Origin of the sequence: Azospirillum cavernae (genome assembly GCF_003590795.1) — a bacterium.
GTDB lineage: Bacteria > Pseudomonadota > Alphaproteobacteria > Azospirillales > Azospirillaceae > Azospirillum > Azospirillum cavernae.
In genome coordinates this window covers 457,577-515,247 of sequence record NZ_QYUL01000004.1, presented here as the reverse complement: position 1 = coordinate 515,247, position 57,671 = coordinate 457,577, and the positions used below count along the sequence as shown (strand labels likewise).

The following is a 57,671-nucleotide window of genomic DNA, read 5'->3' as shown; positions in this document are numbered from 1 at the left end:
GGGGCCGCTCGGCGATCATTACCGGGCCAGCCAGTCGGTGCGCACGGTGATGAACGTCGCTGACCCGCGCAAGGCCGACGTCAAGCTGGCGCTGAACATCGTCAACACGGCCTCCCGCCGGATCCTCGAACCGCATTCGGTCTGCACCGGCCCGGCCATCTCCGACTGGCTGTGCGGGGTGGTGGCGGACGACGCTGATTTCCGCGAGCGCTACCCGCTGACCCTGCTGCCGGAATATGCCGGGATCATCGCCGACCGCGATGGCCCGCTGGCCGGGCAAATGGCGGCGCTGTGGCGGCGCAGCGTGCAATCGACGCTGGGCGAGGGCGAAGCCGCCATTCCCTTCAACATGCTGATGGTGACGGAGGCGGACGGCGCCGCCTTCGCCGCCCCCTGGATCGAGCGGTACGGGCTGTCGCCCTGGCTTGACCAACTGCTGGCGGTGGCGGTGCTGCCGGTCTGGCATCTGCTGGTCCGCCACGGCGTCGCGGTGGAGGCGCACGGGCAGAACATGGTGCTGGTCCACCGCGACGGCTGGCCGGTGCGGCTGATCCTGCGCGACTTCCACGACAGCGTCGAATACGCGCCGGACTTCCTGGCCGCCCCCGACCGGCTGCCCGACTTCCCGAACCTGCACCCGGCCTACCGCGAGGCCCCGCCCGACCGTTATTATTGGGCCAGCGGGGTCGATCCGCTGCGCGAGCTGGTGATGGACACGCTGTTCGTCTTCAACCTGACCGAACTGTCCGACCTGCTGGCGTTGCAACACGGCCTCCCCGAGAGCGCGTTCTGGCAACGGGTTCACGATCTGGTGGAGGGCCACGCCCGCCGCCATGGGCTGGAGGAGCGGCTCCGCCGCGTCGGCCACGCCGCGCCTGAGATCCTCACCGAATCCCTGCTGCGGGGCAAGCTGCTGCGCGCGCGGGAGGAGATTCACCACACCGTTCCCAACATCTTCGCGCGGTTCGCGCCGGAGACTTCCCCCGAGAGCATCCGATGATCCGCATCGACGACCGATCCTATTCACGGGCGGAGGTGGAGGCGTTGATCGCCGCCCACGCCAAACAGGCCCGCCTGTCCGACCGCCCCGGCGCACGCTTCGCGGTCTGTTTCGCGAACACCATCGACTGGCTCGCCCTGTTCTTCGCCATCCGGGCGGCGGGGGGCAGCCTGCTGCCGCTGCACCCCTCCACCCCGCTGGAGGCGGCGCGTCGGCTGGCGCGCGACAGCGGTTGCCACGCGCTCTACCACAACAGCCTGACGGCGGAGGAAATCGCCCCGCCGCCCGCGTCGCCGGAGCCGGGCCAACTCCTCCAGATGAGTTCCGGCACGACCGGCGCGCCCAAGCGGATCGCGCGGAGCTGGGCGGAGATCGACCGCGAGATCGAAAGCTATGTCGGCTTCTTCACCGATCCAGTCGGCATGACCCCGGTGATCGCCTGCCCGACCACCCATTCCTATGGCCTGATCTGCGGGTTGCTGGTTGGGCTGCGGCGCGGGGCGGAGCCGGTGATCCTCGACACCACCAATCCGAAATTCCTGCTGACGGCGCTGCGGCGGATCGATAAGCCGCTGCTCTATTCCTCCCCCGTCATCCTGCACACGCTGGCCCGGCTGCTGCCGGAGGGCGAGCGCATCCATGCGGCGATGACCTCCGGCACCCTGCTGCCGGAACCCTGGTTCGAGCGCATCCGCAGCCGGACGGTCCATATGTTCCAGCAATATGGCTGTTCGGAGGCCGGTTGCATCGCGATCAACCCCGACATGGTGGCCAGCGCCGAACTGGGCCGCGTGTTGCCCCACCATCGCCTGTCCGCCGGAACCGCCGACGCCCCGGCGGAAATCGTGCTGTCGGCTTCGGATGGCGCGATCCACACCCGCGACCTGGGGTATGTGCGTGAGGACGGCATGCTGATGTTCCTGTCGCGGCTGGACGACACCATCAACGTCGCCGGTCTCAACGTGTACCCGCAGGAGGTGGAGGACGTGGCGATGGCGCTGCCCGGCGTCACCGACGCCGTCGCCTTCCGTCGCACGGACCGCTTCGCCGGTGAACGGGTCGCCCTGCTGTTCTCCGCCGCCGCCGAGGTGACGGACCGGGCGCTGCGCGACTGGTGCCGGGACAATCTGGCCGCCCACCAGCAGCCGGGTGAGTTGATCCGCGCCGACGCCCTGCCGCGCATGGCCAACGGCAAGATCAGCCGCCGCGAGGTTGCCGCCCGTTACGCGGGGTCCGCATCGTGACGGCGACCATGACCGGGCCGGAAATCGTCGCGGCGATCCACACCGTCCTGCGCGACCATCTGGACAACCGCCATCTCGACCATTTCGGACCCGAAGCGCGGCTGAACGAGGATCTCTACCTCGACTCCGTGCTGATGATGGAACTGTTCCTGCAATTGGAACTGTCCTTCGGGCTGGAGGCGCCGGACGAGCTGATCACCTCGCGCGATCTGGCCACGGTGGCCGATGTGGCCGGGCTGTTCGTCGGCCCCCGCCCGACCGATGCCGCTGCGGACCTTCCGCCCGGCAGCGCCCCCTCTGGCAGCGTCCCCCCCGGCAGCGTCCATGCCGAGGAGTATCAGGACCTCAAGATCCACTGCGTCGTCAGTTGCTTGTGCGACGCGCTGAAGCGGGCGGGGATCGACCATCGCCCCTTCTATTTCGGGGTGTGGGACGCCGGGTTCGACGTCGGGGCCGACCATGTGTTGCGTTATCACAGCTCCGGCGTCAGCCATGATTTCTTCTGCGACTGGTACCGCCGCCTCTACGGGGCGGAGGTGCGGCAATGGTACGACCATGCCCGCAGCAAAGAGGACAATCTGGCCCATCTGACCGATCTGGTGGAACGGCGGCCGGACAGCCTGTCCATCATGGCGATGATCGACCTGTTCCACCTGCCCGAGCGTGAGAACAAGTTCAATCAGAACCCTTTTCCCCATTACCTGATGCTGGAAAGCGCCAGCGACCCGGCGGTCTACCGGGTCCGCGACCCCGATTTCCGCTGGGAAGGGGACATTGCGCGGGACCGCATCGCCAACGCCTTCCTCCAGCCCAGCGTCGCTGGCGGATACCTGTTCGACCGGCGTGACCTGCGCCCCGCCCGGCCAACCGACGTCGCCGCCTATTTCGACGCCTGCTTCCTGCCGGACGTCAACCCGCTGACCGCTGCGGTCCGGGGCATCCTGGCGGCGCATGTGGAGGGGGCCGACGGACTGTCAACAGCGGGCCTTTCGCATGCGCTGCGTGAACTGCCGGTGTTCGCCATCCGCAAATACGCCTACGAGCACGGATTCGCCTTCTTCTGGCGGGCGCTGCGGCTGCCCGACGACCGCTTCCTCGCGCACTGCGACGCGATCGAGGCGCTGTTCCAGGGCTTCAAGACGCTGCATTACGCGGCGCTGCGCCTTGCCCAGACCGGCGATCTCGGCCTCGCTCCCGACCTGTTCGACCGGCTGGACCAGCTCGACCGGATGGAGACGGCCCTGAAGGACGCGCTGGCCGCCGTTTTCCGGCAATGGCGCGCCGCCGCCGTCCCAGCCCCCGCATTTTCCGAGGTGGCGTGATGAAACTGTCGCTCTGCACCATCAGCTTCCGGCACCATCTGGTCTCGCTGGAGGAGCTGGCCGTCTGGGCCGCCGACAACGGTTTTCACGGAATCGAGCTGTGGGGGGCGCACGCCCGCAACATGGCGGCGGTGTCCGACCGGGGTGGCGACTGGCTGGCGGCGTTCGGCCTGTCGGCGCCGATGCTCAGCGATTACCTGCCGCTGGACGGCGACACTGACGCGCTGGTGCGCAAGACGCTGGACCTCTGTCGGTTGGCGCAGCGCTGGGGCGCCCGCAAGATCCGCACCTTCGCCGGAAGCGCTGGCAGCGCCGAGACCTCGCCGGAGCGGACGATCTTCATCGCTGAGCGGCTGCGCACCCTGTGCGGGCTGGCCGCCGACCATGGGCTGTCGCTGCTGGTGGAAACCCACCCCGGCACCCTGGCGGACAGCCTGACATCCACCCGCGCGCTGATCGCGGCGGTCGGCCATCCGGCGCTGAAGATCAATTTCGATGTGCTGCACGTCTGGGAGGGCGGCGACGATCCGGTGGCCGCCCGGCGGGCGCTGCGTCCGCACATCGGCCATTACCACCTGAAGAACATCCGTGATCGCAGCGACCTGCCGGTGTTCGAACCGGGCAACGTCTACGCCGCCGCCGGGCGGCGCGACGGCATGGTCCCGCTGTTCGACGGGGCGGTGGATTATCGCCGCTTCCTCGCCGAACTGGCCGACGATCCGACGGCGGAAGGGTCGCTGGAATGGTTCGGCGACGATTGCTACGCGGTGCTGCGCCACGACCGCGAGGCCGTCGAGGCAACGCTGGCGCCGGCCACCGTGACCCGCCGCTTCGGCGGAACAGCGCGGTGTTGAGGGAGACTGGTGGAGGCATGAACAGGATGGGTTGGTTTGGGCGGTTGGCGGCGGTCGCCGCGCTGTGCCTCTCCCCGCTGGCCGCAACGGCGGCGGAGATCGCGACCGCGCTGGGGCCGGTGTCCATCAAGGATGGTCCGAAAAGTGTCGCCGTGTACGACGTCGCCGCGATCGACACGCTGCTGTATTTGGGCGTCCGGCCAACCGGAACGCCGAAAAAGCTGTTCGTGCCGGACCTGGAGGCAAAGCTCAAGGGAACCGCTTCCGTCGGCATCCTCCAGGAACCCGATCTGGAGGCGTTGAGCGCGCTCGCCCCCGATCTGATCATCGTCGGCGGACGCTCCTCCCACCAACTCGCCACGGTGCGCCAGGTGGCGCCAGCCATCGACATGACCATCGACGGCAAGGATCTGCTGGCCGACGCCCGCCGCCGCCTGTCGGCCTATGGCGACCTGTTCGGACGGCGGGCGGAGGCCAAGGCGGCGCAAGAGCGGATCGACAACGCGGTGGAGGCTGCGCGCAAGGCGGTTGCCGGGCGTGGTCGGGCGCTGATCGTGATGACCAACGGGCCGAAACTGTCGGCCTATGGCGCCACGTCGCGCTTCGGCTGGCTGCATTCGGAGCTGGGCATTCCGCCCGCCGTGCCTGAGTTGGGGGCCGCCCTGCACGGCGAGGTGGTTTCGTTCGAGTTCATCCGCAAGGCCAATCCGGATTGGTTGATCGTGCTGGACCGCACCGCCGCCATCGGCGAGACTGGGGCCAGCGCCCGGGCGACGCTGTCCAACGATCTGGTGGCGCAAACCGTCGCCGGGCGCACCGGCCAGATCGTCCATCTGCCCCCCGCCGACTTCTACATCGCCGCAGGCGGCGTGTCGGCCACGCTTCGGGTGCTGGCCCGGATCGAGGAACAGTTCCGGGCCGCGCCATGATGATGGCCCCGGTCGTTTCCGGGCGCGTCGCAGGCGTCGGGACGGTTCTCGTCTGCGCCCTGCTCTGCGCCGCCAGCCTGTCGGTCGGGGTTTCCGACCTGTCCGTCGCGGACGGGGCCGAGGCGCTCGACACGCTGCTGATCAGTCGGCTGCCGCGCACGCTGGCGGCGATCCTGGTCGGGGCCGGGCTGGCCATCGCCGGGCTGGTGATGCAGACGCTGGCGCGCAACCGCTTCGTCGATCCCGGCATCGGCGGAACCGAACAAAGCGCGGCCTTCGGCATCCTGCTGGTCACGCTGCTGTGGCCGACGGCCTCGATCCTGGAGAAGATGGCCGTGGCGACGCTGACCGCCATCGTCGGCACCGCCGCCTTCCTGCTGCTGGTCCGCCGCCTGCCGCCGACCCAACCGTTCCTGATGCCGCTGTTCGGCCTCATCTATGGCGGGGTGATCGCCGCCGGTGTGACCTTCATCGCGTGGCAGACCGACCTGCTGCAATATCTCGACATCTGGATGAACGGCGATTTCTCCGGAATCCTGCGCGGGCGGTACGAATTGCTGTGGCTGGCGGCGGCGCTGGTGGCGCTGTCCTGGTGGTGCGCCGACGCGTTGACCGTCGCCTCGCTGGGCAAGGAGGTCAGCGTCGGCCTCGGCCTTGATTACGAACGGATGGTGCAGGCCGGGCTGGCGGTGGTGGCGCTCTTGTCGGCGATGACGGTGGTGGTGGTTGGCATGATCCCCTTCGTCGGGCTGATCGTGCCCAATCTGGTTTCCCGCCTGCGCGGCGACAACCTGCGCGGTTCCCTGCCCTGGGTGGCGCTGGGCGGGGCCGCGCTGACGCTGGGCTGCGACGTGCTGGGCCGATTGCTGCGTCACCCGTACGAGATTCCCATCGGCACGATCCTCGGCGCTGTCGGCGCGGCGCTGGCCCTCTGGCTGTTGGCGGGGCGTCATGAGCGCGGTTGAACGGCGGGTGTGGCTGGCCGCTGGTCTCGCCCTGCTCTGCGTTGTCCTGCACATGGCCGTCGGGCTGCGCGGCAACCTCGCCTTCGTGCTGGAACTGCGGGCGCTGAAGCTGCTGGCGCTGGTCCAGGTGGCGGTCGCGGTGGCGGTCGCCACCGTTCTGCTTCAGACGGTCACGGGAAACCGCATTCTGACCCCGTCGATCATGGGACTTGACGCGCTCTATCTTCTGGGCCAGACGGCGATGGTCTTTCTGCTGGGCGGGCTGGGGTTCGCCGGGATCGATCCCCGGTTGAAGTTCCTGGCGGCCCTGCTGGCGATGGTCGGAATCGCCGCCGCTGTCTTCCTGCCGATCCTGCGTCGGCACCTATCGCTTTACCGCATGCTGCTGACCGGGGCGCTGCTGGGCATCCTGTTCCGCAGCCTGACGTCCTTGCTGGCGCGGCTGATCGACCCCAACGATTTCGCGGTGCTCCAGGGGGCCAGCTACGCCAACTTTTCGGCGGTGCGCGGCGACCTGCTGGTGGTGGGGTGTGTTCTGACCGCCGCCGGAACGGTGACGGCCTGGCGGCTGCGCCACGCGCTGGACGTGGTGGCGCTCGGTCCGGCGGCGGCGACGGCGCTGGGCATCGACTGGAGCCGCCAGATCACCGCGATCCTGGCTCTGGTGGCGATGCTGGTGGCGGTGTCCACCGCCCTGGTCGGCCCGGTGGTTTTTCTGGGGCTGGTGGTGGTGGCGTTGGCGGAGCGGCTGACCGGCACCCAACGCCACGCCGTGCTGCTGCCGACCGCCGCCTTGATCGCGGTGGCGGTGTTGGTCGGTGGCCAGACCCTGTTGCAGCATGGGCTGGGCGGAGCCGGAGCGCTGGGGGTGGTCGTGGAGTTCGTGGGCGGATTGCTTTTCCTGTTCCTGCTGGCGACGGAGCGCAGACGATGATTGAGATTGAGGGCGTCGGCCTGAGCCACCATGGGACGACGATCCTGCACGATGTCGCCCTCACCCTGCCAAAGGGGGAGCTGATCGCGCTGATCGGCCCGAACGGCGCCGGAAAATCCAGTCTGTTGTCGCTGGTGGCCCGACTTCAGCCGTTGCAGCGCGGGCGCATCGCGGTGGACGGGCTGCCGGTCGACCGCACGCCGGGCCGCGATCTGGCCCGGGTGCTGACCGTCATGCGCCAGGACACCGGCTTCGCCGGTCGGCTCAGCGTGCGGGAGCTGGTCGGGTTCGGTCGCTTCCCCCATGGCCGAGGGCGGTTGACCGACGGGGACCGCGCGCTGATCGACGAGGCGCTGGCGCTGTTCGACCTGACCGCATTGGCCGACCGCGACCTGATGACCCTGTCGGGCGGACAACGGCAGCGCGCCTTCGTCGCCATGGCCTTCTGCCAGGGCACCGACTACCTGCTGCTGGACGAGCCGCTGAACAACCTGGACATGATGTATGCCCGTCAGATGATGCGGCTGCTGCGCGAGATGGTGGAGCAGCGCGGGCGCACCGTGGTGATTGTGCTGCACGACATCAACTATGCCGCCGCCTACGCCGACCGCATTGTGGCGCTGAAGGACGGCCGCATCGTCGCCCACGGTTCGCCGGACGACATCCTGACCGTCGATCTGTTGGAGCGGCTCTACGGCTATCGCATGCAGGTCCACCGGATCGACGGGCAACTGTTGGTGCGGCACCATGATTGACCGATTCCGGACACGAAAAAGCCAGCAATCCATTTGGATTGCTGGCTGATGTGGTTGCCGACAATCTGCTTGAAGCGGCCGATCTGGTTCTCAACCCGGGCTCGGACAGTGTAGCCGCTGTCCCGCTGCCAAGCCCGGCGCCCGGTCTCGGCGATCGCGTGGATGTGCTGCTTGGCGCCGTCAATGCCGTGGGACTGAGAACTGTGTCCTCTCGCGGCGGCACGGGTGACGTCGGCGGCGGGATGGCGCTCATGCACGGCGGCATAGACGGTGGTGGGACGGTTGTAAGCGCCGTCCCCGGTGAACGAAGCCATCGGAGCCTGGATCTGATCGAGCGGCGCCGCGACTTCGGCGGCATCGTCACGGTCGTGATCGGTCAGGGTGGCGCCAGACCGAGGGCTTGCCGGGTTCCCCTATGCGCCCGCTTGGTCTGGAGCTGCCGACTCCCCTGATGGAAGCTGGTCCGATCAGAAGGCGGGCCAATCAGAACGCAGGTCGATCAGAAGGCGGCGCGCACGCCCGCGTACACCGCGCGCCCTTCGCCGGGGTAGAAGATCGAGGTGGCGACCCGGCGGGCGTCCGTCACCGTGCCAATGTCGCTGATGTAACGCTTGTTGGTCAGGTTGCGGCCATCGATGAAGATCAGCAGGCCGTTGGAAAACTCCTTGCCGACCTGAAGCCCCAACAGCGTGTGGCCGGGAACCTTCAGCGTGTTGGCCTGATCGGCCCAGGCCCCTTGCGGAACCCAATCCACCGTCGGGGTCAGATAGAAGCCGTCGTTGCTGTAGGTCAGCGTCGAGCGCAAGACATGCCGTGGCATGCCCGCCAGCGTGTTGTTTCCGTATTGCCGGTCGCCGTCAAAGGTGAAGTCGTTGTAGGTCCACATCTGGCCGAAGGTCAGGCTGTCGCCCTTCTGGGCGAGGTCGGCGGCCAGAACCGCCTTGCCGCCGATTTCAAGCCCCTGGTGGATCGTGCGGTCGGCGTTGAAGGTCGCCGCCGGGACGTTGCTGTTGGTGACGAATTGCAGCATCTCGCCACGAATGACCGAGCGGTAGGCGGTGACGTCCCACGACACCCGGCCAATCTCGCCGCGCGTGCCGATTTCGGCGGTCCAGGCGCGTTGCGGCTGCAACGGCACAAAGCCCAGCGTTCCGTTCGCCTGAGTCTGGTTCAGATCGGAAAAGTCCGGCACGTCCTGGCTGCGGCTGAGGTTGACGAAGGCCTGGATGGTCGGCTTCGGCTCCCACAACAGGCCGATCTTAGGATTGAACCCGTAATAGGCCCGGTCGCCGTTCTTGCTGGGCGACAGCAGGTCGGAATAGGTCCGCAGATCGCGCAGCGCCTTGGCCCCGGTCATCACCGCCAGAGTCGGCAGAACATACAGGCGGTTTTCGGCGAACAGCTCGGCGTTGTAGGCGTTCTGGCGGGAATCGACGGTCTGCGCCCCCCGGCTGCCGTTGAGATTCACGAATTGCCGCGCCTTGGTGTTGCCCGCCGTCAGGCGGGCGCCGACCACCAGCTCGTCGCGCAGGCCGCCGACGGTGAAGCTGGTGGTGTAGCGGGGGGCCAGACCGTAGGTCCAACCCGTCTGGTCGATCACCTGGAAGATCGGGTGGAACAGCTTTTTGCGGATGGCCCAACTGGCGACGTCCAACTGCCCGGATTCAAGCTTCACGCTGGTGCGGTTGGCGATCCGCTGGGTCCAGACGTCGCGGGCCTGATCGCCCGACAGAACCGCCGCCGTCGCCATTGTCGGGCGGTTCAGCGCCTCGCTCAGGCTCAGCGATCCCGGCAGCTTTTGATGGGTGACGTATTCGCCGAAGTAAAAGCGCGTCTCCACATCGGGGGAGACGCGATAGCCGATGTTGCCGTTGACCTGCTCATACTGCTGGCGGGCGTGGTCGCGGTGGCCGTCGGAATGCGACAGCGTGCCGTTGATGAGGAAATCGAGGTCGCCCAGCACGCGCGACGCTTGGGCGGTCGTGCGCAGCGTGCCAAAGCTGCCGCCGTCCACCCGCAGCAGGTTGGGGGCGACGGCGGTGTGGGCGGTCGGCGTCACCATGTTGATCGCCCCGCCCAGCGTGGACGAGCCATAGGCCAAGCCGTTGCCGCCCTTGAACACCTCGGCGTAACGCAGGGACAGCGGGTCGATCTGGTAGAAATCGCCGCTGCCGTCGGCGGCGTTGACCGGAACGCCGTCCTGCAACAGCTCCACCCCGCGCAGGTGATAGCCGCGCGCCATGCCGGACCCGCGCACGGACAGGCGCAATTCCTGCCCGTAACGGTTCTCGACAAAGACGCCGGGCACGTTGCCCAGCACGTCGCGCAGCGTGTTGGACAGCGTGCCTTTGTAGGATTCGGAATCCACGAAGCCGACGGATCCCACGGTTTTGCCGAGATCCTCGCGCGCCTGTTCGGCGCTGGGCACGGTCAGCGATCCTTTGCCCTGGCCGGTGACGGTCAGGGTGTCGAGCGTCACCGAACCGCCGCTGGCGGCCTGGGCGTTTGTGGCTTGGGTCTTTGTCGTCTGGGCGTTTGTCGTCTGGGCGGCGGCGGGAAGCGTCTGAAGGGCGACGAGCGAGGCGAGCGCCAACGCGCCGCCGGTTTGGATGCGGGTCATGAAACAGGCTCTCCTGTCACCGGCCCCGATGATCGTCTGGGCGACCAGGGCCGGGCGTGAATCTCAACAGATGGTGGATTGGCGGATAAGGGATCCGCTGGGCGACGCGGCGGCCAAGGGCGGCGCCCGCGCCTTGGGGCGGACGCTGACGGGACGGGGCGGCGCGGGACGCCGCGTCGGGCGCCGCAAGCGACGGCCAAGCGCCGTGGGGCCGGGAAGCTGGATCGTTCCGCCGGTCAGCGCGGTCTGCACGGCGGCGAAGGCTTGGCAGATCGCGCAGAGCGTGTCCTTTGGGGTGCCCGCTGGCGCGTCGGAATCCGGCGACGTTGGCCTTGGGGCCAGACACAGGGCGGCGTCGCCCAACGTTGTCCTGCCCGACGTCGCCCTGTCCCAGCGCGCCGCCATCGCCAGCCCCGCCCAATTCGGGGCGAGCGCCTGAATCAGCACGGCCAGCAGCAGCGGCACGAGCAGCGTCCAGGCCGCCCGATGTTTGGCCAATCCCCTCATCGCAGGGCGAACCGAACGGGCAACGTGACCTCCAAACGGTCGCGCCCGAGATCGGCGGGAATCGGCGGCAGCGGCGAGGCGCGCTCGATCATGCTTTCCGCCGCTTGGTCCAGGCTCTCATGCCCCGACCCCTGCACGATGGTCCAGCGCAAGATCGTCCCATCCTGGCCGATGACGAAGCGCAGCAGCACGGTTCCTTCCTCGCGCGCCGTCTGGGCGGCGCGCGGGTAAACTTTGTAACGGGCCAGACGGGCCTGGATGGCGGCGAGATAGTCGGGCGGCGGCGCGCTTGGCGCGGCGGCGTGGGTGGGTTGCGGCGGGATCGGGACGGAAGGCGGCGCCGTCGGAGTCGGCGTGACCCTGGCCGGGGCGACCGGCGCGGAGACCGTCTGCGGCTTGGCCGGGGTGGTTCGCTTCACGGGCTGACGCGGCGGCGGCGTGGGAGTGGGCGGCGGCGCCGGTTGAGGTGGCGCGGGCGGCGGCGGCTCGACCACGGCGGCGGCTTCGACGGGCGGCGGCGGTTCCGGGGCGACGGGGGGAACCTCAAGGAGCCGGACCTCAGGCGGCGGCGCTTCGGCGACCGGAATCATGGCCGGTTCCGTTGGCGGCGGCTCGACCGGCTGCGGCTCCAAGGCGAGCAGTTCCGGGACCGGCGCAACGGCGGCGCGCTCCGGTTCCGGCGTTGGTTCGACCGGGGGTTCGGGCGTCGGGGCGGGGTGCGCTTCGACCGGCGGTCCGGGTGGCGCTGGCGGCGATGGCGGCGATTCCAGTTCCAACAGGAAGGCGACCGCCGCCGCCGGGGGCGGCGGCGGCTTTTCCGCGCCCAGCAGAACGACGAGCGCGAGCGCCCCCCCGTGCAGCGTCAGCGACAGCGGCAAGGGCCACCGGCTGCGCGCGGCGCGCGGAACGGCAAGGCGGGGCGCCGTCCCCTCCGCCGCGCGAAGGGGACCGGCGCACGGACGGTCTGGAAACAGGGAACATCACCGGGATGAAAGGCGGGCCTGGGCCTGCCCGACGCAACGCCCGCCTTGCCCCCACCCGGCGCGCAGGCGCGCGTTTGACGGATGGAACGGCCAGCAAGAGCGTTGAATCGGACAGGACCGCGAGAGATGCGGCGCGTCAGACCGTGGGCGGCGCCCGTGGCGCGTGGCGGGGGCGGAACAGCGCGGGGCGGGCGACGCCCTGCCCGTCCAAGACGCCGACCCGTTGGAACCGCGCGAACGCCGCCGTTCCAGCCGCGTCGTCGGGGGGCAGCGCGTGGGCCGACAGCGCCAGACAAAAGGCGCATGGCCCGCCATGGTCATGCGCGCCCGTTGGTTGGTCGGATCCGTCGGGTTCCTCCCAGATCGCGCCGCATCCGGCGACGGCGCGGGACGCTTCGACCGTGACCAGAGCGTGAAGGGCGAGCGTCGGGTCCGTTTGGGCGCGGCCAACCCGCGCGGCCATGGCGAAATCCGGCAGGATGGTTTGGACCAGAATGGCGATCAACGCCATCCAGACGCGCCAAGGCCGCCGACCGGGGACAGGCCCCGACGCGCCGCTTTTGGCCGTCCTGATCGTCCACCCCCGTCCGCGCGTCACCCTTGAGCGTCCCCCCTGCCCTCACATGTTTCGGCTTTATCACACCGGGACCGTCGCCACCACACTGGACCGAACGATCGCCCTGGGATTTTCAGCGCGGCGTCCTCGTCAGCCACGAGACGGTGCGGCAGCAGCGGGGTTCATCGCGCCGTCGCGGATTGCTCCGGCTGGGAAGGCAAGGCGATCGTCACCCGCAAACCGCCATGATCCGCCAACACGGCGCGGACCCCCCCGCCATGGGATTCGATGGCCCGCCGGGCGATGGCCAGGCCCAGGCCGTAGCCGGAACCCGGCTGCCCGTTGTCCAGCCGCAAAAACGGCTCGAAAATCCGGTCGAGCATGTCGGTCGGCACGCCCGGCCCATGGTCCTCGACCGTCACGCGCAGCCACGCTCCGTCCGGTGACGGAACCGCCGTGACGGCGACCGCCGTTCCGTCGCCGGTGAATCTCACCGCGTTGCGGATGATGTTCTCAAAGGCGCGGCACACCAGCTCGGCGGCGACGGTGCAGACGAATCGGCCTTCCGCGAGAAGCGTCACCGACCGACCGGACGCCTCGGCCTCGAACGCGGCGTCCTCGACGATGGCGTTCAGCAGTTCGATCAGATCGACCCGCTCCCGGACGATCACGCCGGCGCCGACCTCAAGACGCGCCAAGGTCAGCAACTCGCCCACCATGGCGTCCAACCTTTCGGCCTCGCGGTCGATCCGCTCCAGCATGACGGCGGCCTTCGCGGGGTTCTGCCGCACCAGGCCGATGGCCGCCTGCAAGCGCGTCAAGGGAGAGCGCAACTCGTGGGAAATGTCGTGCAGCAGACGCTGGCGCGCCTCGACCAGCCGTTGCAGGTGATCCGCCATACTGTCGAAATCACGGCCCAGATCGACGATCTCGTCGCGCCGCGTTCCCATGCGCGGCAGGACGCGCGTCGAGAAATCACCGCGCGCCACCGAGTGCAAGGCCCAGCGCAGATGACGCAGCGGGCGCGACAGATACCAGGCCAGACCAAGGCTGAACAGAAACGACACCACCGCGCCGGAGATGATCGGGACCGCGAGAAACCCCTTGGGCTCGGACCCGTCCGCGTCGGTCGCCGCGCTCACCAGCGTGTAGGACCGCCCATCCGTGGCGACCACCGTCCGGCGCGTGCCGGCGCCGGTCGATTCTTCGCCCGCAAGACGCTGGCCCCGGTCTCCCAGAAGGCCGATGCGCGGGAGCGACGGGTCGGCGGTCTGCCCGGCGACGAACGCGACCGCAGCGTCGGCGCCGGACGTCGTCAGCAGCCCTTCCGCCGTTTTCAACAGGATGCCCGCCTTCATCCTCTCCTGGTGGCTGAGCTGCCCGGAAAGGGTCAGGTAGGACACACCGGCGGCAAAGGACAGCAGCATCGCCAGCCAGACCGACAGAAAGAGCTTCCAGAACAGCCGTCCCATGGCTAGTCCACGACCAGTTGATAGCCGACGCCGCGCACCGTCAGGATCCAGGAATGCCCGTCGTCGCGCTGCCCCAGCTTCTGCCGGATGCTGCTGATGTGCACGTCGATGCGACGGTCGAACGGGGTCAGCGGGTGGCCCAGCGCGCGCTGGGACAGATCCTGCTTGCTGATTAGCCTACCGGCGTCGCGCGCCAGGATCTCCAGCAGGCTGAACTCCGTGCCGGTCAGGTCGAGCGGCTGGCCGTGCAGCGTGACGCTGCGGCTGCCCGGCGACAGGACCAGCGGCCCGGCCTCCACGGACGCGGTGGCGGCCATCGTCGGCTGTGGCTGGGTCCGCCGCAGGATGGCGCGCAGACGGGCGACCAACTCCCCCGGCGTGCAGGGCTTGGGCACATAATCGTCGGCGCCCAGGTCCAGCCCGGTGATGCGGTCGATGTTGTCGCCCCGCGCCGTCAGCATCAGGACGGGAATGCGGCTGGCCTGACGGATGCGGCGCAACGCCTCGATGCCGCTGAGACGCGGCATCATGACGTCCAGCACGACGATGGCGTGCTCGCCGCTCAAGGCCGCTGCGACGCCGTCCGCGCCGTTGTGGACCGCGCGGGCGTCAAACCCCTCCTGCGCCAGATACTCGATGAGCAGGGCGGTCAGTTCACGGTCGTCATCCACAAGCAACACTTTGAGCATGCGGCAAATTTGTCCCGCCGCCCGCCGATGTCAACAAGGAAGAAGACAGAACATGAAAGCGGCGACCGGCTTTACCTAACTTTACATTCACTTAACCGCGCTTAACATGGCGCCGCGCTATACCAAGGTTCGATGATCCTTTTGACTGGACCTGGGACAGCATGGCGCCCGTGTTTCGTTTCGGTGTGGTCGCGGCGGCGAGCCTTGCGCTCATGGCCTGCGCCGTGGGGCCGGACTACCGGAGGCCGCAGCCGTCGGCCCCGGCCGCCTGGTCCGCTCCGGCGCCCCATGGCGGCAGCGCCGCGCGGTTGATCGGCTGGTGGGATCGGTTCGACGACCCGGTGCTGACGCGTCTGCTGCGCGCGGCCGAAGCCGACAGCCCTTCCCTTGCGGTCGCCTGGGCCAACATCGTCAAGGCGCGGGCCACGCTGACCAGCAGCCGGGCCGACGCCCTGCCAAGCCTGACGGCCCAGGGATCGGCCCAACGATCCAACCAATCGGGCCAATCGGGCCAATCGGGCCAGACCGGCGGCGGCTCCGCCGCGAGCGTCGGCGCCACGCTGACCGGCGGCTTGGACGCGGCCTGGGAAATCGATCTGTTCGGCAAGCTGCGCCGAACCAGCGAAGCGGGCGAGGCGCGTCTTCAAGCCCGCGCCGACGACTGGCACGACGCCCGCGTCTCGCTGGCCGCCGAGGTGGCGGACAGCTACGTCCAGTACCGCGCCTGCCGCCTCCTGGAGCGGGCCTACGCCGACGAAGCGCGGTCCCAGACTGACACCGCGCGGGCGACCGCGACCGCCGTGCGGGCCGGCTTCACCTCGCCCATCGACGGCGCGCTGGCCCGGGCGAGCGCCGCCAGCCTGCGCTCCACCCTGACCGGACAGCAGGCGGACTGCGACGTGCTGGTCAAGGCGCTGGTCGCGTTGACCGGCGACGACGAAGCCGCGATGCGTCGGCAGCTCGAACAGGGCGCGCCCGTCCTGCCCAAACCGACCGCCTTCGCGGTCGACAGCGTCCCGGCGGCCCTGATCGCCCAACGGCCCGATCTGGCCTCGCTGGAACGGGAATTGGCGGCCGCCGGCGCCGAGATCGGCGTGGCAGAGGCCGACCGCTACCCGAGCCTGTCGTTCAGCGGCTCGATCGCGCGGACGGGTCTCGGCCTCGGCTCGCTGATGACCACATGGCTGCTGGGACCGACCCTGTCCCTGCCCCTGTTCGACGGCGGCAAGCGCGCCGCCGCCGTGGAAAGCGCCCAGGCCTCCTACGACGCTCAGTCGGCGCAATACCGGAACGGCCTGCGCACCGCGCTGAAGGAGGTGGAGCAGGCGCTGGTCCGGCTGGACGCCGCCACCCGGCGGGCTGGCGACGCCGAAACGGCGGCCCAGGGCTACCGCGACTATTTCGACGCCATCGACCGCAACTGGCGGGCTGGCGGCGCCAGCCTGCTGGACCGCGAGGAGGCCCGGCGCAACGCGCTGTCAGCCGAGATCGGCCTCATCACCGTGCAGCGCGATCAGATCCAACAATGGATCGCTCTCTACAAGGCGCTGGGCGGCGGCTGGCAGTCCGAAGCGCCAGCCAGGGCGCCCGCCACCGCCAACGGAAACGCATCATGAATCGCTTGATCCCCTTTGGAATGGCCGTGGCCGCCCTCGCCGCGCTGGCCGGCGGCGCCGTGATCCTGACGCGCGCGCCGCACGCCGCCACGACCGGAACGGCGGCGGATCGCCCGGCGGATCGCCCAAGCGTGCTGACCGTCACCGCGACGACGCCCCAGACGCAGGATTGGCCGCAGACCCTCGTCGCCAGCGGCGCGCTCGCGGCGTGGCAGGAGGCGGTGATCGGGGCCGAGGTCGGCAACCTGCGCATCACCGAGCTTTTCGCCGACGTCGGCTCGACGGTCGTCCGGGGCCAGGAATTGGCGCGCCTGTCGCAGGACAGCACCCAGGCGGCCATCCGCAAGCAGGAGGCGCTGGTCGCCCAGGCGAAAGCCACCCTCGCCCAGGCCCAGGCCAACGCCCGGCGCGCCCGCATGGTCAAGGGCAGCGGCGCTCTGTCGGAGCAGCAGGTGGCCGAATATCTGATCGCCGAGGACACGGCGAAGGCCAGCCTCGCCGCCGCGCAGGCGGATTTGGACAGCGGCCGCATCACCCTGGCCCAGACCCGCATCCTGGCCGTCGATGACGGCGTCGTCACCGCGCGCTCCGCCACGCTGGGCAACGTGGTGTCGACCGGCGCCGAGCTGTTCCGCCTGCAACGCCAGAGCCGGGTCGAATGGAACGCCGAGTTGGACGCGCGGCAGCTTTCCCAGGTCCGGCCCGGCCAGAAAGCCCGCCTCACCTTGCCCGATGGCCGACGCATCGACGGCACGGTGCGTCTGGCGGCGCCGAGCCTGAACAGCGCCACCAGCCGTGGCGTCGTCTCTGTCAGCCTGCCTGCCGACAGCGGCGCCATGGCGGGCGGCTTCGCGAGCGGCGAGATCGAGCTTGCGAACCAATCGGCGCTGACGGCGCCGCAATCCGCCGTGGTCCTGCGCGATGGCCGCTCCTACGTCTTTTCCATCGGCGCGGACAACCGGGTCACGCGTCACCCGGTGACGGTCGGTCGCCGCCGCGACCAGCGCGTCGAAATCCTCGCCGGTTTGCCGCTGGGCGTCCGCATCGTCGAATCGGGCGGCGCCTTCCTGTCCGACGGCACGCCGGTCACCGTCGCGCCGTCCGGAGATCCGGTGGCGACCGCAGCCATCCCGGAGCGGAAATCATGAATGTTTCCGCGTGGTCCATCCGCAACCCGGTCCCGGCCCTCCTGCTGTTCATCCTGCTGACTCTGCTGGGCCTGATCGGCTTCTCCAGGCTGGGCGTCCAGCAATTCCCCGACATGGACCAGCCCACAGTCACCGTCAGCGCGACGCTGGAAGGGGCCGCGCCAGCGCAGTTGGAAACCGAGGTGGCGCGCAAGATCGAGGACAAGCTGGCGTCGCTTGGCCGCATCGACCACATCACCACGACCATCACCGATGGCGCGGTTTCCATCAGCGTGTCCTTCGACATCGACAAGGACAGCGAGGAGGCGCTGAACGAGGTGCGCAACGCGGTGGACGGCGCCAAGGCCGATCTGCCCGCCAGCATGGCGTCGCCCAGCGTGACGAAGGTCACCGCCGAGACGCGGGCGCTGCTGACCTACACCGTACGGTCGTCGCGCCTGGACGAGCAGGACCTCTCCTGGTTCGTCGACAACGACATTACCAAGGCGGCGCTGTCGGCGAAGGGCGTCGCCGCCGTCCGCCGCATCGGCGGAATCGACCGCGAGGTCCATGTGGATCTGGACCCGACGCTGATGGCCGGGCTGGGCGTCAGCGCTTCGGATGTCTCCACCGCCCTGAAGGCGGTGCAGAAGGACAATTCCGGCGGCCAGGGCGAGGTGGGCGGCAAGCGCCAGTCGCTGCGCACCCTGGGCGCGGTCGGCCGCGTGGAGGATGTCGCCGCCATCACCATCCCGCTCGACGACGGGCGGTATGTCCGGCTGGGTCAGGTGGCCAGCGTCACCGACAGCCACGCCGACCGCAGCACGCGGGCCTTTCTCGACGGGCAGTCGGTGATCGCCTTCCAGATCACCCGCTCCAAGGGGTTCTCCGACGTCAGCGTCGTCGAGGCGGCGCGGGCCGCCGTCACGGCCTTCGCAGCCGCCCATCCCGAAGTGACCGTCACCGAGGCCGGCACGACGGTCACGCCCATCGTCGAGAATTACCAAGGCTCCATGCATCTGCTCCTGGAGGGGGCGGCGCTGGCGGTGGTGGTCGTGTGGTGGTTCCTGCGCGACTGGCGGGCCACCATCGTGTCCGCCGTGGCCCTGCCGCTGTCGATCATTCCGGCCTTCGGGGTCATGAACCTCCTCGGTTTCAGCCTGAACACCATTTCGCTGCTGGCGCTGGCCCTGGTGGTGGGCATCCTGGTCGATGACGCGATCGTGGAGGTGGAGAACATCGCCCGCCATCTGCGCCAGGGCAAATCCCCGCGCGACGCGGCGATGGAGGCGTCCGACGAGATCGGGCTGGCGGTGATCGCCACCACCTTCACGCTGGTGGCCGTGTTCCTGCCGACCGCCTTCATGGGCGGCGTTCCGGGCAAGATCTTCCGTCAGTTCGGCGTCACGGCGGCGGCGGCGGTGCTGGCGTCGCTGCTGGTGGCCCGCCTGCTGACGCCGATGATGGCCGCGCATGTCATGGTGGTGAAGCATCAGGACGAGGCGGACGGGCGGCTGATGAGGGCCTATCTGGGCAGCGTGCGTTGGTGCCTGCGGCGCCCCCGCCGCACGGCGCTGGCCGCCCTGGCCTTCTTCCTGCTGTCGCTGGGCATGATCCCGCTGCTGCCGACCGGGTTCTTCCCCGCCCAGGACGACGCGCAGACGCAGGTCACGCTGACCCTGCCGCCGGACAGCGCCCTGTCCGACACGACCGCCCTGACCGAGCAGGCCTCGGCCCTCGTCGGGCAACTGCCGGAGGTGACGCGCGTGTTCGCGGCGGTCGGCGTCGCGACCATGGGCGGCGGCATGGACGCCTCGACGACGACCAGCCTGCGGACCGCCTCGCTGACGGTCGAACTGTCCCCCCGGTCGGCGCGCCATCGCTCCCAGACGGCGGTGGAGGCGGCGATGCGCGGCCTGCTGCGGCGGATACCGGGAGCCCGAATCGAGGTCGGACGCGGCGGCAACGGCGAGCAGTTGCAGATCACGCTGGCGAGCGACGATCCGGTGGCGCTGGAGCAGGCCGCCAGCGCGGTGGAGGCCGAGTTGCGGACCCTGAAGGGGATCGGCAACGTCACCTCCGGGGCGGCCTTGCAACGCCCGGAAATTCAGATCAGGCCCGATGACGCCCGCGCGGCGGCGCTCGGCGTGACGTCGGAGACCCTGGCGGAAACCGTGCGCATGGCGACCTATGGCGATTATTCCTCCGCCATTCCCAAGCTGAACCTGCCGCAGCGCCAGATCCCCATCCGCGTGCGGTTCGACCCCGCGCTGCGGCAGGATCTGGCGCTGCTGGGCCAGTTGCGGGTGGCTGGCGCCAGCGGCTCCGTCGCGCTGTCCTCGGTGGCCGAGATCGGGTTCGGCAGCGGACCCGCGCAGGTCGACCGCATCGACCGCTCGCGCAACATCACGCTGACCGTGGAGTTGAGCGGCCGTTCCCTGGGCGAGGTCATGGCGGAGGCGCAGCGGTTGCCAGCCATGCGGTCTCTCCCGGCGTCGGTCCGGCCGGTGCAGCAAGGCGAGCTGCAACGCATGAACGAGCTGTTCGGCAGCTTCGGCTTCGCCATGGGCGTCGGCGTTTTCTGCATCTACGCCGTGCTTGTCCTGCTGTTTCACGAGTTCCTGCAACCGGCCACCATCCTGGCGGCCCTGCCCCTGTCGTTGGGCGGCGCCTTGCTCGCCTTGCTGGTGACGGGGATGAGCCTCTCGATGCCGACGGTCATCGGGCTGCTGATGCTGATGGGGGTCGTCGCCAAGAACTCGATCCTGCTGGTGGAATACGCGGTGATGGCGCGCCGCGACCGTGGACTCGACCGTTTCGACGCGCTGATCGACGCCTGCCACAAGCGCGCGCGCCCCATCCTGATGACCACCATCGCGATGGGGGCCGGCATGACGCCCATCGCGCTCGGCATGGGCGCCGATCCCAGCTTCCGCCAGCCGATGGCCATCGTCGTCATCGGCGGCCTGCTGGCCTCGACCCTGCTCAGCCTGCTGGTCATCCCGGCCATCTTTGTCCTGGTGGACGACCTGTCCCGCCATGTCGGCGGCTGGTTCGCTCCAGGGTCGGCCTCGGCGGCGAGCCGTTCGGAAACGACGTCGACGGCGCCGGAACTCTCTCCACGGCTTGTCGTGGAACAGCGCACGGACGGATCCCACAGATGCTGATGGTTTCAATGACGTCCCGCGCCGCTCGGCGTCGAAATTCCACGCCATTCCGCCACCTCTTCGTTGGAGCCGCAGCAACGCGACGGCGTTGCGGCGACGCAACGGCCCAAGGTCTCACTCTCTCCAGGTCGGTGGACCGTGGCGGGTTGCTGGATGACGTCGCCGGAAGCGACCGTGGCCTCGGCGGCACCGGCCGTCCGACGGCCACGCCGTGAAAAAGGGCCGCAGCTTGGTGGTTTGTCGTGTTTCTCTTTCTCCTGGCGAAGGGAGGTTGCGGCGAGGAAACGGTGCGACGATCAGGCGCCGCCGACGGCGCCATGCTCACCTCTCCGTTCGTGTCGGTGGGACCTCCACCACCAGATCGGCGACGTCGTCGATCCGATACAGATCGTTGCCCGCCCCGCCGATCAGCGTGTCGAACCCAAGCCCGCCCGCCAGCGTGTCGGCGCCGCCCCCGCCCTGGATCACGTTGTCCAGATCATTGCCGACGTCGGTGAAAGATCCGTCGCCGGTGTAGGTCAGATTTTCGACGTTGTCGCCCAGCGTGTAGGCGGCGAAACGATGCGCCATGCCCTGGACAGCTTGGCCGTGAGCGCCCCCGATTGGCTGCGCTGGCTCAGCCCACCGAAGTGGCTGGATCGCTATGGTCGCCGGATCGACGACTACCGTCTGCCCACGGGCAAGGACGAACGCCAAGCTTATGCCGAGCAGATCGGCGCCGATGGGCACGCGCTGGAGACGATCCATGTGGGATTGGCTGCCGATGGTCTGTTGTCGGCCGTGCATCTTGCCGATACCGGCTACATCGACGCCAAGCGCCTGTTGTCCAGCCGGACCCGTTACGGCGTCGATCTGTTGGGACCGCCGCGCGCGAGAACAAAGGATTTGCTTTGCGGAACTTTACCATCAACTGGGAGCGGCGCCATGCGATCTGCCCCGCCGGGCAGACCAGTGCCAATTGGGTCCCGACGCAAGATCCCGCATAGGGAATTCGCCAGCGGTATCGGAAATGCGGATGGACCAAACGTCATCCCGCTTTTGCACACGCCGCCGCCGCGCGTTTGTCCGCCGGGCTGCCGCGCAATCCCGGCATCAGCAGGGAAATCAGCGCCGGGATCATCACGATGGCCCCGACCATGTTCCACAGGAACATGAAGGTCAGCAACAGCCCCATGTCGGCCTGGAACTTGATGGTGGAGAAGGTCCAGGTCATCACGCCCAGCGCCAGGGTCACGCCCGTGACCGTCACCGCCGATCCGGTGGTCTTCAGGGTTTCCAGATAGGCCGCGCGCAGCGTCAACCCTTGTTCAAGATAGTGTTCAAGCCGGTTGTAGATGTAGATGCCGTAATCGACGCCGATGCCGACGCCCAGCGCCACCACCGGCAGCGTCGCCACCTTCACGCCGATGCCCAGCCGCGCCATGATCGCTTCGCACAGGACCGAGGTGACGAACAGCGGCAGCATGATCGCCACCGTCACCCGCCAGGATTTGAACTCCCACAGCACCAGCAGGGCGACGATGCCATAGACCAGGGCCAGCATCGTGGCTTCGGATTCTTTGATGACGGTGTTGGTCGCCGCCTCGATCCCGGCGTTGCCCGCCGCCAGCAGGAATTCCACGCCGTCGCCGTTGTTCTCGCGGGCGAAATCTTCCACCGCCGCGACCACCCGCGTCAGCGTCTCCGCCTTGTGGTCGGCCAGGAACAGCAGAACCGGCAGCATGGAGCAATCGGGGCTGTAGGTGTCCGACGGAACCCGCTTGTGCCCGGCGTTGGAGATGTAGCGGTTGCGCGTGATCGCCGCCCAGCGCAGATCCCCGCCGTTGGTTCCGGCGATCGCCCGCTTCATCGGCCCGAACAGGGAACTGCTGGCCTCGACGCCCGGCACATTCTCCATCCGCCATTGGAACTGATCGACCACCACCGCCACCGGGTAGGAGCCGCATTCGCCCGCCGGGGTCCGCACCATCACCGCGAAGACGTCCGGGCTGGTCGAGTAATGCGACAGGAAAAACTGAACATCCCGGTTGTAACGGGAGTCCTGGCGCAGCTCCGGCGCGCCCGGATCCAGATCGCCGATCTTCAGATCCCGGCTTTGCAAAAAGGCCCCCGCCAGCAGCGCGCCCGCGCTCAGGACCGCCGCCGCCGCCCAACGCGGTTCGGTGAAGCGGGCCAAAAAGCGGTTGACCGCCTGCCGTTCGGGCCGCATCCGACGACGGTATTGCTCCAACGCGCGCGGGCTGGACCCGGCGTAGGACATGATGACCGGCAGCAGAAACATTTTGGTGACGATGATGACCGCCACGCCGACGCTGGCGTTGATCGCCAGTTCCTGAATGACGCGGATGTCGATGACCATCAGGGTGGAGAATCCCACCGCGTCGCAGACCAGCGCGATGGTTCCGGGGATGAACAACAGCCGGAAGGTGGCGCGGGCGGCCTCCATCACCGACCGGCCGGCCACCCGCTCGGCGGCCATGGTGTTGATGTTCTGCACCGCGTGGCTGACGCCGATGGCGAAGGTCAGGAACGGCACCAGCACCGAATAGGGATCCAGCCCCAACCCCAGAACATCGAGAACGCCAAGCTGCCAGACCACGGCCAGACCGCAGCAAAACAGCGTGGACAGCGTGCCGCGCCAACAGCGCGAATACCAATAGAGCACAACCGCCGTCAGCAGCACCGTGACGGCGAAAAAGGCGGCGATGTCGAAAATGCCGTCGATCAGATCGCCGATGATCTTGGAAAAGCCGGTGATGTGGATGCGGACGCCATCCGTCTGGTATTTGTCGCGCACCAGCGTTTCCAGACGGCGGGCGAATTGGCCGTAATCCAGACTTTCGCCGGTTTGCGGATCGACCTCCAGCAGCGGGGCCAGAATCGCCGCCGAGCGATGATCGGACGCGACCAGACTGCCGATGCGGTTGGACCGCCCGACATTGACGCGAACCTCGCGGATCCGCTCCGGCGAACCGTCGAAGTTGGAGGGAATGACGGTGCCGCTGCGCAAGCCGTCCTCGGTCACTTCGTACCATTGGACGTTCGACGTCCACAGCGATTGCAGATTCCCGCGATCCACGCCGGGGATGTAAAACACCTCGTCGGTGATCCGTTTCAACAGGTCGAGATACTCGGGCGTGTAGATGTCGCCTGTGGTCGTCTCCACCGCGATGCGCACCAGATTGTTGAGCGGGCGCAGTTGGGATTCATAGGCCAGATAATTGGCGATGTAGGGATGGCGCGACGGCACCATCTTTTCAAAGCTGGCGGTGGGCCGCAGTTGCAGCGCGTGCCAGCCCAGAAAGACCGACAGCAGGGCGAAGACCGTCAGCACGGTCAGACGATGGCCGAACAGCCAGCGTTCGACCCGCGTTTCGACCCGGCCCACCTTGCCGTGATGGACCAGATCGACGTCCGTGTCGGAGATGGCGGACGCGGCGGGGGTGGAGGGAAAGCGCTGTTTCATTGGCCCTGTCGTCCTTTTCATGCCGCTGCCCTCACGCCGCCAACGGGACGACGCGCACGCCGCCCGCCCCGACCTGGAGCAAGGCCCCTTCGCGCAGCGCCGCCACCCCCGCCACCGGGGCCGACCCGGCGGCGCGCAGCGGTTGGAAGGAGGCGCCGCGATCCTTGCTGAGACACCAGCTTCCCGCCGCGTCGACCAGCAGCGGCGCGCCGCCCTGGGTGACGCCGCCAATCAGCGACCGCGCGGTGGGCGACGCCACCGGAATCCAGGCCGCCGCCCCCTCCCGCCGGAAAATCCGTCCGCCGAAGCCGAAGGCGAGCAGCGTTTCGCCGCCGCCCGCCTCGGGCAACGCCCGCACGCCGTAAAGCGCCCCCGGACTGCCGGTGTCGAGCCGCTCCCAGCGCGCGCCGTCGTCGGCGGAGCGGTAGACCCGCCCGCCTTCCCCCGCGATCAGCAACACGCCGGTCGGCGTGGCCGTGATGGCGTTGCAGTGCAGGCCGTCGGGGTTGTTCAGCGCCGACCCCAGCGACTCCCAACGCTCGCCGCCGTCGCGGGTGCGGAAAATCTGGCCGTAGGAGCCGACGACGAAGCCATCGTCGGGTGTGCGGAACCACAGGCCGAGCAGCGGGCGCGATGGGCCGAACGCGCCACCCGCCGCCGCGTCCTCGACCGCCGTTTCCGCCGCCTCCACCGCCGCCGCGTCGCCGGAGGCGCGCGCCGTCTCCAACCGCTGGCGCGCGTCGTCGGCCATCAGCGCGTTGGCGATGGTCCCGTCAAAGCGGCGGGTCCAGCGCAGGCCGCCGTCCTGGCTGCGCAGAACGACGCCGTCGTGACCGACCGCCCAACCGACCTCCGGCGTTGGAAACTGGACGGCGGTCAGCGTCACCGACACCGGGACGCTGGCCTGCCGCCACGTCGTCCCGTCATCGTCGGAGAACACGATCACCCCCCGCTCGCCGACGGCGACCGCCCGCCGCCCAGCCAGACAAACGCCAAGCAGCAGAGCCTTGGCCGCCTTGGCCGAGGGCAAGGCCGGAATGGCGAGCAGATCGCGCGCGGCGGCCCTGGCCGCCCCCGGCGCGACGGCCAGAGCCGCCATGACATGCGCCAACAGGGCGCGCCGCGCCAGCGACGCGCGGGCGGGCGGAGCGGTGATGCGGTGAGACATCGGGACATCCATCCTGCGAGGCCGAGCCTTGAGGATCGGGACGGCGCAACCGCCCCGATCCGGCCCGATCCGTTGCTGACGATCCGTTGATGAGGATCAGTTGCTGACGCGGCGCAGCGAGTCCGGCGCGAAGCGGCTCAATTCGAATTTCGCGCCGTATTTCGCCGGCTTTTCCTCGTTCGAGAGTTGGTGAACGAGGTAGCGGCGCGCTTGCAGGTCATACAGGACGTTGCCCGCGTAGAAGGGCACCATCACGTCATATTCCAGCATTTGATAAAACTCATGAACGCGCCACAATTCGCCGCGCCCGTCATACTGGTCCTTGTGCGCGATGGACCAGGTGTCTTCGTCGATGTAGAAATCGCGCTTGCCATACAGATGACGCGCGCCCGATTTCAACGTCGCCTGCACCACCCACACCCGGTGCGGCTCGTAACGCACCAGATCCTGGTTGAGCGTGTTCTCCATGATGATGTTGGAGTATTTCAGACTTTTGTCGGTCAGCTTGTAGTTGTTGTAGGCGATGATCATCTCTTTCTTGCCGACCAGCTTCCAATCATAGCGGTCGGGCGCGCCGTTGAAGCCGTCGTAATCATCCATCGTGCGCAGGCCGTCGGTGCCGGTGCCGGGGCTGTCGTAGGACACCGACGGCGCGCGCAGCACGCGGCGTTGGCCGGGGTTGTAGGTCCAGGCCAGACGGGTTTCCTTCACCTGATCGACCGGCTCATGGGTCAGGATGGCCTCGCCCGCGATGCTCGACGGGGCGGTGACGAGGTTCAAATAGTAATGCAGGCGGTTGGGTTCGGCGTTGCCCAGCGAACTGGCCCGCGCGTACCACTCCGTCCGGCGCAGCGGCGTGAAGCCGCCGTTGGTGTGGACCGGAAATTCGGTGCCGTAGCGCAGATAGGTGCCGCCCCGGTAATGCATGATGTGGTTCCAGATCGCTTCCACCCCGCTTTTGGGGACCGGAAAGGGAACCGTTGTGGCGGTGATGTTCAGCACGCCGTTGCCGCCCTCGACCAACTGCGCCGCCGCCGCCTCGTTGCGGATCAGATCATACTCCGCCTGGGGCAGCGCCGCCGTCCGGCGCGACGGGTAGACCTTCATCTTGTAGCCGGGATAGCGCTTGAGCAGCGCGATCTGTCCGGGGGCCAGCTTGTCCTTGTATTGGTCGGCGTTGGCGGCGGTGATGGTGTAGAGCGGCGCGTCGCTGGCGAACGGGTCGGCGTAGCCCTGCGCCGGGTCGAACCCGGCGGGGATCTTGGTCAATCCGCCGGTCCAGGCCGGGATCGAGCCGTCTTTGTTGCCCGCCGTTTCCGCCCCGACGGGCGTCAAATCCTTGCCCAGACGCGCGAGATCCTGCGGCGTCGTCTCCGCCATGACGGGGCGAGCGAGGAGGGCCGCAGCCCCGACGGCGGCCAGCATGGCGAGCCTGCCCGCCGACACGGTGGACGGCGTGGTCATCCTGTTGCGGTTCATCGGTTTCATCCTCTTCAGAACGTCATGCCGACGACCAGGGCGACGAAATCGCGGTCGCGCTGGGGGTCGTATTTGGCTTTGCGGTTGTAACCGCTGTAGGTCAGGTCGGCGTAATAGCGCTGCAACAGATCGGCGCGCAGGCCGACGCCGACGTTGACGCGGTCCTTCACAAAGGTGCCGTCGGGCGACACGCCGCTGACGTCCCAGGCGATGGACAGGCGCGGCGTCAGATTCACGCCTGCGAAGGCGTCGGGATAGGTCAGCGAGAACTGGCTGCGCAGACCCCAGGAGTTGGACGTCGCGTAGCCGTCCGGCGCGCAATAGTCGGTCGCCGTGGTGGCGCAGGCCGTGGTCGCCGTGGCGGCCCGGCCAAAGCCCGGCGAGCGGCCATAGCGGGTCGAGGTCGCCGGATCGCCGATGCCGTTCCAATGCTGGTACGCCACCTCGCCCAGCACCCGCAGGGATTCCGCCCCCAGCACGTTGGGGAAGGATTTGATGGTGGAGATCTGGATTTGCGTCTTGTCCTTGCGGTCATAACCGCGAATGACGCTGCCCAGCGGACGGTTCTTCAGATAGCCCAACGGCCCGGTTCCGCTGACCACGCCGGACACAAGGTCGCTGGTGTTGATCTGCACCGGCACCCCTTCGGCCCGGCTGACTTCGCCGCTGACGCTCCAGCCGCCGATCTCGGTGGCGGCGCTCGCCCCGAAGACCCGGATGTTTTCCGCCGAGTAATCCTCGAAATACTGGGCCGGGCCGGTCGGCAGACCATAGACGGAACCGGCGATCGTGGTCGGCGTGCGGACCATGCTGAACATCGGCGTCCGCGCGTGGTACTGCGAGAAATAGAGGCCGATGTCGGTCCCGATCTCCGACGCGAAGTAACGGCCCGCGACGCCGAATTGCCCGCTGTTGCGCGGCTCGTCGCGGCCCGCGTTGCCGATGCGGGCGTTGATCCCGCGCAGGGACGGAATCCCGGCGTAGCCCTGGCGGTCGCCGAAGGGGGCCGGGGTGATGTTGGTGGCGACGTCCGAACAATTCAGAATGTCGGACGGACTCCAGAAGGTGCCGCAGCCTTCAAAGGTCGAGTGGCGCCACGCCAACTGATAATAGGATTCCAGGCTGAAACCGCCGCCCAAACCCAGATTGAACGACGCCTGCGGCACCGGCAGCAGGATTTCCTTGACCTGCGCGCCGGGGCGGCGGGCGGCGCTGCCATCGACGATGTTGTATTGGTTGACGCCGGGGATGAACAGGCTCTCGCCCCAATTCACCACATGCTGGCCCAGCTTGAAGGCCAACGCCCGGTCCCCCGGCAGGGCGACGTCGCCAAAGGCGTAGGCGTCGAGAAGCTGGACGCCCTTGAACTTCGACAAGCCGTAGAAACCGGCGTCGTTCAGCGCGGTCCCGGCCTTGTAACCGTTGGCCGAGCTGCCGAAATCGACCGATTTGCGGTCTTGGACGGCGTCGTACCACCCCTTGCCGCGCAGGAAGACGCCGAAGCCGTCCTTGCTGACCTGCAACTCGCCCAGCGCCTTGCCGATCCCCGAATAGAGATCGCCGCTGCGGTAGTTCTTGTTGCCGTCGTCCGCCGTCGTGCCGTCGCCGACGCCGCCGTTGCCGCGCGCGATCAGGGCGCTGTCGGGCGACCGCGCCCGCATCGCCATGCCCAGCGACAGATCCAACGAGGCCTGCCCCTCCCAGCCGTCGCCAAAGCTGAAGGATTCCGCCCAACCGGACGCCGGGGCGCCCAGCGCCCCCAACAGCCCGAGGGCCGTTCCGCACAACAAACCGAGAGAAACCCGCCCCCGGGCCGCTCCCATCCCCCAAAACACTGACTGAACACGCTCCATCCCACAGACTCCTTGCGTTTTCTCCGCTGCGCGTTTTTTTGTTCTTGTTGTTTTCGATGGCGTCGGCTCAGACGAGCCGCACCTGTTTGAGGAACCGGCCAACCTCCTGACGCAGCCCGTCCGACTGGCTCGACAGGTCGGCGGCGGCGTGCAGCACCCGGTCGGCGGCGGCTCCGGTGTCGTTCACCGCCCCCGCCAGCGTCGCGCTGTACGAGGTCAGGCGGCTGGTGCCGGTGGCCACGCCCTGAATGTTGCGGGCGATCTCCCGCGTCGCCTCGCCCTGCTGCTCGACGGCGTCGGCGACGGCGCTGGCCACCCGGTTGATGTCGCTGACCATGCCGGTGATGGTCGAAATCGCCTCCACCGTGCCGACCGTGGCGCTCTGGATGGCGGCGATCTGCTGACCGATTTCTCCGGTCGCCTGAGAGGTCTGGTGCGCCAGCGCCTTCACCTCGTTGGCGACGACGACGAAGCCCTTGCCCGCCTCCCCCGCCCGCGCCGCCTCGATGGTGGCGTTCAGCGCCAGCAGGTTGGTTTGGTGGGCGATCCGGTTGATGAGATCGACCACCCGCCCGATGGTCTGCGCCGACGAGGAAAGAGCGAGCACCATGTCGTTGGTCCGCCCGGCCTCGGCCACGGCGCGGCTGGCCATGTCGGTCGATTGCCCGACCTGACGGCTGATTTCCCCGACCGAGCAGGAAAGCTGCTCCGCCGCCGCCGCGACCTTCTGCACGTCCATCGCCGTGTCGTCGGAGGTCGCGGCGACCGCCGCCAGATGGCGGTTCGCCCCGTCGGCGGTCTGCGCCATGCCGCTGGCGGCGGTGTGCAGATCGGCCACGGCGACCGACACCACCTCCACCACCTGCTGGACGCTGGCCTCGAACCCGTCGGCCAATTCAGCCATCAAGCGGCTTTTCTCCCGCTCGCTGTCCTCCTTGGCGCGCTGCTGTTCGATCTGGATGCGCTCCATCGCCAGCGCGTTGTCCTTGAACACCGCCACCGCGCGCGCCATCGCGCCGATTTCGTCGCGCGCCGTCAGCGCCATGATGTCCACCGCCTTGTTTCCGGCGGCCAGCGCCTCCATCGTCCGGGTGATGCCGCGCACCGGGCGGATGATGCTGCGCGCGATCACCCAGGCCATCGCCAGCCCGACCAGTTCCCCCAGCACCGCCAGCCCGATCAGGACGGACTGAAGCTGCCCCATCGCCCCTTCGTTTTCAGCCTGGAGCCGCGACAGGTTGCCGACCGCCGTTTCGCGCAGGGCCTGACCGGCGGCGTTCAGCCGCCGCCCGGTGATGCGGACCAGCGCGTCGGTCGCCAGATCGGCGGCCCCGGCGGAGTCCACCACCGCGTCGAAGCGGGCGCGCAGGGACGTCAAGCGCGCGCCCAGATCGGGGGCGAGCGCCCCCGCCTCCTTCAGCGCCGCGCGCAGGGCGTCGGCGTCGTCCTCCATCTGCTCAACCTCGTAACGGTCGATCAAGGCCGGAAGCTTGGCCAGAAGATCACGCGCCGCCCCCGTCGCGTGGTCGATGGCGGCGTCCAACTCCGGCAGCAGCGTGTCCGTGACCAGCGCCCGCCGGTGGGTTTTGGCGGCGACCAACTGGGCGAATTCCGTTTCAAACTGGGCGCGCGCGGCGGCCAACTCGTCCAGCGGTCCGGCCAGATCCGCGCCCGCCGTTCGCGTCCTTGTGTTGGCGATGGCGGCGTCCATGCGCTGGCTGACCGTTTCCGCCGTGGTCCGCTCCAACTCGCGGCCCGAGGCGGCGTAGCCCTGCGCCGCGCGCATCAGGATCCCGGCGTCGGTCTGCATCTCCAACGCGGCGATGGCGACCTCGGCCACCCCGCCATACGAGGCGAAGCGGTCGCGCGAGGCGCCGAATCCAACCACCCCCGCCGCGCCCATGGCCGCCAATAGGACCAGAACCGACAGAAATCCGGCGAATATGCGTGTCGATATGCTGAGCGTTCCCAGGGCCATGATCCACCGCGTGCAGGAAAGGTTTGGGCATGCGCGCCAACGGCGGTTGGCGCGGGACGCGAAAGGTCCGCATGAAGACGACAGCCGTCCGCCCAGCCCGATCACAGATCGGGTCAGCGCAAATCGGGTCGGCGAAGCGTCACCGCTGTTGGCTTTTCAATTCCGCGCGCGTTCCCACAAGCGCCCCACCCTGTTGGGGCGCGCCGAACGGCTGCTTTTTTTCAGCGGAGCGGCGGAGTCAAACCCGCCGTTGGCGCCGGTCGGTCAAACGGGTCCGTCGCCGGGCGGCAAAGCCGCCCGCAGAACCGTCAAGGCGTGACCAACCAACCACGTCGTCGCGTGTTTCATCATGCAGTCCCCCCAATGGTCGGGCCGCGTGTCGCAGGTGCGCCGCAGTCCCATTCTTTCTTGTTCGGCTGACCGGGTTTGACCGCTTCCCGCACCGCTGGAAAACGCCTCGCCGCCGCGCGGATCTTGCCCACCGGCCGCACGCCCCATCACCCCCGCGACCATGCGGGATTGAAGACCGTCCGCCCCTGTGTTCAACGCCCTCCGCGCGCCAGTCCAACCCCGACCGACCGCCTGCACGTAAGATGCATGTGACTTACCTATGGGTCAACATGCTAATTGCGGGTAAGGCGAAGAAATTGTCATATTACGATTGAATGGCCCCCTCACAGGGACATTAAAGTCGGATTTCGGTTTTCCAGTATGTCCTCCATCCGCACCCGAACCCCGGCGCGGCTTTCGGGATGGGTGACGATGTAGAAGCGTCCGGCGCGCACCGCCTCGAACACCGACTCCGCCACCGAGTCCGGCGTGATCCCGGCCTGCACCGCCTGGAACACCGCTTGCCCTATCTTTTGCGACTGAACGCTCGTCCCCGCCTGGACGGCCCCTTCCTCGCCCAGCCGATGGCGGCCCGATTCCGCGATCCGCGTCTTGACCCAGGACGGGCAAAGCACCGACACGCCGATGGGCGCCTGGCGCAGGGCCAGATCATGGTGCAGCCCCTCCGACACCGTGACCACGGCGAATTTGCTGGCGTTGTAGGCGGCCAGCGCCGGAACCGACAGCAGACCGGCGACCGACGCTGTGTTGACGATGTGCCCGGCCTCCCCCCGCTCCAACATGCGCGGTACGAAGGCGCGCAGGCCGTTGGTGACGCCGTAGAGATTGACGCCGAGCACCCATTCCCAATCCTTGGGCGTCGTTTCCCAAACGCTTTTGGCGACGGCGACGCCCGCGTTGTTGACCAGCAGATGCACGGCGCCAAAACGGGCGAAGGCGGCGTCGGCCAGCGCGTCCACCTGTTCGGGGCTGGACACGTCGGTGCGCAGGGCCAGAACCGGAACGTCGGCGGCGGCGAACTCCGCCGCCAGCGCGTCCAGCGCGGCGGCGTCGATGTCGGCCAGCACCAGCTTCATGCCTTCCGCCGCCGCCGCGCGGGCGATGGCCTTGCCGATTCCCTCGGCGGCGCCGGTGACGACGGCGACCTTGTCGGTGAAGTCCTGCATCTTTCCCCCTTGCGCGCCGGTGATGGGCGCGTGTCCGTGTGTGGTCCGCCGGGTCAGTCCTCGGCGACCTTGAGAACGAGCTTGCCGAAATTCTCGCCGCTGAAGAGCTTCAGCAGCGTTTCGGGAAAGCTCTCGAATCCGTCGACGACATGCTCGCGCGCGATCAGTTGGCCCGCCGCCATCCAGGCGGACAGGTCGCGGACGGCCTCGCCGTAGCGGCTGGCGTAGTCGAACACGACCATCCCCTCCATCCGCGCCCGGTTGACCAGCAGCGACAGGTAATTTTGCGGGCCGCGCACCGCCGTCGTGTTGTTGTATTGGGAAATCGCGCCGCAAATCACGATGCGGGCGTGGCGGGCCAGGGTCGCCAGGGCGGCGTCCAGAATGTCGCCGCCGACATTGTCGAAAAACACGTCGATTCCCGACGGGCAGGCCCGGCGCAGGGCGGCGCGCACATCCTCGGTCTTGTAATCGACGGCGGCGTCGAACCCCAGCTCATCGACCAGATAGCGGGTTTTGTCGGCCCCGCCCGCGACGCCGACGACGCGGCACCCCTTCAGCTTGGCGATCTGCCCGACCACCGACCCGACGGCCCCGGCGGCCCCCGACACCACCACCGTGTTTCCCGGCAGCGGGCGGCCAACCTCCAGAAGGCCGAAATAGGCGGTCATGCCGGGCATGCCCAGGGTTCCCAGATGCGTCGGCAGGGGAGCCAGTCGCGGATCGACGTGGGTGAATTGCGCGCCGGGCAGGCAGGCGTATTGCTGCACGCCGAAACCGCCGCTCACCGCGTCGCCGACGGCGAAATCCGGGTGGCGGGAGGCGACGACCCGCCCGACGCCGCCCGCCCGCATCACCTCCCCCAGCCCGACCGGCGGGATGTAGGATTTGCCCTCGTTCATCCAACCGCGCATGGCGGGATCGAGCGACAGATAGAGCGTGCGCGCCAGCACCTCGCCTTCGCCCGGCTCGGGAATCGGCTCGCAGGTCAAGGTCCAGTCGTCGCGCGTCGGCAGGCCGACCGGGCGGGCGGCGAGGCGGAATTGGCGGTTGGCGTCGGTCATCGTGGGTTTCTCCGGCGTTAAGCGATCAAGTAACCGCCATCGACGTTCAGGCAGGTTCCCGTGGTGTAGCTGGCGGCGTCCGACGCCAAGTAAAGCACGGCGCCGGCCATTTCATCGGGCTGGGCCGCCCGCCGCATCGGCACATGGGCCAGGGCCTGATCCAGCACCGGCTTGTTCTGGATGAGGGCCGCCGCGAATTTCGTGTCGGTCAGGCCGGGCAGCAGCGCGTTGACCCGCACCCCCGCCGCCGCCCCTTCCTTGGCGAAGGCCTTGGTCATCGACACCACCGCCGCCTTGGTGATCGAATAGATGCCCTGGTTGACCGCCGGGATCACCGCGTTGACCGAGGCGACGTTGATGATGGAGCCGCCGCCGCCCTTGGCCATCAACCGGGCGCCGCCCGCCGACATGAAGAAATAGCCGCGAATGTTGACGTCCACCGTCTTTTGGAACGCCGTCAGGTCGGTGTCGATCAACGGGCCGAAATGCGGGTTGGTCGCGGCGTTGTTCACCAGAACGTCGAGACGCCCGTGTCGTTCCTCCAGCCGGGCGAACGCGGCGGCGATCTCGTCCAGGTCGCCGATGTGGCAGGCCAGCGCCTCCGCCGAACCGCCCGCCGCGACGATGCCGTCGGCGACGCTCTGGCACCCGTCGATCTTGCGGCTGGACAGGACGACATGCGCCCCGGCGGCGGCCAAACTCCGGGCGATGGCCGCGCCGATGCCCCGGCTGGCCCCGGTCACAAGCGCGATCCGTCCGCTCAGGTCAAACTGTGTCTTGCGTTCCACGTTGCGTTCCATGGCGTCCTGATCCGTCCGTCGATCATCGGTGGGTGAAAAGGTTGGCGTCGCCCAGCGCGTCGAGATGCGCGACGCCGTTGAAACCGCTCAAAGCCACGCGGTCGCGGTCATGGCGCAGGGTGGTGACGCCGGTGTTGAGGATCACCGCGTTCAGCCCCATCGCCTTGGCGTCGCTCAGCTCCAGCGCGTGCTGGCAGATCGCCGCGATCGGCCCGCCGGAGGTGAAGACCCAGGCGCTTGCCGACGGCGGCGTTCGTTCGATCACCCGGCGCATCGCCGCCACGCAGCGCGCCTGAAAGCCGGGCCAGCTTTCGCGGTAATCGCCGTCATGCCGCCCGCTGGTCCAGCGTTCCACCGCCGCGCTGAATTGCCGCTGAAACGCCCGGTTCGCGTCGTCCGCCGCCGCCAAAAAGGCCGAGATCCCGCCCGGTTCGCGAAAATCGGCGCGGTGCGCGCCCAGCACGTCGAGATGGTCGAACTCGTCAAAGCCCGCATCCTCCTCAACCGTCGGGGCCGGGCCGTCCGGGAACCACAGCGCAAGACAGGCGTCGGCGGTTTCGCGGTGACGCCGCATCCGACCGCGCGCCAGCAATCCGGCGGTTTGGCCCCCGCTCCGACCCCCGGTCCGACTGGTCGCGCGCAGCCAATGGCCGAGCGCGGCGGATTGGGCCAAGCCGATGTCGGACAGCCGGTCGTAATCGTCGGATCGCAGGCTGGCCTGCCCATGACGGACCAGAACGAGCGCCGCCATGGCTCAACCGGCGCTCTGCGCGGCGATGACGCCCCGGCAGCGCCGTTCCAAGATGTTGACGACCTGGCCGAAGCTGGCGAATTGCGGATTCCGCGCGTTCCCCTGGCTGTAGCGCTGATAAATCTGCTGGGCGATGACGGCGAGGCGGAACAGGCCGAAGACCAGATAAAAGCTGAAATCATCGACCCGGAAGCCGGTCTTCTCGCCGTAATAGGCGATCACCTCGCGCCGGGTCAGCATGCCGGGCAGATGGGTCGGCTGCCGCCGCAGGGCGAGGAACTCCGGCTCGTCGTCGGCCTCCACCCAATAGGCGAGCGCGCCGCCCAGATCCATCAGCGGGTCGCCCAGCGTCGCCATTTCCCAATCCAGCACGCCGATGACCGACAGCGGATCGGCGGCGTCCAACACCACATTGTCAAAGCGGAAGTCGTTGTGAATGACGCGGATCGCCACCTCGTTGGCGGGCATGTGTTCGGCCAGCCACGCCATCACCGTTTCAAAATCGCTGACGTCGGGCGTGTGGGCGCGGCGGAAGCGGTCCCGCCAGCCTTCCACCTGCCGCCGCACATAGCCATCGCCCTTGCCCAACCCCGACAGCCCGGCGGCGACGGGATCCACCTGATGCAGTTCGATCAGCCGGTCGATGACGGTCAGGCACAGGCGGCGGGTGTCCTCCGGGCTGAGCGTCATCCCGTTGGGCAGGTCGCGGCGGGGGATGATCCCGGCGATCCGTTCCATCACGTAGAAATCGCAGCCCAGAACCGCCGGATCCTCGCAAACCGCGACCACCGTCGGAACATAGGGATAGACTGGGGCCAAGGCGCGTTGCACGGCGGCCTCCCGCGCCATGTCATGCGCGCTTTTGGCCCGCGCCCCGAAGGGCGGGCGGCGCAGGATGAGATCGCGGCCCGGATAGCGCAGCAAATAGGTCAGGTTGGACGCGCCGCCGGAAAATTGGCTGATCTCCGGCGTTCCGTCCAGCCCCTGGTCGGCGGCCTTGAGAAAGGCGTCCACGGCGGCGAGGTCCAACTCCTCGCCCTTGCGCACCCGTCCGGCCTTGTCGAGAAAATCCATCGGTCATCCCTGTCAACGGGTGTTTGGGAACAGCGTCGCGCGGCGGCGCGTCAGCGCGACGCGTCCATTGCGGCGGCGTAGGGCTTCAACGCCAGCTTGGCGACCAGCGCGCGATGCACCTCGTCCGGGCCGTCGGCAAGGCGCAGAACGCGGGCGGCGGCGAACAATTCGGTCAAGGGCAGATCGTCGCACACCCCGGCCCCGCCATGCATCTGGATGGCCTGATCGACCACCATCTGGGCGACCGACGGCGCGACCACCTTGATTTGCGAAATCTCGCTCATCGCCCCCTTGACGCCGACATGGTCCATCATCCAGGCGGCCTTCAGCGTCAGCAGGCGGGCCTGATCGATGGCCATGCGGGCGTTGGCGATGATGTCGCCGTTGCCGCCCAGATGGGCCAGCGGCTTGCCAAAGGCGGTGCGCGACAGCGCGCGTTGGCACATCAGTTCGAACGCGCGTTCGGCGACGCCGATGGCGCGCATGCAATGGTGGATGCGGCCCGGACCCAAACGGCCCTGGGCGATCTCGAAGCCGCGCCCCGGCCCGGCGATGACGTTGGCCAGCGGCACGCGCACGTTGGTGAAGCTGACCTCGCCATGGCCGTGCGGCTCATGCAGCGCGCCGAACACCGGCAACATGCGTTCGATGACGAGGCCCGGCGCGTCGAGCGGCACGATCACCATCGAATGGCGGCGGTGCTTGTGCGCCTGGGCGTCGGTCAACCCCATGAAGATGACGAAGCGGCAATGGGGATGGCCGATCCCGGTGCTCCACCATTTGCGCCCGTTCAACACAATCTCGTCGCCCTCGACGATGGCGGTCGCCCGCATGTTGGTGGCGTCGGAGGAGGCGACCTCCGGTTCCGTCATGCAGAAGGCGGAGCGGATGCGCCCCTCCAGCAACGGCGCCAACCAGCGTTCCTTCTGCTCGGGCGAGCCGTATTGGACCAGAACCTCCATGTTGCCGGTGTCGGGGGCGTTGCAGTTGAAAACCTCCGGCGCGATGAAGGAACGCCCGGTCAACTCGGCCAACGGCGCGTAATCGACGTTGGACAGGCCGGCGCCATGCTCCTCGTCGGGCAGGAACAGGTTCCACAGCCCGGCGGCCTTGGCCTTGGCCTTCAGCTCTTCCATCACCGGGGGTTGGTTCCAGGGCAACGCCCCGGTTTTCAATTGGCGGCGATGCTCCGCTTCGGCGGGGACGACATGGTCGGCCATGAACGCGGCGACGCGCTCGATGAAGCGCCGGGCCTTGGGGGAATGAGCGAAATCCATGATTCGCAGCCGGTCCGTGACGAAGGGGTGGGGTTGTCTCTTGCCCCAACTGTCCGTCAGGCCACACAATGAAGCAAATGATGAGTCTTCATTCAGGACCATAAATTTCATGCATATCAGCCGCCTCGACCTCAACCTGTTCGTGGTGCTCAACGCCATCTACACGGAGGGCAACATCACCCGCGCGGCGCGCAGCCTGAACCTGACCCAACCGGCGCTCAGCCACGCGCTGGGGCGGTTGCGCGCGATGCTCGACGACCCGCTGTTCGTCCGCCAGGGGAGTCTTATGGCCCCGACGCCGCTGACGCGCGCGCTGATCGGGCCGGTGCGCCAGTCGCTCAACACGCTGGCGGCCAGCGTCCAGCAAGGCCATCGCTTCGACCCGGCCACGACCCGGCGCAGCTTCGCCATCGGCCTGCGCGACGTGCTGGAATCCAAACTGCTGCCGCCCCTGATCGGGCGGTTGAAACGCGACGCGCCGTTGATCGAACTGTCCTCCGTCCGCGCCGACCGGCGGGAGCTGGAATCCGATCTGGCCGCCGGGGCGCTCGACATGGCGGTGGACGTGCTGCTCAACCTGTCCAGCGCGGTGCGGCGGACGGCGCTGCTGCAAGACACGCTGGTGGTGGTCGCCCGCGACGGCCATCCGGTCCTCGCCGACGGGCTGGATCTGGACGGCTATCTGCGGCACAGCCATGTGCTGGTCTCATCCCGCCGCAAGGGCGGCGGAATCGAGGATCTGGAACTGGCCCGGCTGGGGCGGCACCGTCATGTGGCCCTGCGCTGCCAGCAGTATCACGCGGCCTGCCGGGTGGTGGCGGACAGCGACCTGCTGCTGACCATGCCCGAGCAATACGCGCAAGCCGCCAACCCAGCGCTGCCCAACCGGGTTCTGCCCCTGCCTTTCGCCACGCCGACGCTGGACGTCTATCTCTATTGGCACGAAGCGGTGGAGCAGGACCCGGCCAACCGCTGGCTGCGCGCGACGCTGCTGGAGCTGTTCGGCGGCTGATGCCGCTGACGAATGGCCTTGGTGCATGTCGGCGGCGAGGAGCGGGTTTGCGAGGTGTTTGGTCCTGGGATTTGATGGCGCATTATCCTCGCAGGCATGGAGGGATGCGCTTTGGGCCAAGTTCTACATGGGAGCGCCCGCACGACAGAGGCAGTCCGTTGAGCGATGCAACATAGTCAAAAGAGCCTGAGGGGGGCCTGACATCTCCACCGGCGAGGCCGAGTTCAGCGATCCGTCCGATCTCGCAACGACGGTCGCTGAGCACTGCTTCCGCGTCGCGCGCGGGCAGGCTCCCTGACGGCCCCTCCCCTGGCCTTCACCCAGCGATGGAAGCGTCCGAAATTCGATGACATGCGACCAAGCCATCCCTTAAGCTCCCCCGATGGTTGTTTCAAGATCGCTATCACCCTCTTCCGTCGTGGTGATCGCGGTCTTGCTCTATCCTGGGGAATCGGAGGGACCATGGCGTCGTTGCGCATCCTGTTGACGGACGACGTCCTGCTCTGCCTGGACGGCGCCTCCGTTGCCCGGAAGCCTCTCGGTTCCGCCGGGCTTGCCCGCATGAAGGGCTGGGCCGCCGCCTACGACACGGCGGTGCGGGCGCGACAGCCGGATCGGTTGTCGGCGGTCGGTCAGGACATCGCCGCGCTGCTGAACGAGGGCGATGGCTGGCTCGACGACCGCCTGACGCGGCCCGGTCCGGTGTCTCTCGAAATCCAGGCCGCCCATGATCGGGACGAGGCCGCGCAGATCCTGCTCGACGCGCCGTGGGAGCTTCTGGCGCCCGGCGGGCGATTCCTGGCGGCGGACCCCCACCGGCTCTTCCTGGTCGCCCGCCGTCTGGGCCAGCCCGAACCCTTCGACGCGCCCGAGCATGGCGACCTCGCCGTGCTGTTCATGGCGGCGGAGGTCGAGGGCCAGCACGCGCTGGACTATGAACGCGAGGAGGTCGCCTTTCTCGACGCCACCCGTGGTTTGAACGCCCACCTCGTGATCGAGGAGAGCGGCGGCGCGGCGGGCCTCGCCCTGCGGCTGAAGCAAAACCGGCGCTGGGAGGCGCTTCACCTCACCGGGCATGGCGATCTGGGCGCGAGCGGTCCCTATCTGGCGCTGGAAACCGACGAGGGCGCGTGCGACCCGGTCGATGCCGGGCGGCTCTGCGGCCTGCTTGGCGACGAGGAGCGGATGCCCCGGCTGGTCTTCCTGTCGGCCTGCCGGACCGCCGAGCGGCCGGGCAGCGGCGCCGCCTGTTTCGTCCAGGCGCTGGTCGGCGCCGGCGTCGCTAACGCGGTGGGGTGGGACGGTTCGGTCCAGGATGGCGACGCCATCCGCTTCGCCGAGACCTTCTATGGCGAACTCGCGGGCGGTCGGGCGGTGGTCCACGCGGCGGCGCAGGCCCGGCGCGCGTTGCTGACGATCCATCAGACCGGCGCGAAACAGCCGGGCGGACCGGCGGCGGACGGCGCCCATTGGCATCTGGCGCGGGTCTGGCTGGGGCCGCGCGGCGGCGGCGCCCTGCGCGAGGCGGGCAAGCCGACGCGGCCCGCCCATCGCAACGGGGCCGACAAGGCCTATCTTGACAAGGCCAAGGGACGGGTGCCGGTGGCGACGGCCGAGCAGTTCGTCGGGCGCCGCCGGGCGCTCCAGGCGGCGTTGCGCGCCTGGAGCGACGGCACTCCCGGCGTGCTGATCCAGGGGATGGGCAATCTCGGCAAATCGAGCCTGGCCGAGCGGATCGCCAGCCGTCTGGACGGGCACCGGGTGGTGGTGGTGTTCGAGCGCTACGACGCCCACGCGGTTTTCCACGCCCTGGTCGCCGCCTTGCCCGAGGATGACCAGACCGCCATCGTCGCGGCGCATGAGGCGGCGATCATCGACAATCCGGCGGCGTTGAAGCTGGCGCTGCAAAAGCTGTTGAAGGGGCCGTTCAGCGGCCATGGCGGCAGCCGACCGATCCTGCTGATCGTTGATGATCTCGAACGGATTCTGGCCGACCCGCAGCCGGGCGAGCGGGCCACCCCGTTCAAGACCCCGACCGCTGGCGCCGTCATCGGCGCGGTGATCGCCGCCTTCCGCGACGCCGGGCGGGACAGCGCCTCGCGGCTGCTGATCACCAGCCGGTATGAATTCGCGCTGACCGACGCGCGGGGCGACGATCTGGCGGGGCGCCTCAGCGTGGTCGCGCTGCCGCCGATGGACGCGGCGCAGCGGACCAAGCAGATGCGCACGGCGGCGCGGCTGAGTGGCCGGCTGCGCGACCCCGGCGCCGACCCCGCTCTCGACCGGCTGGAGGAGCGCGTCCGCGCGGCGGCGGGCGGCAATCCCGGCTTGCAGGAAATCCTGACCCGACCGCTGCTGACGGTCTGCGACCGCGCCGCCGGGGTGGCCGCCGCGACGCGGGCGGTGGCGGCGGTGGAAGACTATCTGGCCAACGGCCAGGCCCCGGCGGAGGACAGCGCGGCGCAGGAGTTCTTCCAGCGGGTGTCGCTGGAGGCGTTCCGGGCGATGCTGACGCCGACCGAGGCGATCCAGCTTCGCGCCGCGACGCTGTTCCCGCTGGCGGTTCCGCTGAAGGCGCTGGAGGAGGCGGGGCGCGCCGCCGGGATCGCCGACCCCGGCCCGGCGGTGGAACGGCTCCAGGGGCTGGGTCTGCTCGACCGCTACCGTGGCCCCGGCGACCGGCCCGACGGGGCGGTCAACCCGCTGGCCCGACCGCTGGCGCCGCCCTTGTCTCCGGCGGACAGAACCCTCCTGGCGGCGGCGGTGGTCGGAGATCTGCACGCCGCCTGGGCGGACGACGACGGGGAACTGCCGGAAAACATCCAGGCTGCCGCGCTCGCCGACCTCGCGCTGCTGGCCGAAGGCCCGCCGGGCCTCGTGCAGGCGGCGGTGTTGTCGGGCGGGCAATTCCTGTTCGACAGCGCCCACGAGGCGGCGCGGGCGCTGGATCTGGTGACGCGGGCCGTCGGTCTGCTCGACCGTTGCGGAGCGGCGCCGACGCCCGCGTTGCTGCGGTTTGGCGCGAAATGCGCCGAACGGCTTGGCCGGGGGGAGGAGCAGGACGGCTTCCTGACGCGGGCGGCCTCGGCGACGGACGGCGATCCGCGTCTTGCCGCCATGATTCTGCACGATCGCGGCGCGCGCCTGATCCAGACCGGCCAACCGGAGGAGGGCGAAACCCTGCTGCGCGAGGCGTCCGAACAATTTGAGCGGCTGGGCGACCTGCGCTCGCGCGCAGTGACCCTGGGCCGGATCGCCGACATCCTCACCACCCGTGGCGAGAGTGACGAGACCCTGCGCATCCGACGCGAGGAGCTACTCCCCGTCTATGAGCGGCTGGGCGACGAGCGCTCACGCGCGGTGACCCTGGGCCGGATCGCCAACATCCTCACCACCCGAGGCCAGACCGACGAGGCCCTGCGCATCCGACGCGAAGAGGAACTCCCCGTCTATGAGCGGCTGGGCGACGAGCGCTCGCGCGCGGTGACCATGGGCGAGATCGCCGACATCCTCATCACCCGCAGCCAGACCGACGAGGCCCTGCGCCTTTTGAGCGATGAGGTTCTGCCAGCCTTTGAGCGGCTGGGCGACGTGCGCTCGCGCGCGGTGGCCCTGGGCCGGATCGCCGACATTCTCACCACCCGCGGCCAGACCGACGAGGCCCTGCGCATCCAGCGCGAGGAGCAACTCCCCGTCTTTGAGCGGCTGAGCGACGTGCGTGAGCGCGCGGTGACCCTGGGCAAGATCGCCGACATATTCACCACCCGCGGCGAAACCGACGAGGCCCTGCGCATCCATCTGGACGAGCGCCTGCCGGTGGCCCAGCGGACGCAGGACCTGGACAGCCTCGCCCACATCCGCTTTTCCTGCGCCAGCATCCGCCTTCAAAGAGGAGGGCTGGAAAACGGTGAGGCCGCGACCATCGCCGAGGAACTCGCCGAGAGTTTCAGCCTCTACCAACGGATCGGGCGGGTCGATGGCATCGGCGCGGTCGGCGCGCTGTTCGGTCCGATTCTGGCGGCGGCCGGACAGACGGAGGCGGCGCTGGGCGTGCTCGATCAGGCCGCCGACGCCTTCACCACGCTCAGGGACAGCCAGGGCGTCGAGCGTGTCAGAACCCTCCAGGCCATCATCCGAAAGGCAGCGGAATGAGCATCACCATCACCATCGCCGGACCCAACGCCCCGGCGCTCGCCGCCGAGGTCGAGGCGTTCCTCGCCGACGCCCTCGCCACCCGGGCGGAGCGCCTTCCGCCGCCGGACGACCAGACCATCCAGCGCGGCGATCCGCTCGCCGTCGCCGCGCTGGTGCTGGCGATTCCCAGCGCCATAACCGCCACCCTCGACCTTGCCGCCCGCGCCCGGCTGGCCGAGCGGATCGACCGGCTTCTGGAGCGTGTGCGCGGCACGGCGGCGCCCGCCGACAGCCTGCGCCTGACCGGCGGCGCGGCGCCCGAACTCGACCTGATCACCGCCCAGCGCGACGCGGTGCTCGACCGGCTCGAACAGGCGCCGGACGGAACCGCCAAGGATCCGACCAAGGGGTGAAGGCCACGCGGCTCCCCCTCAATAATTGTGGATCGTTCGATCGACAACCCCGTTGCCCGGTGGCTGGTCGTCGTTGTAGCCGGTCACGGTGAATTGACGATCCACAGCGCCGTTTGCCGCCAGAGAAGCCGCCTGACTGATCGACAGACGCATGTGGCCCGGCTGCGGGCCGAAAATCGGGTCAACGTTGCCATTGTCACCGAAGAGAAAGGACTTGTTGTTCGCCGCGTTCATCTGGTCTCGACCAAACGGATGGTCCGGACCAAACGACGCTGGCACATGGTTGGTTGCGTACCGGCAATTTGTCAGGAAGAACTGCTGCGCATCGACGCTGTCGTGAAGATGGTCGACCGTGACCTGCGCAGGGTGCTGAAACCCGGCGTTCTCCCCGCAGGATATCACGGCGGCGCTTGGCCGTGTGGCGTTCAGGAAGGCGACGCTCGTCGCCGTGTCGGCGCCATGGTGCCCGCATTTGAAGGCGGCGAGGCGCGCGGCGCGCGGAAAGGCTCCGCCAATCGGGTTGGGCAGATCATTGTTCATGATCGCAGCGCCCACCAGATCCTCTCCTTCCGTCGGCAGATCGCCGCCGCTGTAAAACGTGAAGCCGTTGAAACGGATGACCAAACCGATGCTGTCATCGTTGTCCGGCTGCCCGCTGGCGATGGGAAGGCTGCGCTGCGGCGCCCGCCACACCATTTTCCGGCAAGCCACCACATGGACGGTGGGCGCGTTGAGGGGAAGAGGCGTTGCCCCCCACAGGATTTCTGAACCGAGGGCAGGGTCTTCCTCGTGGTTTCGCGCGATGCCGGGCGCCTGGACCCGGTAGTTCGACGAGATCGTCACCCGACCGTCAACCGCAAGCGCGTAATTGGCTGGTCGGTGCGGGGTGTCGCCAATGTCGATGATGCGGGTGTTGGCGCAGATCCCGCCCGTTTCAAAGCGCGACTCTCTGGGCAGCGCCGTCGCCAACGAACGGAACACGGCGCTGCGCGTCGAGTCGACGGTCTCTCCGTGTTCCAAGGCATTGGCGGCGGCGACGCCCGCAGCCTTGGCGACACGGTTTTGGCTGCTGGCGCTGACCAGAAGGCTGGGGTTGAGGTTCTGTTGGACCGACAAGAAACCTCGCGCGCTTTTGCAGCCGGTCTCAGCCGCAGCCGCGTCGTTCGCCGGAATGGCGGCAAGGAGGAGCGCCGCCGCCGCGCTGTACACCAAATTGCCGTAGGCGGCGCCGGGCAGCGAATATGCGCCAAGGACAACCGCCATGGCCGCCGAGGCCCCGTAGGCGATTCGCTGATTGCGGACAGCGCGAACGGACGCCTCGGCGTGTGCGGCCTGGGCAATCATGTCGGCGATGCGGTAGGCGTTGTCGGCGATGAGGAGGGACGCGATCCCACCGGAATGGTCGGAATCATAGTGGCTGACCAGGATGCTGTCGAGCCGCGCCACGCCCAGCGCGGCGATGTAATCATGCACCGTGCTCGCGGCTCCGCCTTCGCCGCCATCAATCAGCATCGTCCGCTGCTGCTGAATGGCGCCCCCGACAATCTCACGGGCGACCAGAAGCGCGCTTTCGCCCTGCCCCACGTCAATGGTGTGAATGTCGAGCTGCCAGGCCATGCCCGCCTCCTCCGATTCCATGGATTGTTGGGACTGTTGCCGCCCCCCTCCAGCGATGGACGCAGGGATGCGAACTGCTCATCAGGCAGCGTTGTCTTTTCCATCAATTTGGTCAATAAAAAATGTTGTTATTTCGCGATTATCCGTGAAAATATCACTATCAACCATCAGGTATCTTGCAGAAATGGTTTTTCTGGCGACATTAATTGTGAATGCCTTGCCATAAGTCAGCTTAATACCAAAAAATATAATTACTAATTGTTTCATAATCAGCCTATTTCATCAAAAGCAATCATATTTCACGAATGAAATATTTTGAAAATCTTTAAAGATGCAAAAAAATTAAGGAACATCAATTTTTGTTCTTCGGGGTTGACGTGACTTAATAATTGTGTGCTTGACTGTTTCATCCTCCGATCCGGAGAAATGCGCCCGCCCCGCCGGATTGTCGGTTGATGCGGAAACGCAGGCGAATCTGCAAAAGCGAGGCGGCGCCATGACCTCATCGACACCCGTTGATCCCGTGACCACCCTCGACGCTTTGAAGATCCGCCTGGACGGCGCGGTCGCGGCTGACGGTCATCTCGACCTGACGCCGGACCTTCTGCCCATCGGCGACCTCGCCATCTTCGTCGCTGACGCGCCCAACGGTCGCTTCCGATTGCTCCATCCGGCGTCAACCCTGAGCGGCGGCGGCGGGGATCGGCAGTTGATCCTCACCGGCGATTTGGTGGATTGGTGGACGCTGCCCCAAATCGGGGGCGGCCAACTTTCCACGATCACGATCAGGGCGCAGTTCACACAGGCGCAACCCGCCACCCCCATTCAGTCGCGGCTGACGGTCACGACCGCGCGACTGACGCTGGCGGGAACGGTCTATCCCGCCACCGGCACGCTTGATCCCGGCGGGCGGTGGCTCCGTCTCGCGGTGGTCGCCAGCGATCCGACGGCCGGTCGCCCTTCCCTGACGGCCTTGGTGACGGCGCTGATCGACCCCGTCGCGGCGGCGCGGGCGCCGGTCGGCGTCGTGGCCCTGAACGCTCTGTCGCTCAGCAGCGGGGAGCTGTGCTTCGGTTTCGCCACGGGGGTTGGCGCGTCGACGACGCTGACCGCCGCGTGCGATGGCGATTGGACGATCATCGACGGTGGATTGTTGGCGCTGCGCCAGCTTGGCGTCCGGTTGTGCGTTGTCCAGGGGCCGAGCGGCGGTGGATCCTCGCTGTCGTCCTGTTCGCTGGGCTATCACGCTGTTACGGATTTCTGCGGACAGGTCGTCACCGTCGCGCTGGCTCCAACCGTGACCGACCAGTGGCGGCTTGCCCTGTCCGTCGCCGACGGCGCCACGCTGCCGGGGCTGGCCGACATCGCCGGGTTCATCGGGGGCGACGCCCTGCGCAACACGGTCAAGACAGGCCTCGATCTTCTCGGGCTGGGCGACGTCACGGTGGACGCGGTCAGCGTGGACATCGACATGGCGCGGCGGTCGCTGACCACGCTGCTCATTCGCGGTCGCATCGGTTTCGCCGGAACCCTGTTGCAGGCCAGCGTCCAATTGCCCGATTTCCGCTTCGTCGCGACACTGCCCCCCGCCACGGTCGGGGGAGCGCCGGCGGTCATCTCCCTGGACCGCGCGGCGGCGCAATGCCTGGGCGAGGCCGCCGACCTTCCGACGCTGACCATCAACGCGCTCACACTTTCCGCCCACCCCTCCTCTGGCAGCTACGGCGTGTCCATGACGACCGAGCAGGATTGGAACTGGGCGGTCGGCGGGGCGGGCGGCCCGGTTTTGACGCTTCAGAACGTGGAGGCGTCCCTGTCCCGCATGCCGGGGGCGACCGGCGGAGGGCTGTCCGTCCGCGCCAGCATCGGCGGGGTCGATCTGGACCTCGGGGCCGACTATCTCGGCGCCGGCGCCGGGTGGTATTTCGCCGGCGCCGCGTCGACGCCGGGCGGGATCGACCTTGGCGGGGTTCTGCAGGACATCGTCCGCAAGCTGGGCGGCGATGTCCCCAGCGCGCTGATCACCGCCATCGGCTCCTTGTCCATCACCTCGCTGTCGATGATGGCCGACACCAAGACAGGCAGCTTCCAATTCAGCGGCGACGTCGCGCTGTCCGGCGGGCTTCCGCTGGGCGACAGCAGCTACACGCTGCGAACACGGGCGGTGATCACCTCGTCGGTGGACGCGACGTCCAAGCGGCGCGGCTACGCCGGTCACTTGGAGGCCGATTTCACCATCGGCGGCGCCGTCTTCGCGCTCACCTACGATTTCGGCCCCACCCCCTCGGTCATCACCGGACGCTGGCGGGACGATGGTCGCGGCCTCGTGATCGGCGTGGCCGACATCATGAAGGCTTTGTCCATCGACGCCGTGCTGCCGACGCCCTCGGGCCTCAACCTCAGCCTGAAGGCCGCGACCTTTGAGTATCGCGCGGCGCAACGCCTGTTCACCTTTTCCGCCGAATCCGCGCTGTTCGGTGACGCGTTCCTGACCATCGCCAAGGACGGACAGGGCAAATGGGGCGCGGTGTTCGGTGTGGACATTCCGGGAACCGCGCGTCTGTCCGACATTCCCGGCATCGGTAAAGACTTCAAGGCCGCCGACAGCCTGACGTTCAAACGGATGGCCGTGATGCTGGCGTCCACCGCGTTCACCAGCTACACGCCCCCGGTTTTGCCCCCTCTGCCCGCCCCAGCGGACACGGGTCCCTTTCCTGGCCGACTGACCGGCGGGCGGGCGACAACGCCGCTGGCCGCCGGGGCGACCCTGCCGTTGGCCGTCGGCCTATCGCTGACCGCAACCATTGATTTCGCCGCTTCGGGATCCGGCGACGCGGCGCTGAAGAACCTGCGCGGGCTGGTCGGAACCGATGAACTGCTGATGCTGGCCACGGTTGGACCAGCCGGGGTGTTCCTGTCGGCGACGCTGTCCGGCAGCGTCGGCATTCCCACCGGCGGGGGATCAAAGCTGACGCTGAGCAACCCGGCGGTGTCGCTGACCATGGGACCGGCGCCGAATTACCAGATATCCGGACGAATCGCCTTCGCGGTGTTCGGCACGCCGGTGGAGGCGACGGCCCGTCTGGTGATGGCCCCGACGCAGGCCCAAGTGGCGGTGTCCGTGTCCACCGCCACGGGGTCCTTGCCGTCACCCCCCGGCGTCAAGGGACTGCACTTGCAGCAGTTCGGCGTGATGATGGGGGTTTTCTTCGAACCTCCCGGTCTTGATTTTGGCATCCAGGGTCAGTTCCAGGTGGGCGAGACGCAGGCGTTGCGTGGCGACCAGTTCGCGCTGGTGCTTCAGGTGGTGGGCGACGTGCCGAACATCCTCTACCTGTCCTTCTACCTGGACCGGCTGGATTTCGGTCAGCTCATCACCGTGTTCACCGACCGCTCCGCCCCCGATCTGGTTCAGGCGATGAGCATCGTGAAGGCGTCGCAGCTCTCCTTCCGCTGGTGCGAGGCGCCGGTGGTGTTGCCCGATGGCAGCACGGCGCTGCCCGGTTTCGCGGTCAGCGCCAACATCGCCCTCCTGTCCCTGTCCGGTCATGTGGATCTGGCGGTCAGCACCGCGCAGGGCATCAGCGGCGCGGCGGAGATGGCGCCGGTCAACCTGAAGGGAGTTCTGCGCATCGCCGGCGACGGCAAGGGGCGGACACGAACCTGGCAGCAACGCGACGGCGTCTGGGCGGAGGTTTCCAACAACGCGGTCGTCCGCCAGACTCCGCCCCTGCCGACCCGTCAGGAAATTGTTGTGCCGCCCGGCGGCCCGGTCGTCGCCTTCAACTGTCTGACATCGCCCTTCCTGCAAGCGAGCTGGTCCATGTCGCTGTTCGACGTGGTGAACCAGACGGTGCAAGTGATGATCGCGGCCTCCGGCTTCGGCTTCGCCCTGACCTACAATGTCGCGGGAATCGAGCGGTTCGACCTGTCCTGCTCCCTGATGGACGGGCTGAACTTTGCGGCCAACGCCAACTGCCGGATCGGCGTCGACGCGACGGTCGGCCCTATCCATGTCAACGGCGTGTCGGTCGGCCGTCTGCGTGTGCAGGCGGTGGTGGCGGGCCGCCTCGACGTGGCGCTGACGACCGCGCGGTTCGCCCTGTCGCTGGGCGGCACGTTCGCCTTCATGGGGTTGACCGTCACTGTGCCGACGCTGTCGCTGTCGGTCGCCCCGGCCTCGCTGGCGGAACTGCCGCCCCAGCTCGTCAAGCAGATCGCCGACAACGCCGACAGCCTGTTTCAGGCGCTGTTCCGCGACGCCGGCGCCTGGGCGCGCATGGTGGCCGCCGGCGCCGTCACCGAGGTCGCCAACATGGGGGCCGTGCTGAACCAGGCCTACAAGCTGGCCGCCGCCGATGCGGCCAATGTGTTGAAGGGCGCCGGCTATGCGGTCGGCGATGTGGCCGCCCAGTTGAAGCAAGGGTACGGATTGACGGCAAACGCGATGGCCGCCGCGCTGAAGGGCGCTGGCTACGCCGCCACCGACGCCGCCAACGCGCTGAAGCAAAGCTATGGCGCCGCCGCCGACGCGGCGGCCTCCTCCCTGAAGACGGCGGGCTATGCCGCCAACGATGTCGCCCGCGCGCTGAACCAGAGCTATGGGCTGGCCGCCGACGCCACGGCGACCGTCATGAAGGGGCTGAACTATTCCGCGAACGAGGTGGGGGGCGCGGTCAACGCCGTTTACGGCAACTCCGCCGACGTCGCCACCCAAGCCCTCAAGGCGGCTGGCTACACCGCCGAACAGACCGGCGATTACGTCAAGAGCGCCTTCAATCTGGGATCGGACGCGCTGAACTCCGCCCTGTCCCAAGCAGGCTATGCGACCGACGACGTCAAAAACTACTTCAACAAGCTGGGCGGTGATTTCTCCAAATCCTTCAAGAAGACATTCAAGAAGTTCAATCCCAAGAAATGGTGAGCGAATGACGGCGTCGACGCGCCATCAGACCGAACCCGGATGGGGCCGGTGTGATCAGGCCGGTGGCCGACGGGTCGCCGGGAGCGCGGTCGAAAGCGGCGAGAACCAGCGTCGCCCGCCGCTCACCGCCTTCAGCGCCGCCCGCGTGACCGATCACCGCATGCGGACAGGCGCCGGGCATGACGCAGGCCAGCCCCGGCTGTGGCGGCGCCAGCTGACCACCCCGCTCGCGCATGGTTCGGCGGGCGTGGCCACGCGGACGATCCCACCGGGCTGGTTTGACAGCGCGGTGCTGCTGGAATCGCTTTGCCATGTCTCCGACAAGGGGCGCTTGCTGGCGTTGCTGCGCGAGACCTGCGGCCGATTGGTGGCGCGCGTCAACGGCCAGGATGAAGCGCCACCGGGAACCGCCTTTGGCGACACCATGCGCATGATCGATTCGGCGACCCAGCGCCAAACGGTGGAGGCGGCGGGCTGGCGCATCCGGCATTGGCGCGACCGGCGGCGCGAAGCCGTTCCGTCCGTCGCCGCGTGGGCGCGCCGACTGCGCGCCATCCCCGCAACCGAACACGGCCATATCGAGACCTTGCGCGCTTGGTGCGCCCATGTCGCCGATGACCCAAAGGGCTGGGGCGAGGCCAATCCCCTGATTGAACTGGCGGCCGATTGAGGGAATGTGGGTGTCGAATTTGGCGGCTTTTTGACGCCCTCCAAAGAGAAGCTTTGCGCCGTCATCGCCGTTGGCATCGAAAACGCCTGTTTTTGGCCGAGCATCTGTGCCGCGCGCTGCGCGACGACCGGCCAGAGGATGGGCGATGCCGGTGTCCATCGGCGAAACTCTGGACTTCCTCGGCCAGATGCTGATCGAAGCGGAAGACCCGGCGCTGCCGCCTCGCGGGCGCCCGGTGGACCGGCGTCCAGGGGTTCCGCACGCAGCATCTGCTGCGCCAACCGGACCTGTCGTCCGAAGCGGGCGTGTCCGTTCCACCCGCCCCGTCCCTGACGAAACCGCAGTTCGCTCCCGCCGGTCCGTTTGGCAATTCGCCGGAAACCAAACGTTTGACGTGGTTCAACGGCCATCAGGGAGATGTTTGGGTATCTTCTGATAAGCTGCGTCTCGCTTGGCCTGGAGTGCGAGCGCCTCCCGCTGCGCAATCTGGGCTTCCAGGGTGGTGAGGCGCCAACATCCAGGCACGTGACAATCGGCTCAATCGATCAGTTTGCCGTCCTTGAAGAAGGGGTGGGGGCCATCGAAGGCGCCGATGGCGGCGGTGTGGCTGACAATGCCGGTTTCGGCGCGCCACGCGTGGATCTGGTAGCCCGGAGGCTCCATCACGAAGGCCGAGGGCGCCTCGTCGCGCAGGTCGAGCGCCACTTGGTGCGCGGTGGACGGCGCGGTGGACGCCAGCGTGCCAGCCCAGCGGACCTGAATCGGTCGGTGCAGATGGCCGCACAACACCCGCTCCACCTGCGGGTGGCGACGGATCACCGCCGCCTGCGCCGCCGCCCCGGTCAGGCCGAGCCGGTCCATGTGGCCGATGCCGGTTGCGAAGGGCGGGTGGTGCTGGAAGACGATGGTCGGGCGGTCGGGCTGTTCGGACAAGCGAGCGTCGAGCCAAGACAGCCGTTCCGCGCACAGTTCGCCTGCGCCCGAGCCGGGCAGCACCGTGTCCAGCCCGATCAGGCGGACCGGCCAATCCTCCACCGTGTACTGGAAGAAGGGATTGCCGTTGACGCGCGCCGCCAATTCGGGAAAGGCGCGGGCGAGGCCGGACCGCTCGTCGTGGTTGCCGGCCACGGGGAAGAGCGGCGCCCGCAGGGGGCGGAGCAGCTCTGTCAGTCGGTCATATTCGTCGGCGCCGCCGCTGTCCACCAGATCGCCGGTCAGCAGCACAAGGTCGGGCGCCGGGACCAGCGCCCCGATGGCCGCGACGGCGCGTTCGAGGAACAGGGCGGTGTCGACCCGACCATAGGCGAGGCGACCTTGCGGCTTGATGTGGGTGTCGGTGATCTGGACGATGAGCATGGGGGGCGCCTGAAAGGTCAAAAATGGACGGTTGAGGCCGAGAACGCTCAAGGCTGGGGAAGATTCAGAAGCCGGGACGGGTCGAGGCGCAGCCCCACCCGGTCGCCGCGCGCCAGCCCGCTGCGGCTGGCGGCGTCCACCGTCAGGGGCGGGCCGTCGCCCGTCTCCACCACCAGCCGGGTGCGGTCGCCAAGGAAGACGGCGGCGGCGACGAGGCCGTCGAGATGCGTGTCCTCCTCCCCCTCGGCGGCGAGCGCGATGTCCTCCGGTCGGATCAGAAGCTCGACCGGCCCGTCCGGCCCGCTCCAGGGAAAGGCGCCGCGCCCAAGCCGCAACGCGCCGGACTGCGCCTGACCGCTGACGCGGTTCATGGCGCCGATGAAATCGGCGACGAAGCCGTCGGTCGGGCGATGGTAGATGTCGCGCGGCGTGCCGATCTGGGCGACGCGCCCCTTGGCCATCACCACGATGCGGTCGCCCAACGCCATCGCCTCGCCCTGATCGTGGGTGACGTAGACGGCGGTGACGCCCAACCCCCGCAAAAGCCGGTCGATGTCCAGCCGCAGGCTGTCGCGCAGCTTGGCGTCGAGCGCCGTCAGCGGCTCGTCCAGCAGCAGCACGCGCGGGCGAACCACCAGCGCGCGGGCCAGCGCCACCCGCTGCCGCTGCCCGCCCGACAACTGATCGACGCGGCGCCCGGCGAACGCGCCGAGATGCATCAGATCCAGCATCTCCTCCACCCGCCGCTCGCGGTCGGCGCGTTCGACGCGGCGGACCTTCAGGCCGTAGGCGACGTTCTCCGCCACGCTCATGTTGGGGAACAGGGCGTAGCTTTGGAACACCATGCCGACGTTGCGCCGCTCGATGGGAAGCGCGGTCACGTCCTCCTCGCCGAACCAGACGCGCCCGCCGGGGTCGGGGCTTTCCAGCCCGGCGATCATGCGCAGCGTCGTCGTCTTGCCGCAGCCGGACGGGCCGAGAAAGACGATGGTCTCGCCGCCCCGGATGGTCAGATCCAGCGGCTCCAGCGCGCGGCTGCCGCCGGGAAACGTCTTGCCGCAGGATTCCAAGCGGATTGGAACGGCGTCGAGGTGGAAGCGGTCGGTCATGGTCAAGGTCTCACGGTGCGGAACGGTCGTGGCGGGCGAGCCACTGAAGCAGGATCAGGCTGGGCACGATCATGATGAAGAAGACCAGGGTGTAGGCGCTGCCGATCTCGATCCGCAGCGAGGCGTAGCTGTCCGCCAGCCCGACCGGCAGCGTCTTGGTCATCGGCGTGTGGAGCAGCCAGGTCAGGTTGAACTCGCCGACCGACAAGGTCAGCACCATCAACGAACCGGCGAGAATGCCGGAGCGGCAGTTGGGCAGCACCACGCTGAAGAAGCGCCGGGCGAATCCAGCCCCCAGGCTGGCCGCCCCTTCCTCCAACGTCTTCAAATCAATGGAGGTCATCACCGCCAACACGGCGCGCACCATGAAGGGCAAGGTGAACAGGACATGGCCGATCAAGATGAAGAGCCAGCTTCGCCGCAGATCGCCGACGCCGCCATAGGTGACGATCAGCGCCAGCGCGGTGGCGAGGCCGGGGACCGCCACCGGCATCATCAGCAGCTCCTCCACCGCTCGGGCGACCGCCCCCTGCCGACGGGCCAGCGCGTAGGCGGCGGGAACCCCCAGCAGCAGCGTGCAGCCCAGGCAGGCAAAGGCGATGCGTAAAGAGAGGAAGATCGTGTCGGCGTAGAGCCGCCACACCTCCTCAACCCAACGCAGGGTCAGGCCGCTCTTGATGCCGACGAAGTAATTGGCGGTAACGCCAGCCAGCATCGACATCGCCACGGGCGCCATCAGCAAGGCGCAGACGAGAAGCGTGAAGACCAACTGCGCCCAGAAGGATAGGCCGCGTCGGGAGAGCGTCATGGTGGTCATCGTCGTCACCCCGCCGCCGCGACGGAGGAACCGGCGAAGCTGCGGGCCAGCGCCAGCGCTGCCCAGGTGATGAGGCCAAGCAGAAAGCTGAGCGCCGCCGCCGTGGCGATGTTCGCCTGGAGCGTGAATTCGGTGTAGATGGTCATGGGCAGCACGTTGATCCGGGTGGCGAGCGTGAAGGCGGTGCCGAAGGCGCCCATGGAGGTCGCGAAGGCGATGGCGCCCGCCGACAGCAGCGCCGGTTTCAGGGCCGGCAGAATCACGTCGGCGACCACCCGCCAGGGCGACGCCCCCAGCGAGCGCGCCGCCTCCTCCAGCCGGGGGGCGAGCTTTTCCGCCGCCGCCATCACGGTCAGGATGACGCGCGGGATCGAGAAATAGACATAGCCCAGGAACAGCCCGGTCATTGAATAGGCGAAGACCAGCTTGGATCCGGTCAGCGCCTGGGTGATGGCGCCGATCAACCCCTGGCGCCCGGCCATCATGATGACCATGAAGCCGATCACCACGCCGGGGAAGGCCAGCGGGAAGGTCAGCATGGCGACCAGAATCGCGTGGCCGGGAAAGCGGTGGCGCACCAGGAACAGCCCGGCCACGGTCGACACGGCGAGCGTCACGGCGGTGACGCCCGCCGACAGCAGAAGCGTCGCGATCAGGCTGTCCAGATGGTTGCGGTTGGTCAGGATGGTGGCGTAGACAGCCCAGCCCTCGTCCCCGCCGCCGCCGATGACGAAGAGGCGGGCCAACGGCAGCAGGAAGAAGGCGGCGAACAGCGCGGCGGTCGGGGCCAGCAAGGCGGCCAACCGCAGGGAGTCCCGCGACTGGGGATCGAGCCGGGCCGTCACGCTCACTTCACGTCCGCCTGATAGCGGGTCATGAAGCCCTTCTGCGCCTCGGCCATCCGGGCGAGATCGACGGGCTTGGCGCGGGCGTAGTCCGAGGCGGGCAGAAATTTGGCGGCGGTGTCGGGCGACATGGCGACGGCGCGCACCGGACGCATGAAGGCGTTCGCCCACAGCGCCTGGCCCTTGTCGGACAGCACATAGTCCAGCACCTTCTTGCCGTTCTCCGGGTTGGGGCTGTTCTTGACCAACGCCATGACGTAGGGAACGGAGACCGATCCCTCCGCTGGGATGACGAAGGCGGTCGGCGCCTTGTCGGTGTTCTTGGCGCGGTAGGCGTTGAAATCGTAATCGATCAGGATCGGGATCTCGCCGGACAGGACGCGGGCGTAGGAGGTCTGCTTGGGCACGATGGGCTGGTTCTTCTGGAGCGCCTGGAACCAGCCGATCGCCTTGTCGAAGTTGGCGTAGTCGCCGCCCAGCGCCAGATTGACCGCCACCGCGCCGACATAGCCGACGGCGGCGCTGGTCGGGTCGAGGTAGCCGACCATCCCGGCATAGTCGGGCTTCAGCAGGTCGGCCCAGCTCTGCGGGACCGGCTTGCCGCCCAGCGCCTCGGTGTTGACGAAGAAGCCCAGCGTGCCGGAATGGATGGCGAACCATGCGCCGTCCGGGTCCTTCATGTCGGCCGGGATCTGGTCCCAAACCGCCGGTTTGTAGGGCGTGATGACCCCGGCCGCCTTGGTCTGGATGCCAGCCGGGCCGCCGAGATAGACGACGTTGGCCACCGGCTTGTCCTTCTCCGCGATCATGGCGGCGAGCGCTTGGCCGGAGTTCTTGTTGTCGAACGGCACGGCGATGCCGAGATCATCCTTGATCGCCTTGAGCTGCGCGGCCCAGTCGGCCCATTCCGGCGGGCAATTGTAGCAGATGGCGGTCTGTTGGGCAGTCGCAGCAGCAGCCGGGGCCGGAGCGACGATGGTGGAGGCGATGGCGGCCAGGGCGGCCACGCCGAGAACAAACGGTTTGAGCATGATGTCTGGTCTTTCCGTTCAGAATGAGAGGGGCCGTTCAGAGTGAGGGGGAGCTTAGGATTTGGGGGTGGGATTGGCGGCAGGCGCCAGCGGGGCCGGGCCGAGGGATTCGCCCATGCGAAGCTCGAAGGGCAGCGTGAGGACGGCGCCTTGCGGTTCGTGGGCAAATCCCGCCCGCAGGGTCTCGAAGGCGGCGCGGCCCATCGCGCGGGCCGGTTGCACCAGCGTGGCGAGGCTGGGTGAGACCAGCGCGCCGACCTCGATCCCATCAAAGCCGCAGACGGAGACGTCGCCCGGAACCGACAGGCCAAGGTCACGGATGGCGCGGATGGTGGCCAGCGCCAGAAGATCGTTGGAGGCGAACAGGGCGGTCGGGCGGTCCGCGCCGGTCAGATGGGGGGCGAGGCGCGTGGCCAGCCGGGTGTCGGTGAAATCGACTTCGATCACCGGCCCGGCGGGCAGTCCGGCGGTGGCGAGCGCGGCGAGCCAACCGGCGTGACGGCGGCAGGAGCGGTCGGAATGCAGGAAGCGCCCGGCGACCATGCCGATGCGGCGGTGGCCAAGCGCCGTCATCCGCTCGACGATCGCCCGCGCCGCCGCGACGTTGTCCACCGACACATGGGCGCGCCCGGAGGTCAGCGGCTGGTTGTAGACCAGAACATAGGGGGTCTGCGCCGCGTCGAGCGTGTCGAGCGAGGCGCTGCGGTCGGCGTCGGCGACGGTCAGCACCAGCCCTTCCACCCGGTTGGACAGCAGGCTTTCGATGGCCCGCGCTTCGCGGTCGGGGCTGTAGTCCGTCGAGGCGATGAGAACGCTGTAACCAGCTTCGTCCGCCGCGTCCTGGATGCCGGCGACGCTCTCGGCGAAAACGGGATTCGAGAGCGATGGGATCAGCACGCCGACCGTGCGCGTGCGCGCCGCCTTCAAGCTGCGGCCGATGGTGCTGGGACGGAAAGTCAGGGCGGCCACCGCCAGCCGCACCTTTTCGGCGGTTTCCGGCGTGGTGACGCCGCTGCCATTCAGCACGCGGGAGACTGTGGCGATCGACACGCCCGCCTTCGCCGCCACATCCCGTATCGTCGCCGTCCGCGCCATCGCCCTAACCCGCCGTTCCTGTTCGGGCGGCAGGATGCGTGTGGGCTGTTTCAACCGTGTGACGCTATGGAAACGGTTCCATGAAGATTGAAAACGTTTTCATTGCGCCATGCGTAGACCAGGAGCGCGCGGGGGCGGCGTTGGAGGGCGTTGGTTCAGAAATGGGATGATGTCGCGCTGGCGAATGGCGGCCCGACGAGACCTTGGCCTTCCCCGCAAAGGTCGCCGCCATGCTCTCGTTCGCCTGCCGCTTCCAGGCTGCGATCATCGTCTGATGGGCACATGCTTCGCCGACAACTCCGCCAGCGTGTGTTCGCCTTTGATGGCCTCCAGCGCGACCTTCGCCTCGAAGGCCGATGTGTACCGCTTGGGTGCTCGATGTCGTCTTCGACGAGGAGCGCGCCCGACCCGACATCTCCGTCCACCGAAAGCGCAAACGGTCAGGATGGTCCAACGAATTCGTCCGATCCATCATTGGCCAAATGCGATGACCCTGTGATGGGACCGCTTGCGCCTTGACAGATGCAAATGGCGATGGCCTTGCTTTTCTTGACGGTTCGATTTGAGTGGGTTCGATGTCCGACGCCATCGGGGACACGTCCCCTGCCCTGCGCTTCGACAGCCTGGAGATGCCGACCGAGGAAGGTTTCTGGCGCTGGCGCGACCAGATGTCGCCGATCTTCGACGTCGGCGTCTCCAGGGACGCCGTGGGGTCGTTTCGCGGAAGCCTGCACACCTATCATTTGGGCAGCGTGCTGCTCGGTCGCTGCACCACGGTGACGCAGTCCTTCGACCGCAGCCGGCAGCTGATCGCCCGCAGCGGCATCGACCATTATCTGGTCCAGTTGCAGCGCCAGGGAAGATCCCGGGGCGTGATGGGACGGCGCGAGGTCGATGTCGGGCCGGGTGACGTCTGCATCCTGGATCTGGCGCAGACCATCCACACCGTCGATAACGACATCGACAGCCTGACCCTCTGCCTGCCGCGAGAAATGCTGGCCCCGCTGGTGACCGCTCCAGACGAGTTGCACGGGTTGGGGCTGCCGGGCGGCAGCCCTCTCGGCGCCTTGCTGTCCGCCCATGTCCGCTCGCTCTACAGGGCGGCGGAGGCCTTGTCGCCGCGCGACGCCCTGACGGTGACGCGGGGGACCGCCGCCCTCGTCGCCGGCTGCCTGGGGCCGACCATCGACGCGCTCGATCTCGTCCGGCCGCAGATGCAGGCATCGCGCATGGCCGCGATCAAACGCTACATCGACATGTGCCTGGGCGATCCGGATTTCGGCGCGGCTCAGATCGCCGAAGCGTTCGGCGTCTCGCGCCCGACCCTGTACCGGCTGTTCGAGCCGCTGGGCGGTGTCGCCGCCTATATCCTGCGGCGGCGGCTCGACCGCAGTCTGGCGGATCTGACCTCCTCGCACCGGCGCCGGCGCGTCGCCGACATCGCCCACCGCTGGGGCTTCCGGTCGGAGGCGGCGTTCAGC

At 68.2% G+C, this 57,671-nt stretch carries 44 protein-coding genes and 2 pseudogenes (2 of these 46 running past the window's edge); 19 read left to right on the top strand and 27 right to left on the bottom strand.

What is annotated here, in order from left to right; genetic code table 11:
* The 8 genes in view from D3877_RS25425 to D3877_RS25390 are tightly spaced (at most 17 nt apart) and all read left to right on the top strand, a layout consistent with a single transcriptional unit that may run on beyond the window.
* A protein-coding gene (locus D3877_RS25425) for an IucA/IucC family protein (protein ID WP_238475074.1) crosses the window boundary here: on the top strand, positions 1 to 1,000 show its 3' portion. The gene continues 758 nt to the left of window position 1, outside the view; only the last 1,000 of its 1,758 coding nucleotides appear in the window; its start codon lies beyond the left edge, outside the window; its stop codon occupies positions 998 to 1,000.
* On the top strand, positions 997 to 2,244 hold the full coding sequence (locus D3877_RS25420) for an AMP-binding protein (RefSeq protein ID WP_119833572.1): 1,248 nt from the start codon (positions 997 to 999) through the stop codon (positions 2,242 to 2,244). The genes D3877_RS25425 and D3877_RS25420 overlap by 4 nt, the downstream gene beginning before the upstream one ends.
* Positions 2,241 to 3,566, top strand: a complete 1,326-nt coding sequence (locus D3877_RS25415) for a DUF6005 family protein (RefSeq protein ID WP_119833571.1) — start codon at positions 2,241 to 2,243, stop codon at positions 3,564 to 3,566. Before D3877_RS25420 ends, D3877_RS25415 begins: the two co-directional genes overlap by 4 nt.
* The gene (locus tag D3877_RS25410; protein WP_119833642.1) at positions 3,566 to 4,420 is read left to right on the top strand and encodes a sugar phosphate isomerase/epimerase family protein; all 855 of its coding nucleotides are present in this window, start codon (positions 3,566 to 3,568) and stop codon (positions 4,418 to 4,420) included. The genes D3877_RS25415 and D3877_RS25410 overlap by 1 nt, the downstream gene beginning before the upstream one ends.
* 17 nt (positions 4,421 to 4,437) lie before the next feature.
* Positions 4,438 to 5,349 carry a siderophore ABC transporter substrate-binding protein gene (locus D3877_RS25405; RefSeq protein WP_199720962.1) on the top strand — a complete coding sequence of 304 codons (912 nt, stop codon included), beginning with the start codon at positions 4,438 to 4,440 and terminating at the stop codon, positions 5,347 to 5,349.
* A complete protein-coding gene (locus tag D3877_RS25400) occupies positions 5,346 to 6,314 on the top strand; it encodes an ABC transporter permease (RefSeq protein ID WP_119833569.1) in 969 nt (322 codons plus the stop codon). Before D3877_RS25405 ends, D3877_RS25400 begins: the two co-directional genes overlap by 4 nt.
* On the top strand, positions 6,301 to 7,248 hold the full coding sequence (locus D3877_RS25395; protein ID WP_119833568.1) for an iron chelate uptake ABC transporter family permease subunit: 948 nt from the start codon (positions 6,301 to 6,303) through the stop codon (positions 7,246 to 7,248). The genes D3877_RS25400 and D3877_RS25395 overlap by 14 nt, the downstream gene beginning before the upstream one ends.
* The gene (locus tag D3877_RS25390; protein ID WP_119833567.1) at positions 7,245 to 8,003 is read left to right on the top strand and encodes an iron ABC transporter ATP-binding protein; all 759 of its coding nucleotides are present in this window, start codon (positions 7,245 to 7,247) and stop codon (positions 8,001 to 8,003) included. The genes D3877_RS25395 and D3877_RS25390 overlap by 4 nt, the downstream gene beginning before the upstream one ends.
* On the opposite strand, the gene D3877_RS29630 is transcribed toward D3877_RS25390, so the two are convergent.
* From D3877_RS29630 to D3877_RS25355, 7 genes are all read right to left on the bottom strand, one after another.
* A complete protein-coding gene (locus D3877_RS29630) occupies positions 7,946 to 8,317 on the bottom strand; it encodes a hypothetical protein (protein WP_147395295.1) in 372 nt (123 codons plus the stop codon). The genes D3877_RS25390 and D3877_RS29630 overlap by 58 nt on opposite strands.
* A 185-nt stretch (positions 8,318 to 8,502) precedes the next feature.
* Positions 8,503 to 10,623 (bottom strand): TonB-dependent receptor family protein, encoded by a 2,121-nt coding sequence (locus tag D3877_RS25380; RefSeq protein ID WP_119833565.1) that lies wholly within the window; start codon positions 10,621 to 10,623, stop codon positions 8,503 to 8,505.
* A 63-nt stretch (positions 10,624 to 10,686) separates the two neighbouring features.
* Positions 10,687 to 11,028 carry a hypothetical protein gene (locus D3877_RS31145; protein WP_476561134.1) on the bottom strand — a complete coding sequence of 114 codons (342 nt, stop codon included), beginning with the start codon at positions 11,026 to 11,028 and terminating at the stop codon, positions 10,687 to 10,689.
* Between the two features lie 98 nt (positions 11,029 to 11,126).
* Positions 11,127 to 12,008: an energy transducer TonB family protein gene (locus D3877_RS25370; protein WP_119833563.1), complete on the bottom strand. Its 882-nt coding sequence runs from the start codon at positions 12,006 to 12,008 to the stop codon at positions 11,127 to 11,129.
* 241 nt (positions 12,009 to 12,249) lie between these two features.
* The gene (locus D3877_RS25365) at positions 12,250 to 12,624 is read right to left on the bottom strand and encodes a DUF2946 family protein (protein WP_119833562.1); all 375 of its coding nucleotides are present in this window, start codon (positions 12,622 to 12,624) and stop codon (positions 12,250 to 12,252) included.
* A 227-nt stretch (positions 12,625 to 12,851) separates the two neighbouring features.
* Positions 12,852 to 14,141, bottom strand: coding sequence for an ATP-binding protein (locus D3877_RS25360; protein ID WP_119833561.1), 1,290 nt, complete (start codon positions 14,139 to 14,141; stop codon positions 12,852 to 12,854).
* 2 nt (positions 14,142 to 14,143) lie between these two features.
* Positions 14,144 to 14,830: a response regulator gene (locus D3877_RS25355; protein ID WP_119833560.1), complete on the bottom strand. Its 687-nt coding sequence runs from the start codon at positions 14,828 to 14,830 to the stop codon at positions 14,144 to 14,146.
* 161 nt (positions 14,831 to 14,991) lie between these two features.
* Between D3877_RS25355 and D3877_RS25350 the strand changes: the two genes are divergently transcribed.
* The 3 genes from D3877_RS25350 to D3877_RS25340 are packed head-to-tail and all read left to right on the top strand — an operon-like array spanning position 14,992 to position 20,740.
* A complete protein-coding gene (locus D3877_RS25350; RefSeq protein WP_119833559.1) occupies positions 14,992 to 16,446 on the top strand; it encodes an efflux transporter outer membrane subunit in 1,455 nt (484 codons plus the stop codon).
* The gene (locus tag D3877_RS30690; RefSeq protein ID WP_119833558.1) at positions 16,443 to 17,594 is read left to right on the top strand and encodes an efflux RND transporter periplasmic adaptor subunit; all 1,152 of its coding nucleotides are present in this window, start codon (positions 16,443 to 16,445) and stop codon (positions 17,592 to 17,594) included. Before D3877_RS25350 ends, D3877_RS30690 begins: the two co-directional genes overlap by 4 nt.
* Positions 17,591 to 20,740 carry an efflux RND transporter permease subunit gene (locus tag D3877_RS25340; protein WP_119833557.1) on the top strand — a complete coding sequence of 1,050 codons (3,150 nt, stop codon included), beginning with the start codon at positions 17,591 to 17,593 and terminating at the stop codon, positions 20,738 to 20,740. The genes D3877_RS30690 and D3877_RS25340 overlap by 4 nt, the downstream gene beginning before the upstream one ends.
* 321 nt (positions 20,741 to 21,061) lie before the next feature.
* Here the strand turns inward: D3877_RS25340 and D3877_RS30685 are convergent, their stop codons facing one another.
* The 12 genes from D3877_RS30685 to D3877_RS25275 all read right to left on the bottom strand — a co-directional run bounded on the left by D3877_RS30685 (position 21,062) and on the right by D3877_RS25275 (position 37,167).
* Positions 21,062 to 21,310 carry a calcium-binding protein gene (locus D3877_RS30685; RefSeq protein WP_119833556.1) on the bottom strand — a complete coding sequence of 83 codons (249 nt, stop codon included), beginning with the start codon at positions 21,308 to 21,310 and terminating at the stop codon, positions 21,062 to 21,064.
* A 457-nt stretch (positions 21,311 to 21,767) separates the two neighbouring features.
* Positions 21,768 to 24,206 carry an efflux RND transporter permease subunit gene (locus tag D3877_RS25330; RefSeq protein WP_119833555.1) on the bottom strand — a complete coding sequence of 813 codons (2,439 nt, stop codon included), beginning with the start codon at positions 24,204 to 24,206 and terminating at the stop codon, positions 21,768 to 21,770.
* Positions 24,207 to 24,237: 31 nt separating this feature from the next.
* On the bottom strand, positions 24,238 to 25,374 hold the full coding sequence (locus D3877_RS25325) for a WD40/YVTN/BNR-like repeat-containing protein (protein WP_158600000.1): 1,137 nt from the start codon (positions 25,372 to 25,374) through the stop codon (positions 24,238 to 24,240).
* Positions 25,375 to 25,470: 96 nt separating this feature from the next.
* Positions 25,471 to 26,853, bottom strand: a complete 1,383-nt coding sequence (locus tag D3877_RS25320) for a DUF1329 domain-containing protein (protein ID WP_119833553.1) — start codon at positions 26,851 to 26,853, stop codon at positions 25,471 to 25,473.
* A gap of 14 nt (positions 26,854 to 26,867) precedes the next feature.
* Positions 26,868 to 28,640 carry a DUF1302 domain-containing protein gene (locus D3877_RS25315; RefSeq protein WP_158599999.1) on the bottom strand — a complete coding sequence of 591 codons (1,773 nt, stop codon included), beginning with the start codon at positions 28,638 to 28,640 and terminating at the stop codon, positions 26,868 to 26,870.
* A 133-nt stretch (positions 28,641 to 28,773) separates the two neighbouring features.
* Complete coding sequence (locus D3877_RS25310; RefSeq protein WP_119833551.1) at positions 28,774 to 30,684, bottom strand: methyl-accepting chemotaxis protein; 1,911 nt, start codon at positions 30,682 to 30,684, stop codon at positions 28,774 to 28,776.
* A gap of 674 nt (positions 30,685 to 31,358) precedes the next feature.
* A complete protein-coding gene (locus D3877_RS25300; protein ID WP_119833549.1) occupies positions 31,359 to 32,201 on the bottom strand; it encodes an SDR family NAD(P)-dependent oxidoreductase in 843 nt (280 codons plus the stop codon).
* Between the two features lie 53 nt (positions 32,202 to 32,254).
* Positions 32,255 to 33,265 carry an NADP-dependent oxidoreductase gene (locus D3877_RS25295; RefSeq protein WP_119833548.1) on the bottom strand — a complete coding sequence of 337 codons (1,011 nt, stop codon included), beginning with the start codon at positions 33,263 to 33,265 and terminating at the stop codon, positions 32,255 to 32,257.
* A 17-nt stretch (positions 33,266 to 33,282) separates the two neighbouring features.
* Complete coding sequence (locus tag D3877_RS25290) at positions 33,283 to 34,065, bottom strand: SDR family oxidoreductase (RefSeq protein WP_119833547.1); 783 nt, start codon at positions 34,063 to 34,065, stop codon at positions 33,283 to 33,285.
* Between the two features lie 22 nt (positions 34,066 to 34,087).
* The gene (locus tag D3877_RS25285; RefSeq protein WP_119833546.1) at positions 34,088 to 34,816 is read right to left on the bottom strand and encodes a histidine phosphatase family protein; all 729 of its coding nucleotides are present in this window, start codon (positions 34,814 to 34,816) and stop codon (positions 34,088 to 34,090) included.
* A 3-nt stretch (positions 34,817 to 34,819) separates the two neighbouring features.
* Entirely contained in the window at positions 34,820 to 35,890 is a 1,071-nt protein-coding gene (locus D3877_RS25280) for a phosphotransferase family protein (protein ID WP_119833545.1), read from the bottom strand.
* Between the two features lie 50 nt (positions 35,891 to 35,940).
* Complete coding sequence (locus tag D3877_RS25275) at positions 35,941 to 37,167, bottom strand: acyl-CoA dehydrogenase family protein (protein WP_119833544.1); 1,227 nt, start codon at positions 37,165 to 37,167, stop codon at positions 35,941 to 35,943.
* Between the two features lie 109 nt (positions 37,168 to 37,276).
* On the opposite strand from D3877_RS25275, the gene D3877_RS25270 reads away from it, so the two are divergent.
* The 3 genes from D3877_RS25270 to D3877_RS25260 all read left to right on the top strand — a co-directional run bounded on the left by D3877_RS25270 (position 37,277) and on the right by D3877_RS25260 (position 42,726).
* Complete coding sequence (locus tag D3877_RS25270) at positions 37,277 to 38,179, top strand: LysR family transcriptional regulator (protein WP_119833543.1); 903 nt, start codon at positions 37,277 to 37,279, stop codon at positions 38,177 to 38,179.
* Between the two features lie 462 nt (positions 38,180 to 38,641).
* On the top strand, positions 38,642 to 42,331 hold the full coding sequence (locus tag D3877_RS30910; RefSeq protein WP_119833542.1) for a CHAT domain-containing protein: 3,690 nt from the start codon (positions 38,642 to 38,644) through the stop codon (positions 42,329 to 42,331).
* Positions 42,328 to 42,726, top strand: a complete 399-nt coding sequence (locus D3877_RS25260) for a hypothetical protein (RefSeq protein ID WP_119833541.1) — start codon at positions 42,328 to 42,330, stop codon at positions 42,724 to 42,726. Before D3877_RS30910 ends, D3877_RS25260 begins: the two co-directional genes overlap by 4 nt.
* A gap of 18 nt (positions 42,727 to 42,744) precedes the next feature.
* On the opposite strand, the gene D3877_RS25255 is transcribed toward D3877_RS25260, so the two are convergent.
* Positions 42,745 to 44,238: a ComEC/Rec2 family competence protein gene (locus D3877_RS25255; RefSeq protein ID WP_147395293.1), complete on the bottom strand. Its 1,494-nt coding sequence runs from the start codon at positions 44,236 to 44,238 to the stop codon at positions 42,745 to 42,747.
* On the opposite strand from D3877_RS25255, the gene D3877_RS29625 reads away from it, so the two are divergent.
* The 3 genes from D3877_RS29625 to D3877_RS25245 all read left to right on the top strand — a co-directional run bounded on the left by D3877_RS29625 (position 44,194) and on the right by D3877_RS25245 (position 49,937).
* Complete coding sequence (locus D3877_RS29625) at positions 44,194 to 44,601, top strand: hypothetical protein (protein ID WP_147395292.1); 408 nt, start codon at positions 44,194 to 44,196, stop codon at positions 44,599 to 44,601. The genes D3877_RS25255 and D3877_RS29625 overlap by 45 nt on opposite strands.
* 238 nt (positions 44,602 to 44,839) lie before the next feature.
* Positions 44,840 to 49,267 carry a hypothetical protein gene (locus D3877_RS25250; protein WP_119833539.1) on the top strand — a complete coding sequence of 1,476 codons (4,428 nt, stop codon included), beginning with the start codon at positions 44,840 to 44,842 and terminating at the stop codon, positions 49,265 to 49,267.
* A 4-nt stretch (positions 49,268 to 49,271) separates the two neighbouring features.
* Positions 49,272 to 49,937: a hypothetical protein gene (locus D3877_RS25245; RefSeq protein WP_119833538.1), complete on the top strand. Its 666-nt coding sequence runs from the start codon at positions 49,272 to 49,274 to the stop codon at positions 49,935 to 49,937.
* 537 nt (positions 49,938 to 50,474) lie between these two features.
* Here the strand turns inward: D3877_RS25245 and D3877_RS25240 are convergent.
* From D3877_RS25240 to D3877_RS25210, 7 genes and pseudogenes are all read right to left on the bottom strand, one after another.
* A complete protein-coding gene (locus tag D3877_RS25240) occupies positions 50,475 to 51,293 on the bottom strand; it encodes a phosphodiesterase (RefSeq protein ID WP_119833537.1) in 819 nt (272 codons plus the stop codon).
* A gap of 47 nt (positions 51,294 to 51,340) precedes the next feature.
* Positions 51,341 to 52,402 carry an ABC transporter ATP-binding protein gene (locus D3877_RS25235; RefSeq protein WP_119833536.1) on the bottom strand — a complete coding sequence of 354 codons (1,062 nt, stop codon included), beginning with the start codon at positions 52,400 to 52,402 and terminating at the stop codon, positions 51,341 to 51,343.
* 10 nt (positions 52,403 to 52,412) lie between these two features.
* Positions 52,413 to 53,219 (bottom strand): ABC transporter permease, encoded by an 807-nt coding sequence (locus D3877_RS25230; RefSeq protein WP_199720959.1) that lies wholly within the window; start codon positions 53,217 to 53,219, stop codon positions 52,413 to 52,415.
* A 5-nt stretch (positions 53,220 to 53,224) separates the two neighbouring features.
* Positions 53,225 to 54,070, bottom strand: a complete 846-nt coding sequence (locus D3877_RS25225; protein WP_119833535.1) for an ABC transporter permease — start codon at positions 54,068 to 54,070, stop codon at positions 53,225 to 53,227.
* Positions 54,067 to 55,095: an ABC transporter substrate-binding protein gene (locus D3877_RS25220; RefSeq protein ID WP_119833534.1), complete on the bottom strand. Its 1,029-nt coding sequence runs from the start codon at positions 55,093 to 55,095 to the stop codon at positions 54,067 to 54,069. Before D3877_RS25220 ends, D3877_RS25225 begins: the two co-directional genes overlap by 4 nt.
* A gap of 54 nt (positions 55,096 to 55,149) precedes the next feature.
* Positions 55,150 to 56,244 (bottom strand): LacI family DNA-binding transcriptional regulator, encoded by a 1,095-nt coding sequence (locus D3877_RS25215; protein ID WP_238475073.1) that lies wholly within the window; start codon positions 56,242 to 56,244, stop codon positions 55,150 to 55,152.
* Positions 56,245 to 56,395: 151 nt separating this feature from the next.
* A pseudogene (locus tag D3877_RS25210) lies at positions 56,396 to 56,523 on the bottom strand (IS3 family transposase); the annotation flags it as partial.
* A 35-nt stretch (positions 56,524 to 56,558) separates the two neighbouring features.
* Here D3877_RS25210 and D3877_RS31095 point away from each other — a divergent pair.
* Together D3877_RS31095 and D3877_RS25205 are read left to right on the top strand one after the other, a co-directional pair.
* Positions 56,559 to 56,681: pseudogene (locus tag D3877_RS31095) on the top strand (ISAs1 family transposase); the annotation flags it as partial.
* A gap of 84 nt (positions 56,682 to 56,765) precedes the next feature.
* A protein-coding gene (locus D3877_RS25205) for an AraC-like ligand-binding domain-containing protein (RefSeq protein WP_238475081.1) crosses the window boundary here: on the top strand, positions 56,766 to 57,671 show its 5' portion. 129 nt of this gene lie beyond the right edge of the window; only the first 906 of its 1,035 coding nucleotides appear in the window; the start codon lies at positions 56,766 to 56,768; its stop codon lies off the right edge, out of view.

Coding starts and splice junctions, on each gene's coding strand:
- D3877_RS25420 (WP_119833572.1), top strand. CDS start 997: ATGATCCGCATCGACGACCGATCCTATTCACGGGCGGAGGTGGAGGCG.
- D3877_RS25410 (WP_119833642.1), top strand. CDS start 3,566: ATGAAACTGTCGCTCTGCACCATCAGCTTCCGGCACCATCTGGTCTCG.
- D3877_RS25405 (WP_199720962.1), top strand. CDS start 4,438: ATGAACAGGATGGGTTGGTTTGGGCGGTTGGCGGCGGTCGCCGCGCTG.
- D3877_RS25400 (WP_119833569.1), top strand. CDS start 5,346: ATGATGATGGCCCCGGTCGTTTCCGGGCGCGTCGCAGGCGTCGGGACG.
- D3877_RS25395 (WP_119833568.1), top strand. CDS start 6,301: ATGAGCGCGGTTGAACGGCGGGTGTGGCTGGCCGCTGGTCTCGCCCTG.
- D3877_RS25390 (WP_119833567.1), top strand. CDS start 7,245: ATGATTGAGATTGAGGGCGTCGGCCTGAGCCACCATGGGACGACGATC.
- D3877_RS29630 (WP_147395295.1), bottom strand. CDS start 8,317: ATGGCTTCGTTCACCGGGGACGGCGCTTACAACCGTCCCACCACCGTC.
- D3877_RS25380 (WP_119833565.1), bottom strand. CDS start 10,623: ATGACCCGCATCCAAACCGGCGGCGCGTTGGCGCTCGCCTCGCTCGTC.
- D3877_RS31145 (WP_476561134.1), bottom strand. CDS start 11,028: ATGGCGGCGCGCTGGGACAGGGCGACGTCGGGCAGGACAACGTTGGGC.
- D3877_RS25365 (WP_119833562.1), bottom strand. CDS start 12,624: ATGGCGTTGATCGCCATTCTGGTCCAAACCATCCTGCCGGATTTCGCC.
- D3877_RS25360 (WP_119833561.1), bottom strand. CDS start 14,141: ATGGGACGGCTGTTCTGGAAGCTCTTTCTGTCGGTCTGGCTGGCGATG.
- D3877_RS25355 (WP_119833560.1), bottom strand. CDS start 14,830: ATGCTCAAAGTGTTGCTTGTGGATGACGACCGTGAACTGACCGCCCTG.
- D3877_RS25350 (WP_119833559.1), top strand. CDS start 14,992: ATGGCGCCCGTGTTTCGTTTCGGTGTGGTCGCGGCGGCGAGCCTTGCG.
- D3877_RS30690 (WP_119833558.1), top strand. CDS start 16,443: ATGAATCGCTTGATCCCCTTTGGAATGGCCGTGGCCGCCCTCGCCGCG.
- D3877_RS25340 (WP_119833557.1), top strand. CDS start 17,591: ATGAATGTTTCCGCGTGGTCCATCCGCAACCCGGTCCCGGCCCTCCTG.
- D3877_RS30685 (WP_119833556.1), bottom strand. CDS start 21,310: ATGGCGCATCGTTTCGCCGCCTACACGCTGGGCGACAACGTCGAAAAT.
- D3877_RS25330 (WP_119833555.1), bottom strand. CDS start 24,206: ATGAAACAGCGCTTTCCCTCCACCCCCGCCGCGTCCGCCATCTCCGAC.
- D3877_RS25325 (WP_158600000.1), bottom strand. CDS start 25,374: ATGTCTCACCGCATCACCGCTCCGCCCGCCCGCGCGTCGCTGGCGCGG.
- D3877_RS25320 (WP_119833553.1), bottom strand. CDS start 26,853: ATGAACCGCAACAGGATGACCACGCCGTCCACCGTGTCGGCGGGCAGG.
- D3877_RS25310 (WP_119833551.1), bottom strand. CDS start 30,684: ATGGCCCTGGGAACGCTCAGCATATCGACACGCATATTCGCCGGATTT.
- D3877_RS25300 (WP_119833549.1), bottom strand. CDS start 32,201: ATGCAGGACTTCACCGACAAGGTCGCCGTCGTCACCGGCGCCGCCGAG.
- D3877_RS25295 (WP_119833548.1), bottom strand. CDS start 33,265: ATGACCGACGCCAACCGCCAATTCCGCCTCGCCGCCCGCCCGGTCGGC.
- D3877_RS25290 (WP_119833547.1), bottom strand. CDS start 34,065: ATGGAACGCAACGTGGAACGCAAGACACAGTTTGACCTGAGCGGACGG.
- D3877_RS25285 (WP_119833546.1), bottom strand. CDS start 34,816: ATGGCGGCGCTCGTTCTGGTCCGTCATGGGCAGGCCAGCCTGCGATCC.
- D3877_RS25280 (WP_119833545.1), bottom strand. CDS start 35,890: ATGGATTTTCTCGACAAGGCCGGACGGGTGCGCAAGGGCGAGGAGTTG.
- D3877_RS25275 (WP_119833544.1), bottom strand. CDS start 37,167: ATGGATTTCGCTCATTCCCCCAAGGCCCGGCGCTTCATCGAGCGCGTC.
- D3877_RS25270 (WP_119833543.1), top strand. CDS start 37,277: ATGCATATCAGCCGCCTCGACCTCAACCTGTTCGTGGTGCTCAACGCC.
- D3877_RS30910 (WP_119833542.1), top strand. CDS start 38,642: ATGGCGTCGTTGCGCATCCTGTTGACGGACGACGTCCTGCTCTGCCTG.
- D3877_RS25260 (WP_119833541.1), top strand. CDS start 42,328: ATGAGCATCACCATCACCATCGCCGGACCCAACGCCCCGGCGCTCGCC.
- D3877_RS29625 (WP_147395292.1), top strand. CDS start 44,194: ATGCACCGTGCTCGCGGCTCCGCCTTCGCCGCCATCAATCAGCATCGT.
- D3877_RS25255 (WP_147395293.1), bottom strand. CDS start 44,238: ATGCTGATTGATGGCGGCGAAGGCGGAGCCGCGAGCACGGTGCATGAT.
- D3877_RS25250 (WP_119833539.1), top strand. CDS start 44,840: ATGACCTCATCGACACCCGTTGATCCCGTGACCACCCTCGACGCTTTG.
- D3877_RS25245 (WP_119833538.1), top strand. CDS start 49,272: ATGACGGCGTCGACGCGCCATCAGACCGAACCCGGATGGGGCCGGTGT.
- D3877_RS25240 (WP_119833537.1), bottom strand. CDS start 51,293: ATGCTCATCGTCCAGATCACCGACACCCACATCAAGCCGCAAGGTCGC.
- D3877_RS25235 (WP_119833536.1), bottom strand. CDS start 52,402: ATGACCGACCGCTTCCACCTCGACGCCGTTCCAATCCGCTTGGAATCC.
- D3877_RS25230 (WP_199720959.1), bottom strand. CDS start 53,219: ATGACCACCATGACGCTCTCCCGACGCGGCCTATCCTTCTGGGCGCAG.
- D3877_RS25220 (WP_119833534.1), bottom strand. CDS start 55,095: ATGCTCAAACCGTTTGTTCTCGGCGTGGCCGCCCTGGCCGCCATCGCC.